The organism is Parcubacteria group bacterium, from assembly GCA_041657845.1.
In the GTDB taxonomy this organism is placed as follows: domain Bacteria; phylum Patescibacteriota; class Minisyncoccia; order Moranbacterales; family JAKLHP01; genus JAKLHP01.
Genome location: JBBABD010000009.1, coordinates 1 through 40,692, shown reverse-complemented (window position 1 = coordinate 40,692; position 40,692 = coordinate 1). Strand labels below are relative to the sequence as shown.

Annotated in this window: 43 protein-coding genes and 5 tRNA genes; 3 read left to right on the top strand and 45 right to left on the bottom strand. The window is 37.9% G+C overall.

Annotated features, from left to right (window positions below):
• Positions 1–228: 228 nt before the first annotated feature.
• From efp to dnaG, 12 genes are all read right to left on the bottom strand, one after another.
• Positions 229–786, bottom strand: coding sequence for an elongation factor P (gene efp, locus WC906_02645; GenBank protein MFA5777310.1), 558 nt, complete (start codon positions 784–786; stop codon positions 229–231).
• Between the two features lie 70 nt (positions 787–856).
• Entirely contained in the window at positions 857–1,060 is a 204-nt protein-coding gene (gene rpsR / locus WC906_02640; GenBank protein MFA5777309.1) for a 30S ribosomal protein S18, read from the bottom strand.
• Positions 1,061–1,155: 95 nt separating this feature from the next.
• On the bottom strand, positions 1,156–1,629 hold the full coding sequence (locus tag WC906_02635) for a single-stranded DNA-binding protein (GenBank protein ID MFA5777308.1): 474 nt from the start codon (positions 1,627–1,629) through the stop codon (positions 1,156–1,158).
• A gap of 100 nt (positions 1,630–1,729) precedes the next feature.
• Positions 1,730–2,329 (bottom strand): 30S ribosomal protein S6, encoded by a 600-nt coding sequence (locus WC906_02630; protein MFA5777307.1) that lies wholly within the window; start codon positions 2,327–2,329, stop codon positions 1,730–1,732.
• A gap of 235 nt (positions 2,330–2,564) precedes the next feature.
• Positions 2,565–3,575, bottom strand: coding sequence for a recombinase RecA (recA, locus tag WC906_02625; GenBank protein MFA5777306.1), 1,011 nt, complete (start codon positions 3,573–3,575; stop codon positions 2,565–2,567).
• Between the two features lie 139 nt (positions 3,576–3,714).
• Positions 3,715–4,725 (bottom strand): helix-turn-helix domain-containing protein, encoded by a 1,011-nt coding sequence (locus WC906_02620; GenBank protein MFA5777305.1) that lies wholly within the window; start codon positions 4,723–4,725, stop codon positions 3,715–3,717.
• Between the two features lie 50 nt (positions 4,726–4,775).
• Complete coding sequence (locus WC906_02615) at positions 4,776–7,115, bottom strand: DNA translocase FtsK 4TM domain-containing protein (GenBank protein ID MFA5777304.1); 2,340 nt, start codon at positions 7,113–7,115, stop codon at positions 4,776–4,778.
• Between the two features lie 115 nt (positions 7,116–7,230).
• Positions 7,231–7,893, bottom strand: a complete 663-nt coding sequence (locus WC906_02610; protein MFA5777303.1) for a ribonuclease H-like domain-containing protein — start codon at positions 7,891–7,893, stop codon at positions 7,231–7,233.
• A gap of 119 nt (positions 7,894–8,012) precedes the next feature.
• Complete coding sequence (locus WC906_02605; GenBank protein MFA5777302.1) at positions 8,013–8,141, bottom strand: hypothetical protein; 129 nt, start codon at positions 8,139–8,141, stop codon at positions 8,013–8,015.
• A gap of 16 nt (positions 8,142–8,157) precedes the next feature.
• Complete coding sequence (locus WC906_02600; protein ID MFA5777301.1) at positions 8,158–8,826, bottom strand: S24 family peptidase; 669 nt, start codon at positions 8,824–8,826, stop codon at positions 8,158–8,160.
• Positions 8,827–8,965: 139 nt separating this feature from the next.
• Positions 8,966–10,084 carry an RNA polymerase sigma factor RpoD gene (gene rpoD, locus WC906_02595; GenBank protein MFA5777300.1) on the bottom strand — a complete coding sequence of 373 codons (1,119 nt, stop codon included), beginning with the start codon at positions 10,082–10,084 and terminating at the stop codon, positions 8,966–8,968.
• Positions 10,085–10,411: 327 nt separating this feature from the next.
• Positions 10,412–12,226 carry a DNA primase gene (gene dnaG / locus WC906_02590; GenBank protein MFA5777299.1) on the bottom strand — a complete coding sequence of 605 codons (1,815 nt, stop codon included), beginning with the start codon at positions 12,224–12,226 and terminating at the stop codon, positions 10,412–10,414.
• Positions 12,227–12,508: 282 nt separating this feature from the next.
• Here dnaG and WC906_02585 point away from each other — a divergent pair, with 282 nt between their 5' ends.
• On the top strand, positions 12,509–13,222 hold the full coding sequence (locus WC906_02585; GenBank protein ID MFA5777298.1) for a HAMP domain-containing sensor histidine kinase: 714 nt from the start codon (positions 12,509–12,511) through the stop codon (positions 13,220–13,222).
• 234 nt (positions 13,223–13,456) lie between these two features.
• Here the strand turns inward: WC906_02585 and WC906_02580 are convergent, their stop codons facing one another.
• A complete protein-coding gene (locus WC906_02580) occupies positions 13,457–13,900 on the bottom strand; it encodes a hypothetical protein (protein MFA5777297.1) in 444 nt (147 codons plus the stop codon).
• A gap of 44 nt (positions 13,901–13,944) precedes the next feature.
• On the opposite strand from WC906_02580, the gene WC906_02575 reads away from it, so the two are divergent.
• Complete coding sequence (locus WC906_02575; GenBank protein MFA5777296.1) at positions 13,945–14,859, top strand: DUF2779 domain-containing protein; 915 nt, start codon at positions 13,945–13,947, stop codon at positions 14,857–14,859.
• Between the two features lie 127 nt (positions 14,860–14,986).
• On the opposite strand, the gene WC906_02570 is transcribed toward WC906_02575, so the two are convergent.
• The 31 genes from WC906_02570 to ligA all read right to left on the bottom strand — a co-directional run bounded on the left by WC906_02570 (position 14,987) and on the right by ligA (position 39,164).
• Positions 14,987–15,071 (bottom strand) — tRNA-Ser (locus WC906_02570).
• A 13-nt stretch (positions 15,072–15,084) separates the two neighbouring features.
• On the bottom strand, positions 15,085–16,518 hold the full coding sequence (gene pyk / locus WC906_02565; GenBank protein MFA5777295.1) for a pyruvate kinase: 1,434 nt from the start codon (positions 16,516–16,518) through the stop codon (positions 15,085–15,087).
• Between the two features lie 151 nt (positions 16,519–16,669).
• Positions 16,670–17,050, bottom strand: a complete 381-nt coding sequence (locus tag WC906_02560) for a hypothetical protein (GenBank protein MFA5777294.1) — start codon at positions 17,048–17,050, stop codon at positions 16,670–16,672.
• An 80-nt stretch (positions 17,051–17,130) separates the two neighbouring features.
• Positions 17,131–18,220, bottom strand: a protein-coding gene (gene prfB / locus WC906_02555) for a peptide chain release factor 2 (GenBank protein ID MFA5777293.1) whose coding sequence is annotated in 2 segments (ribosomal slippage) — positions 17,131–18,153 and positions 18,155–18,220 — 1,089 coding nt in all. Because the reading frame shifts where the segments join, the coding sequence is not laid out codon by codon here.
• Between the two features lie 3 nt (positions 18,221–18,223).
• The gene (locus tag WC906_02550; GenBank protein MFA5777292.1) at positions 18,224–18,970 is read right to left on the bottom strand and encodes a ZIP family metal transporter; all 747 of its coding nucleotides are present in this window, start codon (positions 18,968–18,970) and stop codon (positions 18,224–18,226) included.
• Between the two features lies 1 nt (position 18,971).
• Positions 18,972–19,044: transfer RNA gene (locus WC906_02545), tRNA-Thr, on the bottom strand.
• Between the two features lie 35 nt (positions 19,045–19,079).
• Positions 19,080–19,991, bottom strand: coding sequence for a thiamine pyrophosphate-dependent enzyme (locus tag WC906_02540; GenBank protein ID MFA5777291.1), 912 nt, complete (start codon positions 19,989–19,991; stop codon positions 19,080–19,082).
• A gap of 45 nt (positions 19,992–20,036) precedes the next feature.
• Positions 20,037–20,510: a phosphatidylglycerophosphatase A gene (locus WC906_02535; GenBank protein MFA5777290.1), complete on the bottom strand. Its 474-nt coding sequence runs from the start codon at positions 20,508–20,510 to the stop codon at positions 20,037–20,039.
• Complete coding sequence (gene pgsA, locus WC906_02530) at positions 20,503–21,054, bottom strand: CDP-diacylglycerol--glycerol-3-phosphate 3-phosphatidyltransferase (GenBank protein ID MFA5777289.1); 552 nt, start codon at positions 21,052–21,054, stop codon at positions 20,503–20,505. Before pgsA ends, WC906_02535 begins: the two co-directional genes overlap by 8 nt.
• Position 21,055: 1 nt before the next feature.
• Positions 21,056–21,595, bottom strand: a complete 540-nt coding sequence (locus WC906_02525; protein MFA5777288.1) for a CDP-archaeol synthase — start codon at positions 21,593–21,595, stop codon at positions 21,056–21,058.
• A 132-nt stretch (positions 21,596–21,727) separates the two neighbouring features.
• Positions 21,728–22,891, bottom strand: coding sequence for a pyruvate ferredoxin oxidoreductase (gene porA / locus WC906_02520; GenBank protein MFA5777287.1), 1,164 nt, complete (start codon positions 22,889–22,891; stop codon positions 21,728–21,730).
• A 7-nt stretch (positions 22,892–22,898) separates the two neighbouring features.
• Positions 22,899–23,186 carry a 4Fe-4S binding protein gene (locus WC906_02515; GenBank protein ID MFA5777286.1) on the bottom strand — a complete coding sequence of 96 codons (288 nt, stop codon included), beginning with the start codon at positions 23,184–23,186 and terminating at the stop codon, positions 22,899–22,901.
• Positions 23,173–23,751 (bottom strand): 2-oxoacid:acceptor oxidoreductase family protein, encoded by a 579-nt coding sequence (locus WC906_02510; GenBank protein ID MFA5777285.1) that lies wholly within the window; start codon positions 23,749–23,751, stop codon positions 23,173–23,175. The genes WC906_02515 and WC906_02510 overlap by 14 nt, the downstream gene beginning before the upstream one ends.
• A 95-nt stretch (positions 23,752–23,846) precedes the next feature.
• The gene (locus WC906_02505) at positions 23,847–24,929 is read right to left on the bottom strand and encodes a DsbA family protein (GenBank protein ID MFA5777284.1); all 1,083 of its coding nucleotides are present in this window, start codon (positions 24,927–24,929) and stop codon (positions 23,847–23,849) included.
• A 155-nt stretch (positions 24,930–25,084) separates the two neighbouring features.
• Positions 25,085–25,381, bottom strand: a complete 297-nt coding sequence (locus WC906_02500) for a hypothetical protein (GenBank protein ID MFA5777283.1) — start codon at positions 25,379–25,381, stop codon at positions 25,085–25,087.
• An 87-nt stretch (positions 25,382–25,468) separates the two neighbouring features.
• On the bottom strand, positions 25,469–26,719 hold the full coding sequence (locus WC906_02495; GenBank protein ID MFA5777282.1) for an ABC transporter permease: 1,251 nt from the start codon (positions 26,717–26,719) through the stop codon (positions 25,469–25,471).
• A 16-nt stretch (positions 26,720–26,735) separates the two neighbouring features.
• Positions 26,736–27,914: an ABC transporter permease gene (locus WC906_02490; protein MFA5777281.1), complete on the bottom strand. Its 1,179-nt coding sequence runs from the start codon at positions 27,912–27,914 to the stop codon at positions 26,736–26,738.
• A 193-nt stretch (positions 27,915–28,107) separates the two neighbouring features.
• Positions 28,108–28,839: an ABC transporter ATP-binding protein gene (locus WC906_02485; protein MFA5777280.1), complete on the bottom strand. Its 732-nt coding sequence runs from the start codon at positions 28,837–28,839 to the stop codon at positions 28,108–28,110.
• 154 nt (positions 28,840–28,993) lie between these two features.
• Positions 28,994–29,998 carry an efflux RND transporter periplasmic adaptor subunit gene (locus WC906_02480; GenBank protein ID MFA5777279.1) on the bottom strand — a complete coding sequence of 335 codons (1,005 nt, stop codon included), beginning with the start codon at positions 29,996–29,998 and terminating at the stop codon, positions 28,994–28,996.
• 11 nt (positions 29,999–30,009) lie between these two features.
• A complete protein-coding gene (locus WC906_02475) occupies positions 30,010–30,438 on the bottom strand; it encodes a ribonuclease HI family protein (protein MFA5777278.1) in 429 nt (142 codons plus the stop codon).
• A gap of 101 nt (positions 30,439–30,539) precedes the next feature.
• Positions 30,540–30,902, bottom strand: a complete 363-nt coding sequence (locus WC906_02470; protein MFA5777277.1) for a hypothetical protein — start codon at positions 30,900–30,902, stop codon at positions 30,540–30,542.
• The gene (locus tag WC906_02465; protein MFA5777276.1) at positions 30,895–31,389 is read right to left on the bottom strand and encodes a Panacea domain-containing protein; all 495 of its coding nucleotides are present in this window, start codon (positions 31,387–31,389) and stop codon (positions 30,895–30,897) included. The genes WC906_02470 and WC906_02465 overlap by 8 nt, the downstream gene beginning before the upstream one ends.
• A gap of 314 nt (positions 31,390–31,703) precedes the next feature.
• Positions 31,704–33,764, bottom strand: a complete 2,061-nt coding sequence (gene gyrB, locus WC906_02460; GenBank protein ID MFA5777275.1) for a DNA topoisomerase (ATP-hydrolyzing) subunit B — start codon at positions 33,762–33,764, stop codon at positions 31,704–31,706.
• A gap of 4 nt (positions 33,765–33,768) precedes the next feature.
• Complete coding sequence (locus WC906_02455) at positions 33,769–34,137, bottom strand: hypothetical protein (protein ID MFA5777274.1); 369 nt, start codon at positions 34,135–34,137, stop codon at positions 33,769–33,771.
• A gap of 152 nt (positions 34,138–34,289) precedes the next feature.
• Positions 34,290–34,363, bottom strand: a tRNA-Asp gene (locus WC906_02450).
• A gap of 19 nt (positions 34,364–34,382) precedes the next feature.
• Positions 34,383–34,456: transfer RNA gene (locus tag WC906_02445), tRNA-Met, on the bottom strand.
• A gap of 95 nt (positions 34,457–34,551) precedes the next feature.
• Positions 34,552–34,625, bottom strand: a tRNA-Met gene (locus tag WC906_02440).
• Positions 34,626–34,684: 59 nt separating this feature from the next.
• Positions 34,685–35,209, bottom strand: coding sequence for a hypothetical protein (locus tag WC906_02435; GenBank protein MFA5777273.1), 525 nt, complete (start codon positions 35,207–35,209; stop codon positions 34,685–34,687).
• A gap of 17 nt (positions 35,210–35,226) precedes the next feature.
• Positions 35,227–36,678 (bottom strand): Asp-tRNA(Asn)/Glu-tRNA(Gln) amidotransferase subunit GatA, encoded by a 1,452-nt coding sequence (gatA, locus tag WC906_02430; GenBank protein ID MFA5777272.1) that lies wholly within the window; start codon positions 36,676–36,678, stop codon positions 35,227–35,229.
• Positions 36,678–36,968 carry an Asp-tRNA(Asn)/Glu-tRNA(Gln) amidotransferase subunit GatC gene (gatC, locus tag WC906_02425; protein MFA5777271.1) on the bottom strand — a complete coding sequence of 97 codons (291 nt, stop codon included), beginning with the start codon at positions 36,966–36,968 and terminating at the stop codon, positions 36,678–36,680. Before gatC ends, gatA begins: the two co-directional genes overlap by 1 nt.
• Before the next feature lie 9 nt (positions 36,969–36,977).
• Positions 36,978–39,164, bottom strand: a complete 2,187-nt coding sequence (gene ligA / locus WC906_02420) for an NAD-dependent DNA ligase LigA (GenBank protein ID MFA5777270.1) — start codon at positions 39,162–39,164, stop codon at positions 36,978–36,980.
• Between the two features lie 91 nt (positions 39,165–39,255).
• Between ligA and WC906_02415 the strand changes: the two genes are divergently transcribed.
• Entirely contained in the window at positions 39,256–39,963 is a 708-nt protein-coding gene (locus WC906_02415) for a transposase (GenBank protein MFA5777269.1), read from the top strand.
• Between the two features lie 76 nt (positions 39,964–40,039).
• On the opposite strand, the gene WC906_02410 is transcribed toward WC906_02415, so the two are convergent.
• The coding region (locus tag WC906_02410) for an FISUMP domain-containing protein (protein ID MFA5777268.1) at positions 40,040–40,692 on the bottom strand (653 nt) is incomplete at its 5' end.

The window sequence follows — 40,692 nt, the reverse complement described above, 5'->3', positions numbered from 1 at the left end:
CGTTAGATGGATTTTTCGGAAAAACAAAAACGCTCCTGCGTGTCCATAAAGGATTGACGCAAGAGCGCAGATACAAGATAATTCAGGAAATTTTAGAAAAATAGCCTCCCAATTATTTAATTAAACCAAAAAATATAACTTTATTTGTCATTCCACACTTGATGCGAAATCTACGTTATCGAATTACGGTAATATAGATTCCTGCTTTCGCAGGAATGACATGTAAATCTATCCTCTTGAAACATATTCTCCTCTTTCCGTATTCACGATCAGTGTGTCGCCTTCTTTGACGAATAACGGGGCGCCGATTTTGAGTCCGGTTTCCAGAGTTACCAATTTTCCTCCGGAAGAAACCGTGTCGCCTTTGATTCCGGGAGGAGCTTCGATTACTTTTAGTTTTACTTTGATTGGAACTTCAAGATTGATCGGAATTCCGTTAAAATTCAAAATGGTCACTTCCGTTCCTTCGACCAGATAATTGGTTGCGTCTCCCAAAACATCTTTGGGCAAAGTGAACTGATCGTAATCCTCGCTATCCATAAAACAAAAATTATTTCCTTCGAGGTAAAGATACTGCGCTTTGGAAGAAGTGATATCCGCTTCGGGAGCTTTTTCCGCACCCTGAAAAGTTCTTTCCAAAACCGAACCGTTCAGGAGATTTTTCAGTTTTGTGCGAAGTACCGCTCCGGCGCGCCCCATTTTGGAATGTTCGGCATACAAGACTTTATATGGATCATTATTAAAAATGATATTCTTTCCGTTTTTAATATCTGAAATAGATAGCATGCTAATATCTGCTAATAAATAAACAAATGTATTCGAATACATTTGAATATTATTCGCAATAATTCGCGAATTATTTGATAACAAACGGCACCAAAGCCATTACTCTGGCTTTTTTGATGGCATTAGCAAGAGCCCTTTGATGCTTGGCGCAAATTCCAAATTTCTTCGGAGGATAAATCTTTCCTTGGGAATTCATAAAGCGGCGAAGCAAATAAACATCCTTGTAATCAATTTTATCCATTTTCTGTTCGCAAAAATAACAAACTTTATCCATTAAATTAAGTCACGAAACAATCGCTAAACTTTTCCCGAATTATCCCTAAATATTCGGGATTTTTAGTGATAGTTTTCGTGTCGTTTAGTGATTTATTAAAACGGCACATCTTCAATTCTTACTTCTCCTTGTTCGTCATCGAGGTTGATAGTCGGAATTTGCTCCTCCTTGGGAGCTTGGGTTTGAGGAGCAGATGGCTTTTGAGCTGCTGGAGCAGAATAATTTCCCCGATTGGCTCCTTGCGGTTTGGATCCAAATTGAAAATTCTCTACAACCACATCTGTAGTTTTTCTTTCTACTCCGTCTTTTCCGGTATATTTTCTCGATTCCAATCTTCCTTCCACAAAAATTTCCTGTCCTTTGATCAAATATTGTCCGGCAACTTCGGCCGTTCTTCCCCACATAACCACATTATGAAATTCGGTTTTTTCCTGTTTCTGCCCCTGCTTATCAGTCCAAGTCCTTCCTGTAGCGAGGCCAATTGAGGCTACGGTTTGACCAGACGGAGTGGTTCGCACTTCCGGATCCCTGGTGAGACGCCCCACCAAAATGACTTTGTTAACATTCATTGAATTAAATCTCGAAACAAACCCTAAAATTTTCCCGAATAATCCCTAAAATTTTCGGGATTTTTAGCGATAGGTTTCGTGTTGTTTAGTGATTTATTCATTATATATTAAGTATTTCGTCTATTTTTTCGTCAATGCTTTTTTTGCTTTCATTTTTTTCTTCCTCGCCTGCTATAGCTTTAGCGGCGTCGGGTTTTTCCACTTCTTTAATTTTCTTCTCATCGCCCGCTATTTCTTCCTTGCCCGTCATAGTTTTAGCGAAGTCGGACACTTTCTCTTTTGGTGCAGTTTCAGTTTTTTTGATATAAACTGGCTTATCGTAATTTCCTCTCTCCTTTCCTAAATCTTTTGCAAAAACAGGCTTTCCTTCTCTAATTTTGAGCTCCGGTAAATCCTCTGCTTTCACAATAATAAATCTCAAAATATCATTATAGAGGTTAAGTTTTTTGTTTATATCGTCTAGAGTATTGGCCATTTCTTCATTTTCTTTTTCCTCTTCTTTGATAATCTCAAATTGCTGGGCAACATAAACCCCTCGGGCTTCCTTGCCGACTTTGTAAGCCATCTTCCTTTTTTCTTCAATTTGCGGTTCGAGCCATTTTCCGCCTTCTTTGGAAACAATAGCCGAAACTTCTTCTTTTATTCTGGCGAATTCTTGCTCTTTTGATTCCCCGACCAGATAACACAGTTCGTAAAGCATTAAATTAAATCGCGAAACATACCCCAAAAATTTTCCCGAATTATCTCTAAATTTTCGGTATTTTTAGTGATAGATTTCGTTTTTGTTTAGTGATTTATAAAAATAAATATCCATCAAGAAAGCCCTCCGGATGGATTATTCTTGCCTTATCTTTACTGAAAGGTAGAGCGAAGCAAGATTGGACTTTCTCAATTGTTTTTTAACTCTACCATGCTATTTAATTTTTGGCAACTCCTTACTCTTTTAATTTCCCTTTTATCGCTTTGGCTATTTCTGCCGCCACCTTGGGAGTTTCTTGCAAAAATTTCTTAGCTGCTTCCCGTCCGACTCCCAATTTCACTTCACTAAAAGCATAGGTATTTCCGGATTTCTTCACTACTTCTAATTTAACTCCCGTATCGATCAAATCTCCCGACATTGAAATTCCTTCATTGTACATAATATCAAATTCTGCGATTTTGAAAGGAGGCGCTACTTTATTTTTCACCACCTTGGCTTTGGTCCTATTTCCCACCACTTCATCGCCTTTCTTAATTTGCGCAATTCTTCGAACGTCGATTCGAACTGAGGAATAGAATTTTAGCGCTTGTCCTCCGGTTGTCGTTTCCGGATTTCCGAACATCACTCCGATTTTCATTCTAATTTGATTGATAAAAATCACAATTGTGTTAGAGCGAGCCATAATAGCCGTGAGCTTTCGAAGTGCTTGAGACATTAGTCTCGCCTGTCTTCCTACGTGGTGATCTCCCATATCCCCTTCGATTTCCGCTTTCGGCGTAAGCGCCGCTACCGAATCAACAACAATAATATCCACCGCATTTGAACGAACCAATGTTTCAACAATATCCAGCGCTTGTTCCCCGTTGTCAGGCTGAGATATCAACAAGTCATCAATTTTGACTCCTATTTTTTTAGCATATTCGGGATCAAGCGCATGTTCCGCATCAATAAAAGCCGCCGTGCCTCCCATTTTTTGCGCATTGGAAATAATATGTAAAGTAAGCGTTGTTTTCCCTGAAGATTCCGGTCCATAAATTTCTACAACTCTTCCTCTCGGTACTCCGCCAATTCCAAGAGCAATGTCAAGGGAGATAGAACCGGTAGAAATCGACTCAACATCAACTCTTTTCACTTCTCCTAACTTCATTAGCATTCCTTCTCCAAACTTATCCTTAATCTCTTCTACCACTTTGTCAACATCGCTTTTATTTTTTTCATTTATTTTTGGTTCTGTATTTTTTGCCATAACCCGCAAATCTACAAATCTAACACAAATATACGAATATTTTGTAAAAGATTTATATTTTTATATTTTTTAACCTCGCAGTGATATTATATCATTAACAAAAAGAACGTCAAGCTAAAGTTATCCACAGATGAAAAAATTATTTTGGAGAAGTGAAAATCCTATTATCAACAGGTTTCGTATCCTTGCTTAAAGTTCCCAGATCTTTTCCGTTTATTTTCACTCCGACATATTTACCTTTGTCCGCCGAAACTGATATTTTATTTTGTGCTTCAAAATTTTTAACTTCTCCCGGAGAAATTTTGCCATTGAAAATTTCGACATCATCAGCCTTAATTATTATTGAAGCCGGCTTTGTGCTGCCATAAACATCAGCTTTTATTTTAATTTCTTTATTTTCTTCATTGCTTGGCTGATCATCCTGATTCTGCGGATCAGGAGAATTTTCTCCTCCTTCTTCAGTAATATTTTCAAATTTGGCTTCTCCGGTAATTATTTTTTCCGATTCTTTATCGAATCTGTTTATAGATTTAACTGAAATCTTATTCAATCCTGGTTGAAGTACCAAAACTTCGGAAAATTTCCCGTTTTCATCGACTATTATCGACTGGCCATTAATAAGAAGCTTGGAGTCTTTTTCTGTTATTCCCTCGATTTTAATCATTTTATTTTCAATAGAAAAATTATCCAGCGGTTCAATTATTACGAGCCTTGGTTTGGAAATAAAAATACTGAGCTCCCTGTAAAGATAAAAAAAACCAAGTCCGATAAAGAAAACTATTAAAACTGCAATAATAATTTTCGGAGTAACGGAAAAACCGGAAAATTTTATTGGTTTGAAAATCTTTTTCTCAGATTCTTCTTTTTTGATATTATTATGAATTTCTCTTTCCCGTTCATACAATTTGATAAAATAGTTTTCATCCGCTCCCAAATATTGAGCGTAACTTCGAAGAAATCCTTTGACATAAACGTCAACCGGAAGCTTTTCGTAGCGTCCGCTTTCCAGGTATTCCAGATATTTCATCTGAATTCTAGTGCTTTTGGAAACCTCGCTGAGAGTGATCCTCTTTTCACTTCTTATTTTACTAAGACGCTCACCCAAGGTAAGAGTTCCTACGTTCTTTTTGACAAATCCGTTTTTAACCATAAATCAAGAATACCATCTGCCATCCGAAAAAGCAAAACATCAAAAAAATTCTATAATTGCCATTTATCCCTGGCTTCTTGATCATGACTCGGGTCTTCATAGGTTGGATGGCCTTCGGATGCGATATAAACCTCTCGAGGCTTAGCTCCATCCGGTGGTCCGACTATTCCTTGTTCTTCCAAGAGATCAAGAAGCCTAGCCGCCCTGGAATATCCGACTCGAAGCCTTCTTTGGAGAAGCGAAGCTGAAGCTTTTCCTGCTTCCGAAACCACTCTCTTGGCTTCTTCAAACAAGCTGTCTTCCATATCTCCGTTTCCCTGGCTGAATTCGGAAAAATTAATTTTATCCTGATTATTTTTCGTTTCTCCTCCATTAGCTATATCTTCCCCGATTGATTCCTCTCCTCTTTCTATTTTTTGATTCTTGATAAATTTTACTACTCTTTTTACTTCCGACTCAGAAACAAAAACTCCTTGAAGACGCCTGATTCCATTTGGTCCGGCTTCCAAATATAAAAGATCGCCATTTCCCAAAAGCTTCTCCGCTCCTCCGGTATCCAAAATAGTTCGTGAATCTATCTGTGTCGCCACTTTGAATGCAATCCTGGTTCCGATATTGGCTTTAATTAGTCCGGTCAGAACTTCAACGCTTGGACGCTGCGTAGAAATAATCAAGTGGATTCCAACAGCTCTAGCCATTTGAGCAATTCTAATAATCACTCCCTCGACTTCTTTCCCGTGCGATCCCATAAGATCGGCCAGTTCGTCAATTATTATAACAATGTATGGCAGTTTTTCCATATCCTCTTCAGTAATTTCTCCTGTTTCCTGGTTGACTATTTTCCTTTTTTCTCCAGTTCCTATTTTCTTGTTATATGAAGCAATGTCGCGCGATCCGGTTTCTTGAAGAAGCATATATCTTCTTTCCATTTCTCCCACTGCCCATTTAAGCGCACTGACTACTTTCGAATTTTCCACTATCACATCGGAAAGCAAGTGAGGAATTCCATTATATAATGAAAGTTCCACCCTTTTCGGATCAACCATAATAAAGCGTAAATCTTCTGGAGAATTTTGATAAAGCATTGAGAGTAAAATTGAATTTACGCAGACGCTTTTTCCCGACCCGGTGGATCCGGCAATCATAAGATGGGGCATCTTATCCAAATCTCCGAAAATATAACTGCCACTGACATTTTTTCCGAGAGAAAGGGAAAGGTTTGATTCCCGTTTTTTGTATAATTCGCTCTGCAGAAAATCCCTAAGACGCACAGTTGCCATTGATTTGTTTGGAACCTCAATTCCAACCAAAGACTTTCCTGGAATTGGAGCCTCAATTCTAATCGGATGAGCAGCCAACGCCAAAGCCAAATCACTGCTAAGACCCGTAATTTTGCTAAGTTTTATTCCTACCGCTGGACGAAAACTGTACTGGGTAATTGTCGGACCGGTCATAATATCAGCCAATTCTACTTCGATCCCAAAATGCCCTAATGTTTTTTGAATGATTTCCGCGTTCTTTTTCACGTCTCCCCCTTTGGCTTCTCCGGTTGATTCCTCCAGAAGATCGAGGGGAGGAAATTGCCATCCGCTGTTTTTCTTTCTTCCGTTGTCATTTTTTACGAAAGAATCTTTCCGCTCTCCCTTTTCCCAAGAAAGTCCCTTCGTCGAAAAGCTTAGTTTTGGCTCTTTCTTGTCCGCCATAGCTTTAGCGGAGGCGGGTTCTTCTTCTGGTCCCTTCACAAACTCCGGACCTTTTATTAATCCTTCGCTGCTTGGCTTTTCATTCGACTTAATAATCTCGTTTTCACCAGTCTTTTCTTTTTCCGCCATAGCCTCATCAGTAGCAGATTCCTTTTTCATCCCCAGCATTTTTTGGACAAAACTAACAATAGAAAAATCGAATGTTACTATAATTCCAGCCAAAAATAAAGCGCTTAAAATAACCGATCCCGCTATGGTTCCCGTAAATTTTAGAAGCAAAAAGGAAATTGCATAGCCGGCATATCCCCCACCCTCTCCTCCTTTAGCTATTTCTAAAAGTTTTTCCAATCCGAAATAAATATGAAAAAATCCCAGAACACTGAAGAAAACAACCCCTAACCCAAGAAGCTTAGAAACATAAAATGAAGTTTCTTTTCTAAAAAGCAAAATCACTCCGGAAGCTACCATAATTACTGGTGAAAGCCACTTTCCCCAGCCAAACATTGTTCCAATAATTTTATCCAGCCAAGCACCAAGCACTCCCGCTTCTCCGAAAAAACCAAGGACAAAAAGAATGGAAAGGGCAAACAAAAAAATAGCCGCAATACTTCGTTTCGCATCGCCTTTTATTTTTATTTTGCTTTCTCTTTTTTCTTCTTCAATAACTTCTTTTTTCTTGCGTCCCATATATAAATTATTTTAGTAAAAAAACTTAATTACAGCTGGGCAAATCATGCTTATCCAATTATACCACTAAATAAAATATTTTCAGAACTTGCGTATTTGCCTATGCCGAAAACTATTAACTGAAAGTCATCCTTCGGTAAACTTCCCTGGTCGCTTCCACGTCCCTTTTACAATATTCGCAAATTTCTTTTACTTTTCCGGCTTTGTAGAAAGTATAGACTTCCGAACCATCAATTCCATCTTTGGGTGTCGGAATTCCAAGCGCCAAAGCAATATGTTCCAAGCCGACTGAATTCATGGACCATTTTGACCATTCTTTCATCGTGTCGTATATCGGATAATCTTTGTATCTGGCAAAATTCAGATTATAAGCCGGCTTCACTCTATTTACAATTGAACGCTGATAAATGAAACGCAAATCAAAATCCATCACATTATGCCCAATAAACTGGACACCATAATCCGGCCACTGGGGATTGCGAGCTGGAACGCTGATTGATTCAACGATTTCCCAAAACTTTTCAAGAATCTGAACCTCATCATCATCTCCGCCCAGACATTGAACCGGATCATCGTCAATCGCATAGGCGATGCAGACAATCCTTCCGAACGACCCATCAAAAGAAGTGCCCAGAAGATATTGCTCGAAATCGGATTGATCTTCGCATCCTTCTTTTTTGCTTTTCTTGGCTTTTTTCTTTTCATATAATATTTTCAACGCACCTGCTCCTTCCTCTCCCGCCGGAATAGTCTCAATGTCTAAAAACAACCTTCGCATATTTTTTACTTTATTTTTTATATTTTAATTTTACTCTTATTTCCCGCTTGTTTCAAGAAAAAAATAAAAAGCGGAAACTGATTGCTAAATCCCAATCGGCTGCCGCTATAAATTTAAAGCTATTTTTTGATTTCTTTTGCTTTTTTCACAATAATATCCCGGATTTTAAAGACACTTTTTCCGGAAACCAGCATCTTCGTTTTCTTTTTTGTTTTCTCTTCTCTTTTTTCCGCTTTTACTTTTTTCATAATTCTATCTTATCCGCTAAATGCTGACGTATTTCACCGGCAGGACTCTTTTAAAAACTCCGGCAATGAGAATTGAGTCGGATTTGTCCAAAAATATCGGATGATGAATGGCATTTCGGGAATGAGGGAAAAGAGCAATAGTGCTGTTGTCTACTCTCTTAAATTTCTTGATTGTCGCCATCCCATTGATTACCGCCACCACGACTTTTCCATCCAGCTCCGTAAGATATTTTCCTTCGAATTTTTCGAAAATAACATAATCTCCGTCATTGATTTTTTCCTTGTCCATCGAATCTCCCAAAGCTTTTACGGCAAAGAGCTCTCCTTTTTTGTTTGATGGGAAAAAACTTCTAGAAATCTGGAGAAAATCATCTGCTATATCAGTTTCGGCGTAAGCCAGCGCCTCTCCGCAAGAAGCCAAGCCATAAAGAGGAATAGAAATAATATTTTCTAAATTAGAAAAACTTTTATTTTTAACCAGATAAATCCGATGCTCCTTGTCCCGCTTGATCAGATCTTTTTTCTCCAGAGCTTCCACTACCTGCATCACTGATTTGATGCTGTCTTTTACGCCCAAATTGGAAAGATACTTGTGAAGGGCATATCCGGTTGGATTTTCCTTGTGATTCTTGATTAATTCCTTGATTGTTCCAATGATATTTTCCTGTTTGGCTGTTAGCTTCATAATGATAATTTTTTTAATTATTAATAGTTCGTCCTTAGTGATATTATATCATTATAAATTTAATGTGCAAGCAATCGCCTGTGGATAACTTTTCCCAATAAAAAAGCCGCTCCAATTGGTCAGAGTAGCTTTTTAATTTTTAATAATCCTTTAGTTTCCTGATTGCTTTGTGATCTCGGATTTTGTCCAAGGCTTTGGCTTCAATTTGGCGGATGCGTTCGCGGGTTACCCCGAATTCCTGCCCCACTTCTTCCAAAGTGTGCGTCACTCCGTCTTCCAAACCGAATCTTATCTTCAAAATTTTCTGTTCGCGAGGAGTAAGTTCTTCCAAAACTTCCTCGACATGTCCTTTCAAAAGTTTTCGAGAAGCGGATTGGGTTGGCATAATCGTTTCCGTATCTTCAATGAAATCACCAAGAACCGAATCGTCATCGCTGTCCCCTACTGATGTTTCAAGCGAAACTGTTTCCTGGGAAATTTTTTGAATATGGCGGATCTTATCGACTTCAATATTCATTTCTGCGGCAATTTCTTCCGGAAGCGGTTCGCGCCCCAATTCCTGAACAAGCCGGCGGGTAACCTGCGTATATTTATTGATCGTTTCCACCATATGCACCGGAATACGAATCGTCCTGGACTGATCGGCCAAGGCTCTGGTTATTGCTTGGCGAATCCACCAGGTTGCATAGGTCGAAAACTTATATCCTTTTCTATAATCAAATTTTTCAACAGCGCGAAAAAGCCCAATGTTTCCTTCTTGAATCAAGTCGAGAAGCGACAAGTTATGGGAACGTCCGACATATTTTTTTGCAATACTGACCACCAATCTCAAATTTGCTTCCGTAAGTCTTTGCTTGGCGGCCAAGTCGCCTTTTTCATTGGCTTTAGCCAGCTTTATTTCTTCATCGGCAGAAAGAAGAGCCACTCTTCCAATTTCGCGAAGATAAATCTGGACTGAATCAGTAGAGTCATCTCCTATTTCATCCGGAATAGAAACCTCTCCCTTTTTCTTTTTAGTTTTTTTCTTTTCATATTCTTCCGATTCTTTATTGGTATCCATCCTAAGCATCCCTTCCTCGGAACTAAGTATTTTTATTCCTGTGGTTTCCAATTTTTCATACAGATTTTCCAAATGGTCAATATCCTTTTCCACTTCGGGAAGAATATGGATAATCTCATCTTCAGTCACGAAACCTCTTTGCTTTCCTCTTTCCAAAAGATCTTTAATCAAAAATTCCCTGGTTTCTTCTTCTGACATTTCCTCTTGAGGTTTTCCGTAAAATTTCGTCTCTTTTGTTTTCTTCTTAAACGCTTTCAGTTTAATGGTTTTTCTAACTTTTTTGGATTTTAGAAGTTTCTTTGGTTTTTTGAGAACCTTCTTTTTGGCAGTTTTTTCCCTCTTTGTTTTCTTTAATTTTCGCGAAAGCTGAACTTTGCTTTTCTTGATTTTTTTCAAGACCTTGTATTTTTTCAGCTTTTTCTCTTTTTTCTTCATAATTTTTACTACAAATCTACGAATCAGCTGCAAATATACAAATTTTAAAAAATATTTGTATATTTGCAAGGAATTTGTAAATTCGTAGTTTTACTTATTTTCCTTAGAAAGTTTATTAAACTCATTAATTAATAATATTTTCCCTTCATCGTCTCCGATTTCTTCCGCTTTTTGAATATCGCAGAGAAGAACGCCAAGCTTTTTTTTACTCAATTCTTTCTTTAGTTCATTAAAACAATAGAGAAACTGCTCTCTCAGATCAGAAAGATCATTTTCCTCGGCCTCCTCTTCCGCCATTGAATATTTTGTATTAAAATAAATTTTCTGCAAAAAATCCTTGCCTTCCTTATCTTCCACAAGGGAAATTAAATTTTCAAACTTATATCGAGCTTCAGATCCTTTTTCCAAAATCGGAACGAGTTTTTGATCGCGAAAGAGATATTCTCTTCTCACGGGATCAATCAATATTTCCTTCCAAAGAATTCCATCATTAAGCATTATTCCAGCTATTTTTTCCTTAAGAATTTCCACTCTTGTCTTGGAAATTATTTTTTCCTTGGCTTTGTCTGCAGTTTTAGGCCCGTTAAACCTATCCTCGGTTTTCTTGAGAGTCTCAATCAAAATATTTTCGGGAACATCCAGCTTCTGAGCCAGTTTCTTTATCCAATGATTTTTTTCAATGGCATTTCCAAAATTTTTGATAATATTTAGAAGTTCGGCAGCAATTATTTTTTTATCACCAACTTTGTTCTTATTATATTTTTCAAAGTAATTGTTAAAGAAATACTCCATTATCGGAGTAGCTTTATCCATAGTTTCAACAAACTTTTTCGGATTTTTTTGAACTAATTCCGCCGCATCCTTCCCTTCCGGAAGAGTTATCACTGAAACATTAATATCTTTTTGAAAACAGATTTCTGCGCTTCTCTGGGTGGCTTTTTCTCCGGCGCTATCCATATCAAAAAGCATTTTTACTTCGCTTGCATATCTTTTGAGAATATCTACCTGCTCTCCTGTCAAGGCTGTTCCTGAAACCGCCACCGTGTTTTTTATTCCGGCCTGATGCGCCGCAATCACATCCATATTACCTTCCACAATTATAACCGAGTTTTCCGTTTTTATGTTCTGTTTCGCTCTGCTCAGCCCATAAAGCACTTTGCTTTTATGATAAACGGAAGTTTCCGGAGTATTCACATACTTGGCTTGCGATTCATCTCCTCCCGGAGCAACTCTGGCTGAAAATCCCACTACTTGTCCCATTACGTCCATAACCGGAAAAGTAATCCGATCCCGAAAACGATCATAAAAACTAGAATTTGGAATTTGGAATTTGGAATTTGGAATTTTATTTTTCTCTACCAGGAGACCGGTTTTTATAATATCCTGCGTATTGTATCCTCTCTTGGTTAAAAATTCTAACAAATTTTTCCATCCATTGGGCGCATAACCCAATCTGAATTCTTTCATTGAGTCGCTATTCAGTCCTCTTTCTCGCAGATAATTTAATATCTTTTCTTTTCCCATTCCGTCCCAAAGCTGTTTTTCGTAAAATTTGGTTGATAATTCAAGAATTTCCAATGTCTTTTTTCTGTCATCAACAAATTCCGCTTGATCCTTGCTGAATTTCGGGAGTTCAATTCCTGTCTTTTCAGCCAAAATTTTAAGCGCTTCTTTAAATTCAATCCCTTCAATTTCCATAAGAAATCCGAATACATCCCCTCCCTTTCCGCATCCGAAACAGTGCCAAATCTGCTTTTCCTCATTTATCATAAAAGAAGGACTTTTTTCATGATGAAAAGGACAGAGTCCTTTCCAGCTGGATCCCGCTTTTTGTACACGAATATACTCCCCGATTAAATCAACAATATTTATTCGGGATTTAATATCTGGAACAACTGAATTCATCTAATATGCAAGAAAATTAATATGCTCAATATATTACTACCACAGATAGAAAAAATTTCAAAATTGACCTGATTTCTTCCTGCCTAAATCTTATATTAAGGGGGGGGATAAATCAAACCTGCCTTGATGTTCTCACGCGTTACAAAAATAAATAATTATGCTATGCTATAATAAAATTTGAAGTAAATGCCGTGATTTAAAAAAATGGCATTTTTTATTTTTGCCATTTCTAAATTTTTCACCGTATTTTTTTATTATTATTTAAAAACCTAGATATTTACAATGAAAAAATCATTTTCCAAAATCAAAGAAGCGGATAAAATGAAAGATAATTTCATTTCAATGGCAAGCCATGAGCTGAGATCTCCTATCACTGCCCTTAAGGGATATTTGGAATTATTAAGCGATAGAAACAAAGATAAAATGGATGAAGAAAGTGCCAGATATTTGAAAAATATGAAGTCTTCCATTAACAGGCTTGACTCTTTGGTTTCCGATATTTTAGAAATATCAAAGCTGGAAGGAACTTGCATTCCCCTTAAAATTACCGCTTTTAATCTTCAACCCGTCATTCAAAAGATACTTGAAGAAATGAGGTTTCAAGCCTCCCAAAAAGGTTTAGCTATAAAACATCCAGAGTCTGCGATTCCTATGGTTAAAGCCGATAAAGCAAGGACAGAACAAATTTTAATCAACCTTGTAAGCAACGCCATAAAATACACAATGAAAGGAAAAATAGAAATAATAGCAAAAGTAAAAAACAAGGAACTATTAATAACCGTGACTGATACCGGAGTCGGAATTTCTTCGAAAGATATTGAAAAATTATTTGAAAAATTTTACAGAATTAAAGATAATGGCCTCGAATCTGTTTCGGGCACGGGACTGGGTCTTTGGATCTCCAGAGGTTTGGCCAGAAAAATGAACGGCGATATTACAGCGGAAAGTACCAAAAATATCGGCTCGCGCTTTACTCTGCATTTACCGTTAGCCTAAATATCATAAAAAATCTTATACAAAAAAGTTTGGAAGTTCTTTTTATGCTTATGCGGGCGTCATCGGTCTAGAACTTTAAGATATAGAGAATTATAAGGGTTTTTTGACGATTCGTCCATACGCGTGATTTGAGGCTCCTCGGTCGCATCTTTGGAGACCAAATGAGACAAATGAGACACGAGACAGCATATGTCTTATTTTGAGGAATAAGACACGCTAGCGTCCAAATGTAAGCTAGAATGGCTTAAAATAGGATATCTCGCCAGTCTCAGCATCTTGGACAACATTCTCAATCCTCCGCTTCTCGCCGAGGAGCATTCGATCATCTAATGAGTAGGAATAGATAAATCTTAGACCTCTTCCTCTGTATTCAAGAGTCTTAAAAAGATATGCAATAAATGAACCCGTAAAGCGATATCTCCTGATACATGCTTCAAGTTGTTCTTTGATTTCCGATTCATAGCCTTTCCAGGAACGAAGCTGATAACAATGCTCAATCCATAAATCAACAGTGTAGCGAAGGAGCATCGTGATTTCATTGATTGCTAGAATATTTCCTTTTTGAGCAATCCGTACAAAAGCAATGCTGATAGCATCTCGAATTAATTTATCCTCGTAATCTACCGGGGCAATAAAAGTATACATTTTATCTCTATGCTTATCGCGTATCGCAATCACTTCATTTTCATCTTCATAAAAGTTCAGGGATTCCCATTGGCGTTTTGTCCAAAATACTGAAAAACAAAAATGAACCGAATGTTAGACCGGTGAAACAATGCAACAATCCCTACGAATGTATGTTTAAAGAATATTGCTTGCAGGGCATTCCTCCGAAATCAATCTACTCCATTATTGGAAAACTTTCGGAAAAAACAATCAATAAACTGTTGGATGACGGAATTTTGGAAATTGAAAATATCCCCGAGGAATATATAACGGAAAGATTCAGCAAACATTTTCATGCCATTAAATACGACGTGGTTAGTATTGATAAAGAAGAAATAAAAAATGAACTGAATCAAATCAAATATCCGATTTACTTTTTGGATTATGAAACCTACGCTTTGCCCATTCCTATTTTTGACGGATACAAACCTTATCAAAATATCGTTTTTCAATATTCTCTGCACATTCAAAAGTCGGCCGATTCCAAACTGGAACATCATGCCTATTTGGCAAAAAGCCTGACTGACCCAACCAGAGAATTGGCTGAGTCTTTGAAAAAACTGATTGGGAAAGACGGGACTACCATGGCTTGGAATATGGGATTTGAGAAAAATTGCAACAAGGGCATGGGAGAAAGAGCGAAAGAATATGCGGAATTTTTCAAAGATATCAATGAAAGGATGTATGACTTGATGGCTGTTTTCAAAAAAGGATTCTATATTCACAAAGATTTTTTGGGAAGTGCTTCGCTTAAAAAAGTTCTTCCAGTTCTTGTTCCAAGTCTTTCTTACGGAGAACTTAATATTCACGAAGGAATGACAGCTTCAAATAGTTGGTATGAAATGGTTAGTGAAAAAACCGCAGAGAAGAGAAGAAAAGAAATCTACGATGACTTGCTTAAATATTGCCGATTGGACACATTAGCGATGGTTGAAATTTTAAAAGAGTTGAAAAAAATTATCAATAGCTAAAAAGCACTCCTTACGCTTTGTGAGATAATTTTCCGAAGTAACATAAAAACCGCTTGAGGCGGTTTTTAATGTTGCTTACCGACAAGCTTTCAGGCTCATCGGTCTGCACGATAAAAAATGTATGATGCGGAGGCGAGAGGATTCGAACCTCTGATACCTTGCGATATGCTTGCTTTCCAAGCAAGTGCACTAGACCACTATGCGACGCCTCCAAAAAAATAAATATTACTGAATTTCCCGGATATTCACAAACCGATGATTCCGATCGTCATTCTTTCCTATCAAAACAACTTTATCGCCAATTCCCAGTAATTTATCATCTTGAGCTTTTTTAAGCAAATGTTCAACTACTTCTTCAATTTTTCCATTCTTGAAAAGAAAGGCTTTTATACCCCAAACTAAAGATGATTGATAACAGGTTTTTTCGTTATTAGTTCCAACTAAAATCAGTTGGACAGGCCTGAAATGGGAAATGACTCTAGCCGTAAATCCTCCCCGACTAAGAATGGCCACCGCTTTGGCATTTGAATTGAGAAGCAGACTGCAGGAATTTTTTATAAAATTAACATATTCATTCGAAAGCTCCTGATTGATATTGAAATTGCCAATATCATCGTATGGGGACTCTTCTGTATTTTCAATAATTTCTGCCATAGTCTTGACTGTCTCCACCGGATATTTTCCATTGGCCGATTCTCCCGATAGCATTACTGCATCCGCATGGTCAATAACAGCATTGGTCACATCGCTTACTTCCGCTCTGGTCGGCCTGGGATTTTGAATCATACTGTTAAGCATCTCGGTAGCCACAATGACCGGTTTTAAATTATTTATGCTTTTAGCGATTATTTCTTTTTGAAGAATTGCCACTTTTGTTTCCTTCATCTCGATTCCCAAGTCCCCCCTGGCTACCATTACCGCATCCGTCGCCGAAATTATTTCATCCAAATTTTCAATTGCTTCTTTTCTTTCTATTTTCGCCACAATTTGAGGAAGATTATTATCGCGATTCAGAATTCTTTTTATTTTATTCCGGAGATCTTCAATATCTTTTGCATTGCTCACGAAAGACATCGCTATAAAATCTACTTCATTTTTGAGTGAAAATTCAAGATCCTTCCCGTCTTTTTCAGTTATGGGAGGAATCTTTAGTTTGGCATCTGGAATGTTAACCCCTTTTTCATTTTTAATAACACCTCCGTTCACCACTTCCGCCTTCAAAAAATCGCTGTTTTTCTCGATAACTTTCACACTAAGTAGCCCATCTTCAATCAATATTTCATTTCCAACTTCAATATCCTTGATAATTTCCGGATAATCCAAACCAAAAATTTTCAAATCTTTGTCATTGAGATTTGGAATTTGAGCATCTCTTGAAACAGAATAAACTAATACCTTTTCACCAGGCTTTATTTCAAAATTTTCATCGACAATAGTCCTGATTCTCGGTCCTTGAAGATCGGCTATAATGCCCACATTTTCACCCAGTTCTCTTGAGAGATTGCGGATATTTTCTATGATTTTTTTGTGGCTTGAATAATCTCCGTGTGAAAAATTAAGACGGGCAACATTCATTCCGTTTTTTATCATTTCTCTAAGGATTTCTATTTTTTCCGAAGCTGGGCCGATTGTGGCCACAATTTTTGTTTTTTTTTGCATATACGCAAATAATCGCGAATGTAAATCCAATAAATTCGAATACATTCGCTTTTAGATTAGCAACTATTAGTATCTGTATCTTCGCATAAAAAACAAAAACAGGCAACAACAAAATATTGCCTGTTTTATATCGGAAGTTTTTTAAAATTCTCTATTTGATAAGTTCGAATCCGCCAATTATCGGGAGTTTTTTCATTTCACCTTTAGCTGCACCGATAATACCCATAATCGCCAAAACAATCAAAGCAATCGAACCCAAAGGAAGGATTATAAACCATCCCAAGAAAGGAATAATTCCTCCCACCACATTCACCGCTATTGCCGACAAAAGCAACATCAACTGCTGATTGGCATGAAATTTGGCAAAGGGACTATTTTTTGCGTCAGTAACCAAAGGAATAAAAAACAATATAGGAATAATATAACCCACTATCGCCATTGCTTTATTTTTTTCAGCATCAGCTTGATTTCCTTGCGGAGCAACTGACTGAATCGGAGTCTGTTGTTGTGTTTGTTGTGTTTGTTCGTCCATATTTCACCTCCTTTTTTATTTTATATTTATTACATTTATCTTTTTAAAATATATCATACTCTTCGCTTTTTAGCAATTTTTTATTTTCCCGCGCTAAAGCGCAAATATGCTTCAATGAATTCACTGATTTCGCCATCCAGAACCTTCTCCGGATCGCTGGTTTCAAATTTTGTCCGGTGATCTTTGACCATTTTATACGGATGCAAGACATAGGATCGGATCTGATTCCCCCACTCGGCGCTATGAAATTCTCCCCGTAGTTTTCTTTCTTCCTTTTCTTTTTCCTCCAAATATTTCTGATGGAGCTTGGCTTTGAGTATTTTCATCGCCTGCTCTTTATTCTGAAGCTGAGATCTTTCATTCTGGCAAGTTACCACGATTCCGGTCGGAATATGAGTAACTCTAATCGCGCTATCGGTCGTGTTGACATGTTGTCCTCCCGCTCCTGATGAGCGATAGGTGTCAACTCGTAAATCTTTCGGGTCAATTTTTACCTCTTCCAAATCGGCAATAATCGGCAAAATTTCCACCAAGGCGAACGAGGTTTCCCGGAGGTGATCGGAGTTGAAAGGCGAAAGACGCACCATTCGATGCACTCCTGCTTCACTTTTCAGATACCCGTAAGCATAATCGCCTTGAATTTCTAAAGTTGCATTCTTAATTCCCGCTTCTCCTCCTCTCGATTCATCCAATACTTTTGCCCTAAAATTATTTTTTTCCGCAAAGCGGAGATACATCCGAAGAAGCATCTCAGCCCAATCTTGGGCATCCACTCCTCCAGCTCCGCTATGAATAGAAAGTATGGCGTCATTTTTGGCATAATCGCCCTTCATGAGAGTTCGAAATTCCAATTCGTTTATTTCTTTTTCCAAATCATTTATTTTTTTTTCTAAGTCTTTCTGATCTTTTTCAGTTTCTGATATTTTCAGCAGTTCATCCAGTTCCAATGCTTCTTTTTCAACTCTTTCAATTTTTTCTACTTCTTTCTTGAGAAGTTCCGTTTCTTTCATTATTTCTCCGGCTTTTTGGGAATCATTCCAAAAACCAGGCTCCGCACTTTGGTCCTCTAATTCTAATATTTTCTGTTTTTTCTCTGGTACGTCAAAGATAGTCCCGAAGACTCGGGATTTTAGCGGAAATTAGGTTAAGTTTTTCCTGAAGCTCTTTCATAAATTATTTAAATAATAACAGCAATGCGACCATCAGTCCAATTCCTAAAATAAAATTTGTGAGCTGCCAAAATGATTCCCTTGCTTTTGTGTGTTTGTGAAGTTCGGGAATAAGATCGGAGAGAGCGATATAGATAAAACCCCCGGCCGCAAACGGAACCAAAAAATTAACCAAACTCTCATTTTCTCCTAGGATTAAAACTGCTATCGCTCCGAGAACCGCTGCCAAGGCGGTTATGAAATTGAGAAGCAAAGCTTTCTTTCTGGAAAATCCTCCGTAAACCAGCGAACCAAAATCTCCCACTTCCTGTGGAATTTCATGAAAAACTACAGCGAGAGTTGTCGCAATTCCCACTGGAATGCTGACCAAATAGCTAGCCCCAATGATCATTCCGTCAATAAAATTATGCACGGTATCTCCGGTCAGAATTACATAAGAAAACGGGTGGGGATGTTTTTCGGAAGGAACTTTGTGGCAATGGCGCCAATGCACAAATTTTTCCAAAACAAAAAAGGCAACAATTCCTGACAGTACATACAAAGAAACGCCTAAATATATTCCCGCATTTTTATACGCTTCCGGAATCAGATGGATAAAAGCATCGCCTAACAGCGTTCCGGCGGAAAAACTGACGAAATATATCAGCACTTTATTCAATTTTTCCCGGCTGAAAGGAATAGTAAAAATCCCAATCAGTGAAATCAGACTGACAATCACAACGCTTAATATTGTATAAAGCCAAACGGTCATGAGCCGATGGTCGGAATTGAACCGACGACCTACGCGTTACGAGTGCGTCGCTCTGCCAACTGAGCTACATCGGCGTTGAAGAAAAGTATAATATATAAAACAAAAAGTATCAAATATTTGACTTGGTATTTTTAACTAATTTCTTCCAATTCGCATCCGTCGTTTTTTGAATTTCTTTGATTACTTTCTTATTTTTTGCTTCAAAAAGATGTTTGAATCTCCCCTGCCCTTTCAGAAATTCCTCAATTGGCTTGGGTTTTTTATTTACGTAATTAATTACGTAATTTCCGTCTTCGATTTCATAAAGCGGCCAGAAATTGGTTTCCGTGGCTAGCTTTCCCATTCGGACATATTGCGAAGTGGGAAATTTCCAAAGATTGGTGCAAGGCTGAAGCACCAACAAAAATGACGGCCCTTTGGTTTCTAAAGCTTTTTTGGCTTTCATCGCTAAATCTTGAGGATACGCCACATTCGCCTGTGCCAGATATTTAATATTATGCGCTTTCACAATTTCCATCAAATCTTTGCGCTGCACCGTTTTTCCAAAAGATTCAAGTCCGGCCGGCTGCGTCTCTGTGTTGGCTCCATACGGCGTTCCGCCCGATCTTTGCCCTCCGGTATTCATATACCCTTCATTATCATAACAGACATACAAGAAGTCATGACCGCGTTCCAGCGCTCCTGAGAGCGACTGGAGGCCTATATCATAAGTTCCGCCGTCCCCTCCAAAAACAACGAGTTTAGCTTTTCTCTTTAATTTCTTTGCTTTATATAAAGCTTTTTGAGCCGCTTCTACGCCCGAAATGGTTGCCGAGGCATTTTCAAAAGCACTGTGGATGTAAGGCACTTTCCAAGCTGTGTAGGGATAAATTGTTGTTGTTACCTCTAGGCAACCTGTCGCATTAGAAACCACAATTGGATCTTCCGTCGCGCCAAGCACAGTTCGAACAATCGCCGGAATTCCGCATCCCGCGCAAGTGGTATGCCCCGGCGCTAATTTTTTGGTCAGCTCTTTATTCATAAAAAAAATGTTTTTAGATGTTCTAATTATAACAGTTTTTCGCTTTTATGTAATCCGGATTAAACCGGTAAAAATGGCGGCGAAAACTCCAGCTAGAATATCGTCAAATATGACATATCGCGGGGTATTAATTTTATCGAGCACGCATATCGGCCAAAACTTCAAGACATCAAAAAACCTGAAAAGCGCAAAACCAATGATTAAATTCCATCCAGCAGAATTATTTTCCATTAAAAACGGAATTCCGGCGATCATCATTCCCAAAAATTCATCTGTGATAATCCAGGAATGATCGACTTTTCCATTTGCCTTATAGCTTTCGACATATTTGATTGATAAAATATAAATGAAAATAAACACCGCCAGCGCCGCAAAAATCCTAACGCAGAGACTTTGGATGCTATATTTCAATAAAAACAGAAAAATAGCCGAGACAACACTGCCAAGAGTTCCTGGGGCGTATTTTGAAAAACCTATTCCTCCCAGCGACAAAAAAATACGCTTAAATTCTTTAGTCATTTCGTTGATTTGCCCATTTTTTTATATATATCCATCCGCTATAATACGCTAAAAATACCGCAATAATTCCAAGAATATATGCCAGATATTGAAACCAATAAAACCTAGGATAAATCAGAAAAAGCAAAGCAAAAAATATCATTGCAATCTGAAAAAATGTTTTGAATTTTGCGCTTTTAATAGCCGGGGTAACAATTCCCTTTGCCAGCATATAATTTTTCAGCCCGTCAATAAATATTTCCCTCAAAAACAAAAGAAGGAAGATTAATTTCGGCATTCCGGCAACACTAAAAAGGAAAAAATAAAAAATCAACGTCAAAATCTTGTCAAAAATAGGATCGAATACTTTTCCAAAATCGGAAACAACTTTCCATTTTCTGGATAAATATCCATCCAGCCAGTCGCTAATTGAAGCCAGCAAAAAAAGAATGAAAATTATCAAAAAACGATTTTCTAAATTGGACATGAACAAACCGGCTATAGCTAAAGCCATAGCTCCGCGACCGATAGTGATTACATTTGGAATTTGTTTTTTACTAATCATACTACCAATATGTTTTTTTTACCTTAAATATATAAGCTAAAAAATTAACTATCGGATTCAAAAACAATCCGCAAAGAATGGCAAAAACAATTTCCTTCCACCCCCATTCGACTACAATGCTGGTAAAAAACAAAAATCCGATTATATAATCAATTTGATCGAAAGGAACAAATGGTCTTCCTGCTTTAATGCCAAGCTGTCTCTTGAAAAAACTTTCAATTAAATCTCCAAGCAGCGCTCCAAAACCCGCTAAAAATCCAAATAGCAGAAACTGCCCTAATCCAGACAATTTTTCTATTTTAACAATTCCCTGAAAATCCAAAATATATTGCAAAAAAGCTATAACTATTGAAAAACCAACGCCGACAATAAATCCACGCAAAGTTTTATTTTCCCCAAAAATTCTCTTCCCAAAAACACTTTTCCCGAAATCAACTGGCCGATCAAATGATTTCAATATTCCCAAACGGCTGGCTATTTGCGGCGCCATATTGGCTGCAAAAACCGGAAAAAGCAGATAAAAAATATTCAAGTAAGCCATTAGAAATTTTTTATTATTTTATACCATGGCTTACGCATTTAACTACAACAAGACGCTTTTTTGGAAGCGCGACTATAAAATAGTCGCCATCGTGCCGAAGCAAGCGGATTGGCAGATACAAATGCGCAAGTCTTATTCTATATATCTAACCTCCTTTGAAAATTTCCACTTTAGAAGATCTTCGAAAACTTTTTCAATATCTTTTTGAAAAACATCTCTTCCTCCAAGTCCGTAAACATAACTTTGTACCGGAACGCTGATTTGAGCGGAAAACAAGGAACTTACAATGTCGGAATAAATCGGCGGATAGGCGCCGAAAGACATCGCCTTGTCGAATACAGCAATTCCTTTGAGTTTTCGAAGGGCGTTTGAGATATTGTCATATGGGAAAGGACGGAATAATTTTATTTTAAGAAGCCCGACCTTTTTTCCTTTGTTTCTCATTTTGTCAACCGCTTCTTTGGCGGTACCTGCTGTCGAACCGGCAATCACAATCGCATACTCGGCATCCTCCATCTTGTATTTTTCAAAATAATCATATGATTTTCCGAAAGATTCTTTAAATTCTCCGCAAACTTTTTTATACGCAATCAGTGTTTCTTTAAAAGCTTCCTCTTGCTCAATTTTAAAATCAAAATAGGAATTTTGAAGCGCCAAGAATCCGAAACTCACTGGATCGTCAAAATTCAAAAGTGATTTTTCCGGATTGTATTCTCCAACGAATTTTTTGACATCCTTATCTTCAAAAATATTTACCCTTTCAACTGTGTGCGAAGTATGAAATCCATCCATAATTACCATCGCCGGGAGTTTCACTTTTTCCGCCAGTTTCATCGCGATAATACCATTATCATAGGCTTCCTGTGCATTTTCGGAAAAAATTTGAATCCAGCCGGCATCGCGCACCCCCATTGCATCACTATGATCTCCGTGGATATTGAGCGGCGCTGAAAGCGCTCTGGCACTCATATACATAAATATCGGCAGCCGCATTCCACTGGCAATGTAGAGCATTTCATTCATATAGGAAAGCCCTTGAGAGCTGGTCGCCGTTACCGCTCTGGCTCCTGCCGCGCTAGCTCCAATCACGGCGCTAATTGCGCTATGTTCCGATTCCACTTGAACAATTTCCGTTGAAACTTTTCCGTCCGCTTTCATTTTGGCAAATGTTTCAATAATCGGAGTTTGAGGAGTAATTGGATAAACCGCCATAACATCAGGATCGATCTGCCGCAAAAACTCTGCGGCAATAGTCCCGCCAGTCATCGCTTTAGTTTTATGATTCTTATTCATCATATTTATCTTATTCAACTTTTTTCATAATTATTGCTTTTACTGGACATTCAATTGTGCAAACTCCGCAACCTTTGCACCATTCCTGATTAATCGAAGCAACTCCTTTGGATTTCTTGTTTTTTCCGGGATGGATATTGGAACGAAGTTTGATGCAGGCTTCAGGACAAAACAAAACGCAGGTTCCGCATCCAATGCATTTTTGAGAATCCACTTCCGGAGCAACAGATTTCCAATCTCCTGTCTTCGGAGCTTTATTCAGATCATTTTTTATAGTTGAACTGTTACATTGAGTCATAAGCTTTTTCCATCGCTAAAATATTTTTCTTTACCAACTCTTTTCCAATTTTATCATTAAAAATACTTTCAAAAATAACGATAACATTTGAAAGCTTTACCAATTCAGTGATTTTAATAAGCCGGCCAATTATGGCCACGTTGGGATTCGGACTGCCAATTACTTTCATCGCCAGTCCGGAAGCATCAATGGTGTATATTTTCCCTTTAAGATCTATCAAATCCGAGCTAACATCTTTTGGTGATTTTTTCGAATTAACCAGAATAATACCATCTTCGCCGAGATTGATATTTTTCAATACCCCCTTTTTTTCCAAAATAGTTTCATCCAAAATAACAAGCACGTCGGGACTGTTAATCGGTTCCGCAGTTCTTATTTCTTTTTCAGAAATCCGAAGATATGTTTTGATGGGTGCTCCGCTCCTTTCCGGACCAAAATCGGGAAAAGCTTTAACAAACTTACCCTCCAAAACTCCAGATTGAGCTATAATTTCCGTCGCCGTTTTTGCTCCTTGTCCGCCACGGGCAAGAAACACTATATTTATAATATCTTCATTGAATTTCATAACTTAATAATAACACAAAAGAAAAGGGATAGAAAGAAGAAACAGCATTTTTGGTTGGCTGTCTCTTCAAAAAATATTACATTGTTTCTCTTTGATTATTTCGCTAGCTCCTCATCGATAATCTTCTTAATGTCGTCAAAGGTTGCTCCTCCGCTAATCGCTTGATCGTTTATGAATATTGAAGGAGTCCCCGAAATTCCGAAAGAATCAGCCTCGCTTTTATTGCTGCTAATTTTGTCGGAGTATTTCTTGCCATCCAGACATTCATTAAACTGCGCTGTTTTGAGTCCCAACTGCTGGGCATAATTTTTGAAACTTTGCATTCCTGTTGTTTTTCCCCAAACGCTCTGATTAGCAAAAAGCTTGTCCGCATAAGCCGAAAATTTTCCTTGCTCATTGGCGCACTCTGAAGCCAGGGCTGCATTTTCTGCTTGCGGATGCATATCGAGAGGAAAATTTTTATACACTAGCGATATCTTGTCCGCATAACCGGCAATAACTTTTTTAAACGTGGTTTCATGAAACGCCTTGCAATATGGACATTGAAAATCCGAAAAGACAAAAAGTTTAACATTGGAGTCTTTGTTTCCTATCTGAATATCATCTTCTTTGATTTGCATTGCTTCAATATACTTGCCAGGCTGGATTCCCAAATCGGCTGTTTTCAAAACATAGAAATTATCAACCTTGTTAAAGACAGTGGCTGCCTGTTTAAAAAAATCGGTTTTTTCGATGTCTTGAGAAAAAACAAAAGCAGGAATAGTTTTTATGCCGAATTTCTTAATTGCATTCTCTCCTGCTTTAGAATTCTGATCAATTTTTTCTGCGAGCACAGTTGGAACCATCCTGTGAATTCCAAGCACCAATTCATCAGGATTGCATGCTTCGCAAGTATCATCGGAAATAACTTGAACTTTAACAATGGGATCGCTGTAGGCTACCCAGGTTCTTCCTCCGAAGTTAAAAATATCAGTTTGAGCTAGTTTCTTAGGAGAAAATCCTCCTCCCCTAAACAACTGAATCACATCAACAAAGATGCTTCCAATAAACAATCCTCCCAGTAAAATTACCAGGGAAATTAAATTTTTTACCTTTTTGTCTTTATTCCCGAAATGTTCTTTTTTTGTTGGCAACTCATTTTCCTCGATAACATCGGAGGATTTCTTTTCTTCTTCCATTTTCAGTAGTAGAAATTCGACAATTTATATTGCCATAAATTATTGAATTTCTTTTTTACTAAATTATTAGCTTTGCCCAGTCTATAATTTTTTTGAAATAAGTCGAAATTTCACTGCTGGACATCATTTGACGCGGATTATTAAATAAAATAACTTTATTGGTTATTGGCATCTGAAGCAGGAGCAGTTTGTTGCGCAGCAGCGCTTTGCTCGGCTATCTCTTTTTTAATTTTTTCAAAATCATACGCTTGCCTCTGTGATGGAATTGAACCATCGTTAAATCCGATAGTTATTCTTTTTACCGCTTCTGTTTTAATCACCACTCCTAGGAGAAATCCCAATATTAAAAACAGGGCAAGCTCGAGTCTAAAATCTATCCCCTTCTTTAAGCGAGCTTCTTTCTTTTCATCATCAATAATATCGGCTTCTTTAATTTCTTTTTCTTCTTCCATAATATTAATTATTTATTTACCCTATAATTATACCAATTAGACAAAATGCAAGCAATATTGCAAGAAAATCCATATTGTTTTGTAATATTATTCCTTTCTAAGCGCTTCCATCGGGCTTAAATTTGATGCTTTTTTGGCAGGATAAATTCCAAAGATGAGACCGGTTATAGCCGAAAAACCAAATCCGATAGCTATTGCCTTCAGCGTTACTGGAAATTTCAAATCATATCCGAGATTAGAAGCCAGATGTTCGAAAACCCCAGCAAGAAAAAAACCGACTGCCACACCTAAAATTCCGCCTAAAACCGTCAAAAATATAGCCTCAAAAAGAAACTGTTTCAAAATATCCGATTTTTTGGCGCCAATTGATTTTCGAAGTCCTATTTCAGCCGTCCTTTCTACCACCGCCACATACATCACATTCATAATCCCCACTCCTCCAACCACCAAAGAGATAGAAGTAAGCGCCAGAAGCAAATAATCAACTACATTGAAAACCTTGTCCAAAATATCCTTGATTTCAGCAATTGAATTAACCGCGAAATCTTCATCTTCCGATTTTTTAATATTATGCTGGCTCTTCATCACGTCGGTAGCTTGCAAAATAGTAAATTCCGGCTTGCTCATATCATTTATCTTAAAAACTGCAAATTGAATATGGTCAGTTCCCAAAAGTTTTTTTTGAAGGGTTCTAATCGGAAGATAAATAGTATTGTCATAATCAAAAAATCCGCTCGATCCCCTTTCCTTCAGAATGCCTTTTACTTGAAATCTTTGCCCCTTAATCTTAATGCTCCGGCCAACCGCATCGCCATCCCCGAATAAATCCTTCTTAATTCCGCTTCCCAAAACTGCCACTTGTTTAAGTCCCAGATCATCTTCTTCAGTAAAGGGTTCCCCTGAAATTATTTCGGTTTTTTCATCTGCTTCAAAAATACCGGCTGTCATTCCCATTATATTTGCTTGCTTGTTTTTATTCTCAAAGCTTGTCACCTGCTGGCTCATTACTCCCCCATACCAAAGACCGATATTGGAAAGCTTTGCCACTGCTTTAGCATCATCCAACTTTAAAGTAGTCAGCTGTTTTCCAAACTGGCCGGAAACATTTTCTGAAGAAGTTTTGCTTACCTTGGGAACTTTTGGCTCAATTTGAATTATGTTGCTCCCAAAAGATTCGATTTGACCCACCACATATCCCTTTACTCCTGCTCCCAGAGCCAAGACTAAGATGACTGAAACAACTCCGATTACGATTCCCAGAAGCGACAAAACAGTCCTCCCGACGTTGGAACGAATGTTTCCCAGGGCTAATTTGATTGAAACGATTAATTCATGCATAGGCGGTAATTTTAAATTATTCGTATCTCAGTGCTTCCATCGGACTTATTTTTGAAGCTTTGCGGGCAGGATAGATTCCGAACAAAATTCCGATAAGAACCGAAACTCCAAAAGCCACGAGAATAGAAGGGGTAGAAATAATAAATGGCCAATGATAATTTAGAGCCTGGATAATGACCGAAGCAATAAAAGCCAAAAATATTCCCAAAATTATGCCGATTATTCCGCCTAGCGAAGAAATTGTCGCCGATTCAATGAGAAATTGAGAAGTAATTTCGGAGTTTCTTGCTCCGACTGCTTTACGAAGTCCGACCTCCCTTACTCTTTGATTGACAGCAATAAGCATTACATTCATAATCCCCACTCCTCCAACAATCAGAGAAACTGTTCCGATCGCTAGAAGAAAATAACGAAGGATGTTGGTAATGTTAGTGATCGTCTCCAAGGCTGAAGCCTGATCGCGAACAGAAAAATCATCTTTGGACGGATCTTTAATGTTATGCCTTTCTCTCAAGGTCGTTTTCGCATTAGCTATCGCCGAAGGAATAAGATCGGGATTTTTTATTTTAAGCCTGGCATAAGAAAGATAATTTATTCCCAAAAGTATTTTTTGTCCTGTCTTCAGGGGAACAAAAACAGAATCATCCTGTCCAGCAAGACCGAAAGAGCTAGAACCGCGCTCTTTGAATACTCCTATAACGTTAAAGTTTTGCTCTTTTACTTTAATCGTCTTTCCAACCGGATTATCGTTTCCAAAAAAATCCAAAGCCATCTTGCTTCCTACAACCGCCACTTTTGATAAGTTAGCCTCTTCTTCTTTGGTGAAAAATCTTCCATTTTCCACTTCAGCTGTTTCTACGTTGATATAGCTTGCTGTAGTTCCCGTAAAAGAAAGCGCTTTATCCAAACCCCCATAAGAAACTGTTTCGGATCCGATAACATAGCCGGCTCCAGCTTCCACCTCTGGAACATTTCTGGTATTTCGAAGCGCTTCCAGATCGTCATAAGTAAAAGTAGTAATAGAAACTCCCATAGCTGCCGGAGGAGGACTGTTGTCATCTGAAGAAGCTCCAGGAATAACTCCGATTAAATTTGTTCCAATCCCCTTTACCTGATCCAAAATTAATTCTTGCGCCGATTGCCCGATAGCCATAATCAAAATCACAGAACCAACTCCGATTATAATCCCAAGCATAGTCAAAAACGAGCGGAATTTCGCCGCTGTTAGATTCTTGTAGGAAATTTTTATCGGATTTATTAAACGCAAAATTTTCAATGATCAATGACCAATTTACAATCAATTTACAATGACTCAATTTCCAATGTTTGAAAATTAATTAATTGAAAATTGAAAATTCACTGAAAATTGTAAATTGAAAATTGAAAATTTATTTTAGGAGTTCTCCATCTTCCGCTATTTTTCTGTCTTTGACTAAATCATCGGCTACAATTTGTCCATCTCTTACATACACAATTCTCTCTGCATGCTGAGCGGTGAATGTTTCATGGGTCACTAAAATAATCGTATGCCCCTCTTTGTTAAGCTTTTGGAGAATTTTTAAAACTTCTGTTCCTGATTTTGAATCAAGATTGCCAGTCGGCTCATCGGCAAAAATCACATCTGGATTATTTACCAAAGCTCTCGCGATGGCTACTCTTTGTTTCTCTCCTCCAGAAAGCTGATTGGAGAGATAACCGATGCGATGTTCCATCGAAACCGATTTTAAGGCATTTTCCACTTTTTCCTGGACTTTTTTCCGACTTGTCTCTCCGTGATCATAGAGAAGCGGAAGCTCGACATTTTCAAAAACCGTCGTCCGGGGAAGAAGATTAAAAGTCTGAAAAACAAAGCCGATTTTCTGGTTGCGAATATATGATAATTTTTCTTCGGAAAACTTTTCCGTATTCTCACCTTCAAAAAGATATTTCCCTTCGGTGGGCTTGTCCAAAAAACCCAGAATTTGCATCAAAGTTGATTTCCCGCTTCCGGACGGTCCCATAATCGCGACAAACTCGCCTTTTCTCACCGAGAAAGAAACCCCGCAAACCGCGGTAGTTTTCACACCCTCACTTTCATAGGTTTTGCAGAGATTTTCGACAGCTATAATTGGCTTTTCCATAAAATAAAATGCCATCTCGAGCGAGCGATAGCGAGTCGAGAGATCTAATAAGATATATTCTAATTAGATTTCTCCACTCGATTATTTCTCGTAAAACTCGAAATAATCTCGGTCGAAATGACACAGGAAATATTCTCAAAATCACGATTTATAACTACTTCTCGCTTGTCAGCGTTATCACTTTTTCCCCGCCTTTCAGTCCTGAAGAAATTTCCACTATTCCATCGTCTCCTTCAAGACCGGTGGCTACAAAAACTTTTTCAGTAATATTATTTTTTTCGTCTTTCAAAACTTCCACGTATTTTTTGTCGCCTTCAGTTTTCACAGCGCGAAGCGGAATGGCAATCACGTTTTTCTTTTCGGCGGTTTTGATGTCTACATCGCAGCTCATTCCAGGCTTGATTCTCTCATCAACATTATCCAGTCTAAGTTTTACTTTGTAATAAACTACATCTTGAATCACTGTTGAAGCCGGCTCTATTTTAATGATGTTGGCTTCAAATTTTACATCAGATGGAAAAGCATCAAAGGAAATGTCTGCTTTCTGGCCCAAGGATACTTTAATAATATCCGATTCAGGAACATCAGATTTAATCTCCATTTCTCCTTCCGCCACCGTCAAAATAGTTGAATTAAAAATGGCAATCTCTCCAAGGTCGGCATTTCTCTTGATAATTGTTCCGGCGATCGGAGAATAAATATAGGTTTCACCAATCTTTATCCGAGCCGCGCGATTCAAGGCTTCTGCCTTTCTAATCAAAGCTTTTTGAGCCTCTCTCTGTTCTTTTTCATAAGTGCTTTTATTATCCTTCATGTAATCATAAGTTTCGTCATAATATTCAATATCTTGGTTAGAAGCTTCGAGCTCAGCAAGAAGAGTGCTTGGATCAACCTTGGATAAGCGCTGTCCCTTTTCTACCGTATCGCCGACATTAACATTCATTTCTTTCACAATCCCGCTGGTTTTGAATCCCAAATCTATTATGTTTTCAGGATTAATTTCTCCTGTTACAGAAACTGTTTGTTTTACATCAATTCTTCCAGCCTCTTCGGTTATATATGTCGTACTGGTTTTTTTCGAAGAGAAATAAAAAATTCCTCCGCTAATTAAAGCCAAAACAATAACTACCCAGATTGTTCGCTTTTTCCACTTTTTCATAAATAGAACCTCTAGATGAGTTTTGCTTGTCTTTCTTCCTCATCCAGCGCTTGATTAACTAATTTATCCGCAATTTTATTTTTTTCCCTTGGTATATGATAAAATGAAACCTTCCCAAAATCAAGCATCAAATTCCAAACTTCGATGAATAGTTTTTGTATTTTTTCTTCTTTTATTTTATACACATGATTCAGCTGTCTTTCCACTAATTCACTGTCTAAATAATTTTCTATCCATATATCTTTCAAATTATCTTTTCCGACTAATTGTTTAAGCTTTTTCAAGCCAAAAATAACCGCTTCGTATTCGGCTTCATTGTTGGTCTTTTCTCCGATATAATGTCCGAATTGTTTGTGCAATGTTTCAATGTAAACACCAACACCCGCCGGCCCGGGATTATTCCTCGACCCGCCGTCGGTATACATCACAATCTTTTCCATAAGATAATTTTACCAGTATTTTTAGCTTTCAGCAAACAAAGAAAGAAAAACTCCCTGCTGCAAACAAGGCCTCCGAAGAATATTTAAAATTTTTATCTTAATTAAAATATATCAGAAACTCTCCCTAAAGATATTTGAGTTATTTGGTTATCATTATAATTATCAACATGGGTCGCTATACAAAGAAATGCTATGCTAGATCCTTTCACTGCAAACCAGACTCTTGGAAATTGATTAGGCCTTAAACCCGGAACAGCCAATTCAATTTTCCATATGCTCCACAAGTCATTCTGCTTAATTCTATGTAATTTTGCCGGTGCGATTCTTTGTTGTGGATTTAGCGGATGAAATTGAAACTCACACAACATTTTAAACGCTTCCAGCGCTTTATCCAAAAAAGAAAACCGCCGCTTTAATTTGGCAGTTTCTTTTTCGAATAAGGGATGTGAGATAAAATCAATCATTGCTTTTAAAATCCGTACCGCGATAGAAAGCTAACTCATAAAATATTTCGTCTCCTGGTTTTGTTCCGGAATATGGAGCTTCCGCGTGAGTCAGGTCTTCAAGTTGCTTTCCATTCAGATGACCGTACTTTTTAATAACTCGACTTAGTATTTCCTTCTCTTCGTCGGAAAAAATAGAAGTTTCGGGTTCTTTTAGGCAAGTATAGACTTCCGTTGGATTGTATCCATTTCGCTCATTTACAGATTTTATCTGTATCATTTTTTCTTTCTCCATTTCTTTTGTTATCATATTTAAAGAAACTGGTACTGGTCCCATCGGTAAAGATTTATATTTGTCTCCCGTAAAATATTTTTGATTTTTCTCAAAAAAATCAAAATCAACGAAATAAAGCAATTTCGCCAGTTTTTTCTTTCCTCTTATTTCCTTGCCCAACTTAGAGCAAAGATAAAGAATGACTTGTTTATATTTTTCAGTCTTTAGGGACATATGAATTCTTATTTATATGATAACATGAAGGCGCTTTTTTACAACCGTATCACTCCTATGTATTACAACTGCAGGATCAAAAGATTCGTTTTTTATTCTATCAATAATTATAGTGATATGATATCATTGCAATCCAAGATTGTCAAAATTGCCAAAAATACTCTTGTCTCTGCCTTTCAACGGAGATTTTAATTTGTCATTCCTGCGAAAGCAGGAATCTACACAAACGATAATTGAGAGCTTAATATATAAATTGTTGGATTAGCGTAATTCGATAGTGTAGATTCCGGGTCAAGCCCGGAATGACATGTAAGTTATACATCCAAATTCTTCACGCTCTTGGCATGAGTCTGGATGAAGCGTTTGCGCGGTTCGACGTCCGATCCCATCAGAATATCAAAAATTCGATCGGCTTCTTCTGCGTTTTCAATCTTCACCTGAAGCATTCTCCTGCTATCCGGATCCATAGTTGTTTCCCAAAGCTGTTGGGGATTCATTTCTCCAAGACCTTTATAGCGCTGAATATTTATTCCCGCAATTTTCTCTCCGCCTTCATTGGTGTCAGTTTCAATAACTTCTTCATCATCAGATTCCGGTTTTGTAGTTTGTGCTTTGTTTTTTGTTTGCAATTTGGAATTTGTGCTTTGTATTTTAGACATTTCCTCAATAATTTTGTCCCGCTGTTCATCAGTATATGCATAGCGCACATCTTTTCCTTTTTTAAGCTGATAGAGCGGGGGACAAGCGATATAAACATGGCCTTCAGTCACCAATTTTTCGAAATAGCGATAAAAGAAAGTCAGGAGCAAGGTTCGGATGTGCGATCCATCTACATCAGCATCGGCCATAATAATAATCTTTCCATAGCGAAGACGCGTTAAATCGAAACTTTCTCCAATTCCCGCTCCCAACGCAATTATTATCGGCTTTAACGTGTCCGATTTCACTACTTTATCCAAACTGGTTTTTTCTACATTAACCAATTTTCCCCGAAGAGGAAGAATAGCCTGAAACATCCGGTCTCTTCCTTGCTTGGCGCTTCCGCCTGCAGAGTCTCCCTCAACGATGTATAACTCTGACTTTGCCTTATCTCGTGTTGTACAATCCGCCAATTTTCCGGGAAGAGTCATTCCTTCTAGAGCGCCTTTGCGAAGCACTGCGTCCTTGGCCGCCCGCGCCGCCAGTCTAGCTTTAGCTGTAAGCACGCATTTTTCAATCATTGCCTTGGCATTATTGGGATGTTTTTCCAAAAACTCGGAAAGCCCCTCGGCCGTAATACTGGAAACTATTCCGCGAATTTCTCCATTTCCCAATTTTGATTTCGTCTGTCCCTCGAATTGCGGATTGCGAAGTTTAACGCTGATTACCGCCGTAAGCCCTTCATGCACATCTTCTGCCGTCAAACTTCCGTCTTTTTCTTTGAGCAAATTATTTTTCTTCGCATAATCATTTAGCACGCGAGTAAGAGCTGCGTTGAACCCGGTTACATGCATTCCACCTTCGACTGTGTAAATATTATTGGCAAAAGAGAAAAGATGCTCTTTGAATCCATCGGTATACTGTAAAGAAACCTCGACGTAAGTATCTCCGATTTTCTTTTCAATATAAACCGGAAGCTCATTCTTAACGTTTTTTCCTCTATTCAAAAATTTTACAAAAGAAACAATTCCTCCATCAAAGAAAAATCCGTATTTTTTTGATTTATATTCATCATCTTTTCCGGTAACTTCCCGAAGATCATCAATAGTTATTTTAACTCCCTTAGTAAGATACGCCTGCTGGCGAATATAATCCAAAATCTTGCTCCAGCTAAATTTTATCTCAGGAAATATTTCCGGATCAGGCTGAAACGTGATCGTTGTTCCGGTTCTTGTTGTTTTGCCGACTGCTTTAACCGAAGCCAGAGGTTTTCCTCTTTTATACTCCTGTGTCCAAATCTTTCCTTCTCGATGAACTTCCGCCTTGGTCCAAACTGAAAGCGCGTTTACCACCGAAACTCCGACTCCGTGGAGTCCTCCGGAAATCTTGTATCCGTCTCCGCCAAATTTTCCTCCAGCATGAAGAACGGTGAGAACTGTTTCCAATGCGGATTTTTTAGTCTGAGGATGCATATCGACCGGGATTCCTCGTCCATTATCAATCACTTCAACGATTTCTCCCGGAAGAAGCTTTATTTTAACTTCCGTACAATGCCCCGCCATCGCTTCATCGATAGAATTGTTCACTACTTCCCAAACCAAATGGTGAAGGCCTTCAAGCGAAGTTCCTCCGATATACATTCCCGGACGCTTTCGGACTGGCTCCAATCCCTCCAGAACTTGAATAGATTTTGCTCCATATTCAGATTTGCTTTTTTCAATTTCTTTCTTAGTCATAATATTATTTCGTTAAAAAATACAATTCTATTAAAAATATCCCGGCTACTGACAATAATCCGTCCCACCAGGTTAAGAATCTAAAGCTTTGCAACATCAGGAGAACAATTGCCAGCAATGACAACAACATTCCTTGCCTGAAACTTATTCCCAAATCAGAAAGAATCACTCCATCTTTTCCAAATTTCCTTCTCAAAAATGAAAGCATTAAAATAAATATTCCTGTTAAAAGAAGAAAAAATGTAAAATAGAAAATTAATTTTACTGGAACTCCTCCTTTTTCAGAATCAGTATAAAATATTACCAAAACCCAAGCTGCTAAAGCTAGCAAGGTGCCAGAACGCATCCCCCAAAGATACGATTTAAGAGTCATAATATTTCCATTTTTATATCTATTTTAGCCAAATATCACTATGCTATTATAGCGCCTTTTTAGCATTCTGGCAAGAGAAAAAAGTAGATGAAATTTACTTGATATAAAGCAAAAAACAGCCTCGAAAAATAAGGCTATTTTTATAAATTTTGCGGGGACGGCCGGGATCGAACCGGTGACCTTCTGCGTGACAGGCAGACGCTCTAACCAGCTGAGCTACGCCCCCATATTCCTTAATAAGATTGTACCGGGAGTGAGAGTTGAACTCACGACCTCGGGCTTATGAGTCCCGCGCTCTAACCAACTGAGCTACCCCGGCGTTATAACTCATTTAAACAAAAAACGTAAAGTGAAAAACAAAAAATATCTGTCACCTATATTTTATTTTCTCTTTACGCCTACTTTCAAAAAATGTTGCGGGGGCAGGATTTGAACCTGCGACCTCGTGGTTATGAGCCACGCGAGCTGCCAGACTGCTCCACCCCGCTATAAAATCTGCTTAAATAAACAGTCCTTCAATTCTATACAAATCATAACCGTCTGTCAATTATTCCATAAACTCATTTTCAGTCAGAAATTTCGCATAGATATCAAGGACTCTTTTTGCCTCTGCTTTTTCAATATTAAATGACGGATCGTTTATTATTTGATTACGAACTTTATGGGCTTCTTCAAGGTGTTCCTCGGCCTCAAGCTGTTCGGGATTCAGCGTTTTCATTCTTTCAATCATATCATTTCCTTTAAGCCCCATCGACTTGAAAATTCCATCGATTATTTTGTCAGCTTCAATGATTGCCAGCTTATATTGAGAATAATTGCCAGTGGAAAGACAAGCTTCTATTTTGTTCCATTTTTTTCTCATTTTACTCTTAGAAACAAGAGGGACATTGGCTCCCCTGAAGGCCGTACGAACATCAGCGCCAAATCCGCGAATCATCAAAAGCATTATGATATCAGCGAAAAGAACCGTTACATATACGGCTAACAAAAATTTAAGCGCAAAGAAAAATGGCGATTGGATAAAACCCTGAAAAATTTTCGTTATCCCCAAAAAAATTAAATTAATATCCATATTTATGAAAAAATAAATTAATTTATTTCAAATGCATGCGCCGCGTTCAAAATTCCCTCTTCGTCAAACCATTTTCCCATAAGCTGTCCTCCGATCGGAAGTTCTTTGCCATCTTCTTCGTTAATCTTGCCAATCGGAAAAGAAATAGCAGGAACTCCGGAAAGATTGGCTGAAATAGTAAAAACATCAGAGAGATACATTCTAAGAGGATCTTCTGTTTTTTCTCCAATTTTAAAAGCCGTTTCCGGAGTAGTCGGAGAAAAAATAAAATCGACTTCCTCAAGGGTTTCTTCAAAATCTTTTTTGATAAGTGCTCTAACTTTCTGAGCTTTGAGATAATAGGCATCATAATATCCGGCAGAAAGCGCATAGGTTCCTAGAAATATTCTTCTTTTCACTTCCTTTCCAAGCCCATATTTTCTGGTATCCAGATAGGTTTCAAATAAATTTCTGGCTATTCCATCGAAATCGGAATCTTTTTGATCGTCAGCTCGAAAACCGTATTTTATTCCGTCAAATCGCGCCAAGTTGGAACTTACTTCGGAAGGCATAATAAGATAATAAGCGGCCAACGAATATTTGCTGTGCGGCAAGCTTATTTCTCTAACTTCTGCTCCCATTTTTTTGAATTTATCAACCGCTTCTTGAAATTTCTCTTTAACTTTTTCATCCATTCCATCTGCCATATATTCTTTCGGCACACCAATTTTAATTTTGGAAATATCTCCGGTTAGATAATCTTCGTATTTTTTTCCGAATTCGCTTGCCACTGTTGCATCTTTTCCATCTTCGCCGATTATTCTGGAAAGCACAATCGCCGCATCCTCCACTGTTTTTGCCAGTGGACCGATTTGATCTAAGCTAGATGCCATCGCTAAAAGACCGTGACGCGAAACTCTTCCATAAGTCGGCTTCAATCCCACAATTCCGCAAAATGAGGCTGGCTGACGAATCGATCCTCCTGTATCGGATCCAAGCGCCCAAACCGCTTCGTCTCCTGCTACAGCCGCAGCGCTTCCGCCGGAAGAACCTCCGGGAACCCTTTCTAAATCATTGGGATTTCTTGTTATTTGATAAGCGCTGTTTTCCGTGGAAGAACCCATCGCAAATTCATCCAAATTGGTTTTTCCCAGAAATACAGCTTTCTTTTCTTTTAATTTTCTGATTGCAGTAGCATCGTACGGAGCAATATAGTTATCCAGAATTTTCGAAGCGGCAGTAGTTCTCACTCCCGCGATACACATATTATCTTTTATCGCGCAAGGCAACCCTGCTAAAATATCCACTGCTTCTCCTTTTTTTATTTTTTCATCAACCGCCCTCGCCTGTTCCAGCGCCAAATCTTTAGTCAAAGTAAGATAAGCTTGAATATCTTTATCTTTTTTTTCTATCTTGCCAAAATATTCTTCAGTAAGTTTTGTTGAAGTTGTTTCGCCGCTGATTAATTTTTCATGGAGTTCTTTAATCATTATAGTACTGATTTTACTTTCACGTAATTATCTTTTCTTTCCGGAGCGTTATTCAAAATATCCTCGCGCTCTTTTCGAGCAACTTCTCCCCTTTCATCCTTTCTGGAAACATCGCTTCTCCCTGTAATATGGCCTATCGGCTCGATGCTATTCGTATCAAGTCCTTCCAGCTCCTTGAAGTAATCTAAAATCTCCGAAAGATTTTTTTGGTAATCCTCTATTTCCTTATCTTCAATTCCAATTCTGGCGAGACTGGCTATATTTTTTACTTCATCTTTTGATAATATCATAATTTTAGCCTATTTTATCAATTCCTTAAACTCTCCTTCGTTGATAATTTTAACTCCTAGCTCCTTGGCTTTCTGATACTTCGACCCCGGATTTTCTCCTGCCAAAACATAATCAGTTTTTTTGCTAACCGACGAAGAAACATCTCCTCCCTTCTTCCTAATCATATCCTTAGCAACGTCCCTTGTAAAGTTCTTAAGCTCTCCGGTAAGGACAAAAGTCTTGCCATCGAGTTTGTAGCTTGCGTTTTCTGGCTCATTAGAAATTATTATTTCTACTCCCAATTTTTTCATTCTTTTTATTAATTCTAAATTATTTTTTTCAGAAAACCAATTGGATAAACTTTTAGCTGATTTCTCTCCTATGCCTTTAATACTAGCCCACATTTCCACTGAAATTTTTGGAAAATAATTTATTAAGTCATTTAGATTTTTAATTGATTTCTCTTTGTCATTCCCGCGAAAGCGGGAATCTACATTACCGTAAATCTGAAGCGTAGATTCCAGGTCAAGCCCGGAATGACATAAAAGCGTGCTGATATTTTTGCCAACTAACAGAGCAGTTTCTTCTCCGACATGCCTGATTCCCAAAGCATAGAGAAATTTTGGAAATTCTATTTTTTTGGCATTCTCAATCGCTTCTACCAAATTTTTGGCTGATTTTTCAGCAAATCTTTCCAGCGGTTTCAAATCCCCTTCGGTCAATTCGAAAATATCGGCCATATTGGAAATTATCCCCTCATTCATCAGGTTTTCAACTATTTTTTCTCCCATCCCGTCGATATTAAATCCTTTCTTGGAAACAAAATGGATTAGGTTTTCTTTTTCAATCGCAAAACATTTTTTATTAAGGCAATAATGAGATGCTGAGAGTTGAGATTTGGGATTTGAGAGTTGAGAGTTTTTATTTCTCTTTCCCAGATCTCCTATCTCCTCTCTTTTCACCCCGCCTCCGCAAATCGGACATTTTGAAGGCATATGAAAAATTTTTTCCTTGCCGATGCGAAGATTTTTCAAAACTTCCACTACTTCCGGAATAACATCGCCGGCTTTATGGATTATAATCGTATCTCCGATTCTCACATCCAGACGCCTGATTTCGTCTTCATTATGAAGCGTCGCTCGGCTCACAGTTGAACCGGCCACTTTTACCGGCCGAAGATGCGCTACTGGAGTGAGCGCGCCCGTTCTTCCTACTTGAACTTTTATATCCTCCACAACAGTCGTAACTTTTTCCGGAATAAATTTATAGGCTATAGCAAAACGGGGAGATTTTCCGGTATATCCCAATTTTTCTTGCAATTCCCTGGAATTCACCTTGACTACTAATCCGTCAATTCCATATTCTTGCTTGTTGCGCCTATCTTCCCATGATTTGAAAAATGCTTCTATTTCTTCAATGGTTTTGCAATATTTATAATTCGGATTAATTTTAAATCCTAAATCTTTCAGTAATTCAAGTTCTTCAATTTGAGTTTTGGGAAAATTTCCTTCCACTTCTTCAATATCATAAATATATGAATCCAATTTTCTTTGAGCGGTTACCTTAGGATCCAACTGCCTAATTGATCCGGCCGCGGCATTTCTTGAATTAGCAAAAAGCAATTCTCCTTTTTTCTCCCGCTCTTTGTTCATTCTTTCCAGGTCTCTCCTTTTCATCCAGACTTCTCCGACAACAATAATATTAATATCCTTATTCAATCTCAGGGGAATGCTGTTAATTGTTTTAATTTGCTCGGTTACATTTTCCCCTATAATACCATCTCCCCTTGTTGCTGATTGAACCAAGAATCCGTTTTCATAAGTTAAAACAACTTTTAGTCCATCAATCTTAATTTCACAGCAATAATCTACTGATGACTTATGACTGATGACTGATGACTTTTCCAATAATTTTCTATTTCTCTCTTCCCAATCTTTCATTTCTTCAATTGAAAAAGCGTCATTCAGCGACCACTGCCTAACTTTATGCCGAACCTTTTGAAATTTATCCAGTGGCTCTCCGCCTATTCTTTGGCTTGGAGAATCCACACTTCGAAACTGAGGATATTGCTTTTCCAATTCCCTCAGTTCCTGCATCAATGAATCGTAAATTTCATCGGAAACGTCCGGCTTGTCCAAAACATGGTATTCATACCGCATTTTATCAATTTCAAAGCGCAGTTTTTCTATTCTATTTTTGGCTTCTTTTTTGTCCATAGATTGATTATACCAGCCAAACCAACAAAAATCGACAATCCTATCGAGGTTCAACCTCGATAGGATTTAAAAATTATGCTACAATAAAATTATGGAAAAACCACAATTTGTAGAAGATCAAATTTATCACATATACAACCGTGGCGTTGAAAAAAGAAAAGTATTTCTTAATAAAAAAGACTACTTTAGATTTATTCATGATATGTTTGAATTTAATGATGGAAATCCGGTGATAAATAATTTTAACTACCTAAATTGCATTAAAAATAAAAAAACTATCGAGGTTCAACCTCGATGTAACAAGCCAAGAGAATTGTTGGTTGAGATATTAGCTTTCGTTCTTATGCCCAATCACTTCCATTTTTTGTTAAAACAAAAACAAGAAAACGGCATAACAAAATTTATGCAAAAAATGGGAACCGGTTACACGATGTATTTCAATAAAAAGAATGAGAGAGTAGGATCTTTGTTTCAAGGAAGATTTAAAGCTGTTTTAATTGAAAAAGAGTCTCATTTCATATATCTCCCCTCTTATATTCACTTAAACTCATTGGATTTAATTGACTATCGAGGTTCAACCTCGATAGAACTAGAAGAAAAGTTGGAATTTTTGGAAAATTACAGGTGGAGCAGTTATCCGGATTATGTTGGACATAAAAACTTTCCGTCGATAACATCAAGAGATCAATATCTTGGATTTTTTGGCGGGCAAGATGGATACAAAAACGAAATCAAGAGACTTCTGAAAGAAGACAAGAAAAGAATATCCGAAGAAATAAAAGAATTGACCTTAGAATAAACTATCGAGGTTGAACCTCGATAGGAGTCGATAGGAGTCAATTATCTATATGTTGCGACAAAAATCTTTAAACCTTTCATTCTGCAGGCGTCGAGCTGACGCAACGAATTGACACGCCTTCATTTCCATCAAAGTCACTAGAAGATACATTACCGGAGCCATCATATTCTATAAATACAGGAAGCTTATTTTGATTTGAGTTTCCCAGTATGTGGAAGGGGCTAAGATTGAAATCACCCGACCAAAGCATGCCCTTGGAATTACGCGACATACTGATATTCGGTGACGTATTACGATAGCCAGCCAATGGAAGATTGAAACCATTTCCTGACCCGCATCCACCGCTTGCAACGCTTAACCATTCATCTTCTGGGCCACTGGTTATTGGGACGTCCATAAGCCAACCGTCCGGACACAGTCCCTGAACTGCCTCTCCTTCATATGATTCGCCATTCATTGCTACCAAATAAGGATAAAATGCTCCATAAATTGCTCCGCAGGAATCCTTGTCCCCATTTTTGTTCGTACAATTGCTATCACCCGAATAACAATAATAATCCGATCCAAGAGTCAAAGGATTTCCGCCTGGCGTCTTTGAAGTACGCAAATTTTCAGCAAACCAGCATTGGTTTCCGATTTTTATTGTTTCATATTCATTTTCATTATATTTACAAGTGTCTCCGCATGAAACACTCGTGCAACTGCTTCCAGCTACCGCCATATTCACCG

Excerpts from the sequence above, each read along its gene's own strand:
- efp (MFA5777310.1), bottom strand. The coding sequence starts at position 786 with ATGCTATCTATTTCAGATATTAAAAACGGAAAGAATATCATTTTTAAT.
- rpsR (MFA5777309.1), bottom strand. The coding sequence starts at position 1,060 with ATGGATAAAGTTTGTTATTTTTGCGAACAGAAAATGGATAAAATTGAT.
- WC906_02635 (MFA5777308.1), bottom strand. The coding sequence starts at position 1,629 with ATGAATGTTAACAAAGTCATTTTGGTGGGGCGTCTCACCAGGGATCCG.
- WC906_02630 (MFA5777307.1), bottom strand. The coding sequence starts at position 2,329 with ATGCTTTACGAACTGTGTTATCTGGTCGGGGAATCAAAAGAGCAAGAA.
- recA (MFA5777306.1), bottom strand. The coding sequence starts at position 3,575 with ATGGCAAAAAATACAGAACCAAAAATAAATGAAAAAAATAAAAGCGAT.
- WC906_02620 (MFA5777305.1), bottom strand. The coding sequence starts at position 4,725 with ATGGTTAAAAACGGATTTGTCAAAAAGAACGTAGGAACTCTTACCTTG.
- WC906_02615 (MFA5777304.1), bottom strand. The coding sequence starts at position 7,115 with ATGGGACGCAAGAAAAAAGAAGTTATTGAAGAAGAAAAAAGAGAAAGC.
- WC906_02610 (MFA5777303.1), bottom strand. The coding sequence starts at position 7,893 with ATGCGAAGGTTGTTTTTAGACATTGAGACTATTCCGGCGGGAGAGGAA.
- WC906_02605 (MFA5777302.1), bottom strand. The coding sequence starts at position 8,141 with ATGAAAAAAGTAAAAGCGGAAAAAAGAGAAGAGAAAACAAAAAAGAAA.
- WC906_02600 (MFA5777301.1), bottom strand. The coding sequence starts at position 8,826 with ATGAAGCTAACAGCCAAACAGGAAAATATCATTGGAACAATCAAGGAA.
- rpoD (MFA5777300.1), bottom strand. The coding sequence starts at position 10,084 with ATGTCAGAAGAAGAAACCAGGGAATTTTTGATTAAAGATCTTTTGGAA.
- dnaG (MFA5777299.1), bottom strand. The coding sequence starts at position 12,226 with ATGAATTCAGTTGTTCCAGATATTAAATCCCGAATAAATATTGTTGAT.
- WC906_02585 (MFA5777298.1), top strand. The coding sequence starts at position 12,509 with ATGAAAAAATCATTTTCCAAAATCAAAGAAGCGGATAAAATGAAAGAT.
- pyk (MFA5777295.1), bottom strand. The coding sequence starts at position 16,518 with ATGCAAAAAAAAACAAAAATTGTGGCCACAATCGGCCCAGCTTCGGAA.
- WC906_02560 (MFA5777294.1), bottom strand. The coding sequence starts at position 17,050 with ATGGACGAACAAACACAACAAACACAACAACAGACTCCGATTCAGTCA.
- WC906_02550 (MFA5777292.1), bottom strand. The coding sequence starts at position 18,970 with ATGACCGTTTGGCTTTATACAATATTAAGCGTTGTGATTGTCAGTCTG.
- WC906_02540 (MFA5777291.1), bottom strand. The coding sequence starts at position 19,991 with ATGAATAAAGAGCTGACCAAAAAATTAGCGCCGGGGCATACCACTTGC.
- WC906_02535 (MFA5777290.1), bottom strand. The coding sequence starts at position 20,510 with ATGACTAAAGAATTTAAGCGTATTTTTTTGTCGCTGGGAGGAATAGGT.
- pgsA (MFA5777289.1), bottom strand. The coding sequence starts at position 21,054 with ATGATTAGTAAAAAACAAATTCCAAATGTAATCACTATCGGTCGCGGA.
- WC906_02525 (MFA5777288.1), bottom strand. The coding sequence starts at position 21,595 with ATGGCTTACTTGAATATTTTTTATCTGCTTTTTCCGGTTTTTGCAGCC.
- porA (MFA5777287.1), bottom strand. The coding sequence starts at position 22,891 with ATGATGAATAAGAATCATAAAACTAAAGCGATGACTGGCGGGACTATT.
- WC906_02515 (MFA5777286.1), bottom strand. The coding sequence starts at position 23,186 with ATGACTCAATGTAACAGTTCAACTATAAAAAATGATCTGAATAAAGCT.
- WC906_02510 (MFA5777285.1), bottom strand. The coding sequence starts at position 23,751 with ATGAAATTCAATGAAGATATTATAAATATAGTGTTTCTTGCCCGTGGC.
- WC906_02505 (MFA5777284.1), bottom strand. The coding sequence starts at position 24,929 with ATGGAAGAAGAAAAGAAATCCTCCGATGTTATCGAGGAAAATGAGTTG.
- WC906_02500 (MFA5777283.1), bottom strand. The coding sequence starts at position 25,381 with ATGGAAGAAGAAAAAGAAATTAAAGAAGCCGATATTATTGATGATGAA.
- WC906_02495 (MFA5777282.1), bottom strand. The coding sequence starts at position 26,719 with ATGCATGAATTAATCGTTTCAATCAAATTAGCCCTGGGAAACATTCGT.
- WC906_02490 (MFA5777281.1), bottom strand. The coding sequence starts at position 27,914 with ATGCTTGGGATTATAATCGGAGTTGGTTCTGTGATTTTGATTATGGCT.
- WC906_02485 (MFA5777280.1), bottom strand. The coding sequence starts at position 28,839 with ATGGAAAAGCCAATTATAGCTGTCGAAAATCTCTGCAAAACCTATGAA.
- WC906_02480 (MFA5777279.1), bottom strand. The coding sequence starts at position 29,998 with ATGAAAAAGTGGAAAAAGCGAACAATCTGGGTAGTTATTGTTTTGGCT.
- WC906_02475 (MFA5777278.1), bottom strand. The coding sequence starts at position 30,438 with ATGGAAAAGATTGTGATGTATACCGACGGCGGGTCGAGGAATAATCCC.
- WC906_02470 (MFA5777277.1), bottom strand. The coding sequence starts at position 30,902 with ATGATTGATTTTATCTCACATCCCTTATTCGAAAAAGAAACTGCCAAA.
- WC906_02465 (MFA5777276.1), bottom strand. The coding sequence starts at position 31,389 with ATGTCCCTAAAGACTGAAAAATATAAACAAGTCATTCTTTATCTTTGC.
- gyrB (MFA5777275.1), bottom strand. The coding sequence starts at position 33,764 with ATGACTAAGAAAGAAATTGAAAAAAGCAAATCTGAATATGGAGCAAAA.
- WC906_02455 (MFA5777274.1), bottom strand. The coding sequence starts at position 34,137 with ATGACTCTTAAATCGTATCTTTGGGGGATGCGTTCTGGCACCTTGCTA.
- WC906_02435 (MFA5777273.1), bottom strand. The coding sequence starts at position 35,209 with ATGGATATTAATTTAATTTTTTTGGGGATAACGAAAATTTTTCAGGGT.
- gatA (MFA5777272.1), bottom strand. The coding sequence starts at position 36,678 with ATGATTAAAGAACTCCATGAAAAATTAATCAGCGGCGAAACAACTTCA.
- gatC (MFA5777271.1), bottom strand. The coding sequence starts at position 36,968 with ATGATATTATCAAAAGATGAAGTAAAAAATATAGCCAGTCTCGCCAGA.
- ligA (MFA5777270.1), bottom strand. The coding sequence starts at position 39,164 with ATGGACAAAAAAGAAGCCAAAAATAGAATAGAAAAACTGCGCTTTGAA.
- WC906_02415 (MFA5777269.1), top strand. The coding sequence starts at position 39,256 with ATGGAAAAACCACAATTTGTAGAAGATCAAATTTATCACATATACAAC.